Here is a 57107-nt window from a genome sequence, read left to right as displayed (position 1 = left end):
CCCCGAGCCCGCGCCGGAGCCGCCCGCCGTCCTGGCCATCCCCCACCCCGACCCGCTCACCCCGCGCGGCATCCTCATCACCTGCCCGGCCTGCGGTGCCGGACGCGACTGGCTCCTGATCCAGGTCGGCCCCCAGGTCTTCGTCCGCTGCCGCTGCACCATGGAGTGGCTGGAGCACGACCTCGACGCCGAGGAGGCCGACCAGGCGCGCCAGCCCGGCCCCGAGACCGAGTGGGCCAGCATGGAGGAGATGTACCGCGGCCTCGGCTTCGACGGCATCCTCGCCTACTCCTATTTCGGGTAGCTGCCCGCGCGGTTCCCCGCACCAGCAGCAGCTCGCCGACGCTCCGGCGGGCTCGTCCTCGTTCCACCGGCGACCCGTAGGGCGCCACCGCCCCGAAGGCGACCGGCACGACAAACACGTATGGCCCGCACCGCGTTCGCGGTGCGGGCCATACGTGTTTCAGCACTCCCGCCGCTGGTGGGCCGCGCCGGTCAGCGGACCCTGAAGCGGGGGACGCCGTTGACGGTGTCCGCCTGCACGACCTGGCCCTGGCGGACCAGGCGCAGCAGGCTCAGGCCCACCGGGCCGGGTCGGCGGCCGAGGTGGCGGGCCAGGTTGGCGGCGCTGCTGGGCGTGCGGGCCTGGCGGAGGCGGCGCAGGACCTCGGTGTCGGTGAACCGGTCCCAGACGGTGGCGGCGCTCAGGAGGTTGAAGATGGTCAGGCCCATGTTGATCAGGTGCCAGGCGACAGCGGGGTCACGGTCGACGGCGTCGTGAACGGCGAAGGCGGCGAAGGTCACCGCCAGCGCGGCGCTCACGGCGCCCCAGAGCAGAACAGCGGCCTTGCGGGTACGGAGGGACGGCTTCATGGCTTCTCCAGATCGGCGGAGCGAGGGGTCGGACGGGTCGGGGCGGCGGTGTGCCGTCGGCTACTCGGCAGGGCGGCGCTGCGGCGGCACCTGCGCGACGGCGAGGGCCAGCACGGTGTTCTGGAGCCGGTGGAGCTTGATCTGGAGGGTGACCTGCTGAGCGCAGGTCAGGGCGATGGCGGTGCACAGGAGTACGTGGCGCAAGAGCAGGCAGACGGCAGCGGTGGAGGCGGTGGCGACGGTGCCGACGATGGCGATGTAGTGGACCGAGGCGAAGAGGCCGACGAGCGTGGAGTGCGGGGCGGCGGGGGTGGAGGTGATGGGGCGTCCCTTCCTGTCGGGCGGGGGGACGTCCATGTTTGCTCTGGTCAGGCCGCTTCGCGTAGCGGGTGGCGTCTGCCGCGGGCGAACACCGCGCCGAAGTCCCGCGACCACGGTTCCGGGGCGTTCTGCCCGGCACGGGCCGGTTCCACCATGTCCGGGGCCGGGGCGGGCATGCTGGTGCGGTGAACCGTCGAGGACCCCGTAGGAGCCGACGCCGTGCCCGTGCGGCGCAGCTCGGTATCAGCCTGTACGAGCTTGAGCAGGATGCCGTCGGCCGCGGCGGTGCGGAGCCGCCTGCGCCCAGGAGCGGTCCCGAGCGGGCGGCGGAGCCGGTGCGCTGCTGCTCGGCGGAGGTGACTCGCAGGGTGGCGCTGGGCGGGACGGTGATGGTCACCAGCGTCCACGAGCTGGACTGCGGGGTGTGGGGGCCGGGGCGGTGAGCGCAGGGCGGCGCGCGTACCGGGGGGGTGTCGGGGCGCGCCGCCCGTCTTGGGGGTCAACGAGGTCCGCGAGGCCGGGTTACGCCGGGCTGGTGGTCAGCGTGTGCGCAGGGGCCGGCCGGCGGACCCGGGTGCGGCGGCCGGGCGCCCGAGGTCCTCACTCCTCAGGACGGCCTGCTGGGTGCGGACGAAGTCGGCCTGCGCCCACCAGGCGGTGCGCAGTTGGAGGCCGTCGTCGGTGTCGGCGCGGGCGTGCTTGAGCAGTTGCAGCTGCTCGCCCATGCCGCGGGTGCTGGCGAGCGGCATCGCGCGGTGCGGGACCGCGGCGGCGAGGGCGTGCGCGTACTTGCCGCCGCCGAGGAAGATCACGTCGGCGTGCTCCAGGTCGAACGCGTCTGCCTGGTGGCGCAATTGCTCGCCGGTGACGGCGCGCGGGTCGGTGATGCGGAGGTCGTAGGGGGCCAGGAGGCGGTCGGTGGGCACCAACCCGGCCTGGGCGGAGAGGATGTAGACGGTGCCCCAGTGGTCGGTGAGGACCTCGGCGGTGCGGCGCAGGGCCCGGTGGTAGCTGCCGGTGTAGAGGTCTCCGGCCGGCACGGTGCTCGCCCCGGGCGTCGGGGCGGCCTTGCGGGAGCCGCAGGCGACGACGACCGCGCGGCGCCGCGGGGCGCGGGCTCCCTGCTCCAGCGCGTACTGGCGGCCGGCTTCGGTGAGGTGGACGGCGAGTGCGAACTGGTGGTCGCGGGTGATCCGGTGGCCGTCGGGCAGCGGCCGGACCTGGGCCATGCCCCGCTCGATCAGGTAGTCGGCCGTGCGCTGGTGCAGGCGCGCACCGAGGAGGTGCTCGGGCTGGGCCGCGGCGGAGAGGACGGCTGCGTGCGCGACGTCGGGCATCCGGGTGGTGGCGGCACGCACGGGCTGGGGCCCGTCGCGCCGGGGGGACCTGGCCAGGGTGGGCTTCGGCGGGTTCACCGCTTCGCGCCGGTGGGCTTCCAGGACGACGGGGGCGTGTTCGGCCCAGATGGCCATCTCGTGCCAGATCTCGGCCACGACGTCCTCCCGCAGCGGGTGGTCGCCCTCGTGCGGAGAGTCGATCATCCGGTGGAGGGTGCGGTAGGCGCTGGAGAGGTTTTGCACGAGGGCGCGGTGTGCATGGGTGACGTGGGGGATGTTCGGGCGGAGGAGGTCCTTGGTCAGGATCAGGAAGGGGATGCCGTGTTCCAGGACGGCCTGGAAGTGGTGCCAGGCCGTGAGGTCGCGGGCGACGATGCCGCTCTCCCAGCCGTCGGTGTCCGTGATCTGGCCGTCCTCGCCGCAGTAGGAGTCGTTGACCGCGTCCCAGTCCGCCATGGCCTGCTGGATGCCGCGGGCGGCGGTGGAGACCGCTTCGAGGGGGTCGGTGGGCTTGGGCATGGGTTCCGTTCGCAGGGGTCGGTATCGGTGTGCGGCTCTACCGGCCGGCGGTGGGGGCTGGGGTGACGGCGGTAGGGGCGGGCGGCGGGGTGGAGGAGACCGGGGAGGGGGCCGGGGCGGGGGTGTTGCTCCTGCTGCGGGCTGCCTGCGCTGCGGGCGAGAGGCCCTCTTGGCGCTCCTCGGTGAGGGAGCGGACGGTGATGTGCGCACGGCTGTAGGTCAGCTTCCGCACGTAGTCGGCCGGGCGCAGCAGGGGTTCGTCGCTGGCGAGTTCGCGGGCGAACGCGGCCAGGACGCGGGAAGGGGTGCCGGCGGTGAAGTGAGCGTCCCAGTAGCTGTTGGGGCCGTAGGAGGAGACGGTCGCGGCGGGCTTGCCGCGCAGTTCGTGCAGGTAGGAGGGGGTTCCGGCCGCGGCATGGGCGTAACCGTCGGGAGGTCGGAAGCTCACGGATCCGCGTGGGTCGACGTCGTCCCTCCACCCGGCGCGGGCCAACGGGAGCAGGCCGAGGGCGACCAGGCCGCGGACGTAGGGCTCACGCGCGCCGGGCGGGGCCTCCTCCAAGATGGCCTCCGCCTCGGTGATAGCGGCGGCCAGCAGTTCGGTGGGGACGGCCGGTTCGGCGGTGAGGCTCCAGGCGACCTGGGCGCCGCGGTGCTGGGCGCCCCACACCGTCCACTCCGGGTTGGAACCTCGCGGGAGGTGGACGCCGAGCCGGCCGCAGGGCCGAAGGAGCCGGTCGTCGCGGGGCCGCTGCCAGCCGCGGTCGGTGAGGAAGTCGGCGAGGAGGTCGCCGGCGCCCGGCAACGGACCGATGAAGTGGCGGGGGCCGACGGCCACCGCGGAGGACTGGAACCAGTCCTGGCGCTCGATCAAGTCGCGGAAGTCGGTGGACAGGAAGGTCTCCGGTGGTGGCGAGGGACAGGGACGGTCATCGGGTGCGTACGGCGCGGCCTGCCGACAAGTCGGTCGGAGCCGGTGAGCGTTGGGGGTCGGACGGGTCCGTGTGGAGCGGCAGGCCGGCGTGCAGGCTGCGGACGCGCGAGGCGGCTGCGGCCGGGGAGAGGTCCGGGGGGATGGACGCCAGGCGTACGGAGGTGAGGAGTTGCCTCGGGATCCGGTCGCTGTCGCGAGGGAGGGCGGCCGGGTCGGTGAGCTCCGAGATCAGGGCGCGGACGAGGTGCGGCGGGGTGTGGTCGGTCAGGTGGGCGTGCCAGCGTCCCGTGGGGGCGGTGACGTCGAAGTCCGCGCCCCAGCGCAGGGGGCTGGCGAGGGCTTCGGCGGTCGTGGTGCTCGGGTGGTGCGGGGCCCGGCCGTGCGGGATGCTCGCGCTCGCGTAGCCGCCGGGCGCGAGCAGGCGCAGGCAGGTGGCGTCGGAGTACGCGCTCCATCCGGCCGAGGTGAGCGGTTCGACGGCCTCGCCCAGCATCATGTCCGCGTCCCGGACGAAGGTGCCCGCGGTACCGAGGTCGAGGTCGGCGGCCACCGAGTCGGTCAGGAAGTCCTCCAGCCAGGCGTCGGTGATCTCGACGGGCGTGTTCGGGGTGAAGCGTGCCCGCCACGCCGAGTTGATATCGAGGGGGTGCGGGCTCGCGTACACCCGCAGACCGCCCTCCGGGCTTGCCTCCACGCGTGCCCGTCCGCAGGAACTGACCACCTGGCCGGGCTCCGTGGCGTGCCACAGGGCGGACGGGGAGGGCGGCTGCGGCCCTCGGGCCCCAGGGCCGGCCAGGTAGCGGGGGGACACCAGGACGCGGGGCCCCGGCGAAGGCGGGAGCGGTTCGAGGGACATCCGCTCCCGGTGGGCGGCGGGCACCTGGTCCGGCGAGCGCACCGCCGGGCGCAGCAGGGCGGCCGCGGCGCTGTGCAGCAGGAAGCCCGGGGCGTGCGAGCTGAAGGTCACCTTCCACGTGCCGTGGGCGGCGGCGCCGGTGAGCACCGTGGGGGCGCCCTCGTCGTGCAGGGAGCGGGTGAGGGCGGCCAGGCGGTCGGGGGCGAGCAGGACGTCGTGGCCGTCGCGCTGCCCGAGTGCCCACCCGCCCTCCCGCAGGAGCGCGAGGGCGCCGTCCCAGCCGGGTGCCGGGCGGAAGGCTTCCCCGGGAGAGTGTTCCGGCCTGTGTGCGAGGTCGGGCAGGACGGTGGCGGTGACCTCGCCCGGGGTGGCGTCGTCGAAGGCGAACCACCAGGGGTCGCGTGTCCACGTCGGGTTGGAGAAGTCGACTTCCCAACCGGGGGAGTCACCGAGGAGGTCGACGCGTCGGGCCAGCCACGCCATCTGCTGGGGGCAGCGCAGTATCGGGTCGGCGTGGGGGTTGCGGTGCAGCCTCCAGCCGAAGTGGTCGACGAGGTCGGCGATCGTGTCATCGGTGCCGGTGCCGGGGCCGGCGAGGTGCAGCGGTCGGACGAGCAGGTCGGGGTCGATGGGCAGGACGGGTTCCTTCACAGGGTCGGTCGGGTCGGCAGGTGGGCGGCTGGCAGGGCGGAGACGGGCGAAGGCGCTGTGGTAGTGGTGGAGCGGACCACCGCCGGGTGGGTGGCGGAGCGGATGCGCGCGGCGGCGTGCCGGGTGGCGGCCTGCGGGGCGAGGGGGCGGGCGGCGAGGTGGAACGCCTGGCGTTGCCGCTGCTGCGGCCAGGACTCGAACTCCTCCACGCGGTCGGGCAGTGCTGGGTCGAGGAGGGAGTGCACGCGCAGGCCGGCGGCATCCAGCACCGCGGTGAGGGCGACGGCCTCGATGACCGGCGCGAGGTCCGCATCGAGGCCCTCGCGGTCGCAGATGTACTCGCCGCCGCCCGCCAGGACGTCCGTGGCGCCCGTCGGCTCCTCGTCGAAGCGCACTTCGGCGGCGAGCAACAGGGACCGGACGGCCTCGCGCAGCACCTGGGCGTCACGCGGATCGCTGTGCCAGCGGCGGCCGTCGGCCACGTACGCGGGCGCGTCCTCGGACTCCGGGTCGACTTCGTCGGCGGTGCCACCGGCCGTCTCGGCCCCGCTGGGCGTGATCGGGCCGATCTCCCGTGCCAGCAGCGCGCGCAGGGCGCCGCTGTAGCGGGGCAGCAGCCGGGTGCGGACGGCGGAGGCGGCGCGGACGGGATCGGCCCCGACGGTGATGCCCTGCGGGGTCAGGTCCTCGGAATCGGAGGCGGTGCCGAGGGCTTCGGGCAGCAGGGGCGCGACGGCGTACTGGCCGGTGTGCGGGCGCGGGCGCGGCAGGACGAGCAGTGTCCGCAGCCCGCCGTCCGTGACGGTGCCCGCATGCTGGTGGGCGAACGTGGCCAGGATCCAGTCGGCGACGGCGTCGTCCCACAGCTGATCGTGCAGGGCGGAGCGGGCAGTGCCGGTGCTGATGTCGATGGTGCCGACGGACCAGGTGCCGGGCAGACGGGCGGCGAGGTCCCGGGTGAACTGGAGCAGGGTGCGGGTCTGCTCCTCGGGGTTGGTGGTGGAAGCAGGGCCGGTCAGGTAGAGCGGTTGGACGTGGAGGGAGGCGGTGATGGTCGGGGGTTTCCTCTTCGGTCGGTCGTGGCGGGCGAGGATCCGAGCGGGTGGTCGCCGCCGGGGCGGGGGCACGGACGGCGGGCCAGGGGCGGTCAGCGGCTCGGCGGCCGCCCGTTGCCCGACGGCGGGGCGGCGGGCGGCGGAGTGCTGATGACGCGGGCCCAGCCGGCGGCCGCGGAGGAGGTGCCGAGCAGGGCCGCCGCGACGCGGACGCTGGGCGACAGGGCGGCCGGCGGGAGCGGGGAGTCGAGGTCGTCGGTCCACGCCCGGGCGTCCTCGACGCTGGCGAAGTGGCCCTCGCGCAGGGTGTGGGTGTCATCGTCGACTTGGCGGCGGTCGTGGAAGACGCGCACGGGCCGGACGGGGTCGGCGGCCAGGGTGTCGGTGGCGATGACCCAGGTGTCGTACGGCGCGGTGTCGAAGCTGTAGCCGTCATGGATCTCGAAGCGGTGGGCGCCGGAGCCCCGCAGCAGCGCCTCGACGCGCTCGGTCTCCCGGTCGGCCGGAGCGATCGGGCCCCGGCGGGCGAAGGCCGCCGGGTCGGCGCCGCGCCGGACCAGCCAGCCTTCGCCCATGGCGACCAGGGGGTGCCGGGCGTACTCCATCCCGAACGTGCCCGCCCTACGGTCGCGCTGGACCCGGACGGCGACCATCGCGGGCAGGCCCGGCACGTCGTCGTGCATGTGCGCGGTGCTGTAGAGGACGTAGAAGGAGGCGTCGCGGTCGCCGTCGGCGCGGTGCTGCTCGGACATCAAGGCGAGGTCCATGACGCAGAGGTGGACATCGGCCTCGGCGCTGGCGGCGCCGGCCGGGTCAAGGTCCTCGACGCGGAAGTCGAAGATGGTGGAAACGTAGGAGGGGTCGATGGGCGGGGCTCCGGTCGAGTGGGGGACGGCAGGGCGGGAGTCCGGCGGCTCTCGGCGCTCCCCAAGTACGTTTTCTCCTAGTTGTGTTGGTCTGGTTCAACGGGTTGGGGCCACCGTCGTCGCAGTGCCGGGTGGGGAGGGGATGCGAGTTCCGGGCGCGGCGGTGGTGGGCGGGGTGTCGGGGGCGGCCGCGGTGGAGGAGCGGACCTGGGCGGCTTGGGCCCGGGAGTGCTGCTCGGTCCCGGTGGAGCGCTCGACGGCCTGCCGGTAGGTGTGCAGGTCGCAGCCGAGTTGCTCGACGGACAGGGCGTAGCGGGCGGCGAGGGTCTCGATGTCGGCGGCGAGGGTGCGCAGCAGGCCCCAGGGCTGGGCGTCCCGGTGGTCGCCGTCGCGGGTGCGCTCCAGGCGGGTGATCGCGGAGGCGGCGAGGCGGCGCAGCTGGTCGTCGGCGTCGTCGACCCGGTTCGCCTGCCTTCTCACCAGCTGTGCCAGGGTCCGAAGTTCCCCGGGCTCGGGGTGTCGGTCCGGCATGTCGTAGGTGTCCAGGCCGAGGCGCTCCATGACGATCAGCCGCCCGGCGAAGGCCGGGGCGCCGTCGACCGTGCGGGCGGGTGCCGGGCCTCGGGCCGGGCCGGCGTTCACCGCGTTCTCCGGGTAGCGGAGGTGGCCGGTGCGGTGCTGCGCAGCCCCGCGACGGCGGCAGCGGCCGTCGCGGCGGCCAGGATCCGCCGGTCGGCGGCGGTGGGCCGGACCGTCTGCCCCACGAACAGGCTGGTGCTGGTGTCGCGTTCGACCAGCTTGCGCCGGAACAGGGCGTCGAGGGCCTTGCGGTCGACCGTCAGCCCGGCGGCCATGACCCGCATCGGCCTCTGGGTTCCGCTGTCGGACATGGCGACCTGGCCGGTGGCCACCGCCTCCAGCGCCTCCCGTTGGGGAGCGGTGAGCTTCTCCTCCTGCGCGGGTGCGGCGGGTCGCTGCTCGGCCTGCGGTTGGGCGGCGGCGAGGACCTGGTGGAGGCCGGTGGCGCGCTCCAGCGCCTGGAAGAGTTCGGTGCGGCGCACGACCAGGAAGTCCAGGCTCTGGGCGCTGCTGCCGAGGACGCCGTGGGACTGCGGCAGGTCGGCGTCGTCGCCGTCGATCACCCGGAGCATGTCGCGGCGGATGCTGGTGGCCACGGTCACCAGGGTGTACTGGACGATGTCCAGGCGCCGGGCGAGGTGGGCGACGTCGGCGGCGGAGCGGCCGAGCGGGGTGTCCTCGTCCTCCCTCGATCCGGGGATCGCCTGCAGGTCGGGCACGTCGAGGATCTGCAGGACCATCTCGGTTCCGATCTTCGTCGACCGGGGAGCGGGCGGCACGGGCCGGGTCACCGCCCCGTCCCCTGGCGGGTGTTCAGGAGGGCGATGCCCCTCTCGGCGGCTTCGCGCAGGGTGCCGGCGAGGGGGGTGCCGGCGGCGGCCAGGCGCTCGGCGCTGTGCAGGCCGCCGGTGTGCAGGACGGCTACGGCGCCGACCTCCTGGGCGGCGACGGCGTCGTCGAGGCTGTCGCCGATCACCAGGGCGCGGCCCGGCTCGACGCCGAGGGCGGCCAGGTGGGCGGCCAGGGCCGGGGCCTTGGAGTGCGCCGGTTCGCCGGTTCGGCCGTCGATCCGCTCCAGCAGGCCGCCGATTCCGGTCGTCGCGACCTCGGTCAGCAGGCGCTCGTGCGGGGCCAGGGAGAGCAGGCTCTGGCGGTGGCCGGCGGCCCGCAGGCCCAGCATGAGCTGGCGGACGCCGGAGCGAAGGCGCACCGGCCGCCGGTGGAGGACGTCGAGGAACTCGGCGTTGCTGCGGCTCCACTCCTCGTCGGTGATCGTCCGGCCGACGAGCGCGTCGTAGAAGCCGCGGATCGGGACGGCGTGCAGCGCCCGGTAGGTGGCGGTGTCGATCCGGGGGCCGCCGATGCGGGGCAGCGTCGCATTGAGGGCCGCGACGTGGTCGTCGAGGTCGTCGCGCATTGTCCCGTTCCAGTCCCACACGAGATGGATCGGGGAGGTCGGGCCGATGTTGTTGGTGGTGCGGTGGGTCAAGCGGGCTTCTCCGTAGGGGTGGTGGGGGTGAGGAGGTCGCGGCGGGCGGCGAGGAGGGCGGCGGTGAACGCGGCCGCCAGCGGGGGCAGGGCGGCGAGCGCGGTGGTGCCGAGGCCGGCGAGGTGTCCGGCGGCGGCCGATCCGGCGGCCTGGCCGACGCCGATCACGGCGATCAGCCAGGCGGCGGCCTCGGTGGCGGTGCCGGGCGGGGCGAGCCGGTCGGTGACCAGGAAGGCGTTGGTGATCAGCGGGGTGAGGTAGAGGCCGGCGAAGCAGGCGGCGGCCAGTGCGTTGGGCGGGGCGGTGGTGAACACCAGCGGCATGAGGCAGGCGGCGAAGCAGGCGGCGGCGCGCAGGAGTCGGCGGGTGACGGGGGTCCGCTGCGGGGAGCGGGCGGCCAGCAGGCCGCCGATCATGCTGCCGGTGGACAGGGCGGCCGGGAGCAGTCCGGCGAGCCAGCCGCTGCGGTGTGCCTCGCCGAGGGCGAGGGCGAGGACGTTGAAGGTTCCGAGGGCCGCTCCGAAGAAGAACAGGGCGGTGAGCAGCAGTCGCAGCCCGGGTGGGCGCAGGGGGCCGTTCCAGTGCCCGCTGCGGCAGGTGGGGGTCGTCAGGCGGGCGGGTGGGCGGGTGGCCACCGTCAGGGAGCCTGCGGCTCCGACGACGGCGCAGGCTGCCAGAGCCGTTGCGGGGGAGGCGAGTTGGCCCAGTGCGGTGGCGGCCAGGGGGCCAGCGACGAACACGCCGGCCTGGGTGGTGCTGTCGAGGGTGAACGCGGCGTGCAGGTCGGCGGGGGCGACGAGGCGCGGCCACATCGCGCGCAGTCCGGCCTCCAGCGGCGGGGTTGCTGCGCCGGCGAGGGCGGACAGGAGGCAGGCGGTGAGCGGGTGGGCTGTGCAGCCCAGGACGGCGAGGAGGGCGAACGCGGCGGTGGAGACGGCGGCTGCGCCCACGACGACGGGGGCCAGGCGGGTGCGGTCGACGACCCGGCCGAGCAGGGGTTGGCCGATCGCGCCGGCCAGTGCGTAGAGGGCGGCGAGGGCGGCGCCCAGGGACAGCGGGCCGTGCTCGGCGCGGACGGCGAGCAGCAGGGCGACGGGGGCCATCGCCGTCGGCAGGCGGCCGGTGAGGGTGCCGGTGAGCAGGGGGATGACGTGCTCGGCGGCGAGGACGGTGCGCAGGGCGGGCGAGTGCGGGGTGGGGGTGGTCACGGGCTCCGGAGGTGGCGGTTCGGGTGGGGGCGGTGCGCGCTCACGGCGAGGTGGCGCGCAGTTGGGCGGCGGCGGCGCCGAGGTGGGCGGAGGCGCTGGTGAGCAGGGTCGCGGCCTGGGCGCGGCTGGTGCGCAGGAGGCCGGCGGCTTCGGCGGCGGCGGGTTCGATGGCGAAGTGGTGCAGGGTGTCGACCATCGCGGCGTTTGCGGCCAGCAGGCCGGACAGGGCGGAGGTGATACTGGACAGGGGGCGCAGGTGTGCCAGGGCGGGGGTGTCGGTGAGGTCGACGAGGGCGGCGGCGGTCGCGGTGGCGGTGGCCAGGTGGACGAGGGTGGCCAGCAGGTGGCGGCTGAGCAGGCGGGTGCCGTCGGGGGCGCAGGTCGGCAGGCCGAGGGCGTGGGCGAGGGCCTGGATCTGCTCGCTCTCCTCCACCAGGTCGGCGACCAGGTCGCTCGCGGCGCTGTCGGGCGGGGAGAGGGTCGGGGGCGTCAACGGGTCCTCCGGGCGGAGTCGGCGCCCAGCGGTGCGGGCGTGCTGAGGATCGGTGCCCCGGGGGCCGCCGCGCGGGCGGCGGCCGAAGGAGACGGGGCGGTGGCCGCGGCGGCGCGGGGGTGGGCGGGGGTGATGTCGAGGTCCTGGAGCAGGTTGACGGGGACTTCGCGCAGTCGGCGGCGGGCCGGGGCGGGGCTGGCCAGAGCGGCCAGGACGGCCTCGGTGAGCTGGGCGGGGCAGGCCGCGCCGCGCAGTTCGGCGTACCAGGGGTGGCTGTGGGGGCTTCCGGCGATGATCCGCAAGGACGGCTGCCCGGTGTCCTCGTCGGGGCCCCAGCGCAGTTCGGCCAGCGAGTCCGGGGCGATCGCCTCGACCGCGCCCGCCCGGCGGTGCGCGCCGCTCCAGCCGACCTCGGCCAGGCCGGCCAACGCGGCCTGCGGGTCGGCGTCGGCCGATCCGTTCTCGGCGTGGTCGACGAGCGCGGCCACCGCGTGCGCGAGGACCTCGTCGGGCACCCGGGCGCTGAAGAGGGCCTGCCAGCCGGGGCCGCTGGCGACGAGGGCGTCCTGCGAGCGCTCGCTGCTGTAGCCGGCGACGAGCGCGACGCTCTGGCTCCGCGGGTGGCGGAACTCGCGGTCGAAGGGTTCGTTGGTCGAGGCCGACTCCCACCGTGCGGTACGCAGGGTGCGCACCGCGGAGGCGGTGGATTGGACGGTGGGCGGGGCGAGGTAGGCGGGGCGGACGTCGACGAGGGCGTCGGCGAGCCGGGCGGGCAGGTCGGAGTCCGACTGCCCCATGCGGCGCAGCGTCGGCTTCGCCTTGGCGGCGGGGGCGGCGGGGATGGCTTCCATGGTGTGTGTCCTCCCGTCAGCGCCGGTGCGCGGCAGCGGGGTTGGCCACCAGCGGGGCCGTCTGCGGGGCGGGCTTGTCGCTGAAGCTGAGCGCGGTGGTGGTCGAGCGGATGGTGGCGGCGCCCGCGCGGGTGGCGGCCAGGGCTGCGGGCGAGGGGGCGGCGACGGCGGGCGCGCTGACGGGCGACGGGACGGCGGCGCGGGCGGCCTGCCGCGGCTCGGACGCCGGGGCCTTGGCGCTCTGCGGGGCGGGGACGTGGCGCTCGGCCCACCGGGCGAGGACGTCCAGCGGCTCCAGCAGCTCCCGGCCGGCCTCGGTGAGGTCGTACATGTAGGCGCGGCGCTCGCCGGTGCGCACGACCAGGCCCGCTTCTCGCAGCTTGGCCAGGCGCTGGTAGAGGGTGGCGGGGGACGGACCGTCGGCGGGCAGGACCAGGTCCTGGATTTCCGACGGGTACACCGGCTCGCCCTCGGAGGCGATCGCCCACAGCGTGGCGACCGTGTAGCGGCGGTCGAGGGAGGCCAGCGCCTGGGCAGTGTAGGCGCCGGGGCCGGTGCCGGTGGTCGGGCGGTCCTGGTGGGCGGAGGCCCAGCGGGCGACGGGCACCTGGACCTGCAGGGCCTCGCGCCCGGCCTCGGTCAGGGCAACCGCGCCGTCCCGGCCGGAGCCGGAGCGCGCCACGAGACCGTCCTCCTCCATCGCCGTCAGCCGGGCGCCCAGGGCGGAGCCCATCCACGGCATCGCCTCGGAGAAAGTGCGATTCAGCAGCTTGCCACCGTTGCGGTCCAGAGTCCGCAGGATCGAGATGCTGTTCGCCGCTCCCAGCGCGGCGATGGCCTGCTGCACTCGGGGGGCCAGGGAGAAGTCGCGCACGACGGGGGAGGTCACGGGGGTGGGCACAGACATGGTGGTGGAATCCTTCGCGGAGCCGGGGAGGGGAGGGCGCCGGGCGGCGGGAGGTGCGCGCGGCGGTGGGCGGGCGGCGGGTCGGGGGCCGCCGGGCCGGGTCAGACGCTGGCGCGGGGCTGCCCGGCGACGGGCAGCGAGGAGAGGTCGGTGTGCGGCGGGACCGGTAGCAGCCGGTGGTGCGGGTGGTCGGGGTTGGTGGTGCACGCGCCGAACGGGCCGTCCGGGGAGCGGAGTTTGAGCAGCAGCGGCTCCAGGTGGTCGCGCTGCCACACCGAGGGACCGGTGGCGCCCGAGCGGGAGTCGGTCAGCTCCTGCCAGGCCAGCCAGCAGTGGTGGATGCGGGCGAGGGCCTCGTCGTGCTCGGGCCACCGGGTGCACCACGGCCGGCCGGAGGCGATCTCCGCCCCGTAGGCGGACAGCAGGATGTGGTCCACCCACGGGGTCATCGTGCGCACTTCGTCGGCGAGGGCGTCGTCGTCGAAGGCGAGGATGGTCAGCGACACGCTCTCCGGACCGCCGTCGGCGCCGTCGGCGTCCTCGAAGCCGGAACCGAGGTCCAGCCCCAGGTCCAGGAAGTCGTCGTCGCCGTCGTCGTAGTCCTGGGCGAGGCGGTCGGCCACGATCGCCAGCGAGTCGCGCTCCGCCTGGAGTGCGGCCAGGGTCGCGCGCCACTCGGCGAGCGTCTCCGCGGTGACCTGGCCGCGCTCCGGCGGATCGTCGGGGGAAGAGGTGGACAAGGCGTGCTCCGTGGTTTCGGGGAGGCGGGGTGATGTCCACGACTCTGCCCCACACCCCCGCTCCTTGATTGGGAGATATCCCATGGGTTATGGGGGCCGAAATCTCCCTGTCAAGGAATTCGGTGATTCCCGCACAGAGGAATTCCTGGGGTCAGCAACTCCACTGCCATAGCTGCCTGTTGGGGGACGACGCCGTTGCCGAGCGCGGTCAGCTGGGCCGACCGGGAAAGCCCTGTGATCTGCGTCACCCAGCCTTTTTCGAGGCCCATGACCCACTCCACGAATACCGGGTCCAGGCGTCCTCGCGCATCCACCGGTCCGGGTGCGGGGCGGGTCACGCGCTCCCATCGGGCGATGGCGGCGGCGTACTCGCCCCAGCGGGCCCCTCCCCCGGCTTCGGGGCCCACATCGGCAGCACCACCTGCGACAGCGGCGGCCGGACCCCCTCCCCGCCGCGGCGTCCCGGCGTCCCGGTGTCGCCGGCCCTCGGTGCCGACAGCATCTTCGCCGCGGCGCTCGACATCGTCAGGTCGCCCCGAGAGCCGCGCTGGTTCGGGCCACCCTTCGTCCCGTCGCTCGCGCGCGGCGTCGGCAGCAGGTGCTCTACCAGGTCCGAGAGGTTCGGGCCGTGCCCGCCCGCCTTGCGCAGGTCCGGATGCTGCGATCCCCCGATCGTGCCCAAGTTGGAGGTGGGGGTGAGCAGCAGCACCACATGCCCCAGGCTCTCCCGGCGCATGTCCGGGCCCTTGAAGTCCCTGGCCCTCGGCGTCGGCAGGCCAGGCGGTGAGGAAGACGCGCTCGCGGCGATGGGGGGCTCCGACGGCGCTGGCGGGTAGCACCTGCCAGCGCGCATCGTACCCGCGCAGGGCCAGGTCTCCGAGAACGGCACCGAGTGCCCGCAGAGGATATTCATCTCCGCCTTCTCCCAGACACCACGGGCAGAATTCCACGTCGCCATCGGCTGCCGGGGAATGGGCGGAGGTGGACAGGAGACCCCGGACATTTTCGATAACCACCAAGCAGGGTCGGAGAGTTGATATGGCGCGGGCGATGGTGTGCCACAGCCCGGAACGGGTGCCCTCGGCCAGGCCGCGCCGGGTACCGGCCACGGAGACGTCGGTGCACGGGAAGCCGGCGGCCAGCACGCACACCGGCTCGACGGTGCGGAAGTCGACCGCCTCGATGTCGCCCAGGTTCGGGACGCCCGGCCAGTGGGCCTTAAGGATCGCGGCGGCGGCCGGGGCGGGGTCGGCGTGCCAGGCGACGCCGCCGCCCAGGACGGCCTGGATACCCAGGTCCAGGCCGCCGTAGCCGGAGCACAGCGAGCCGATCCGCACTCCCGGCGGGTGGGCGCTCATCGGGACCGCCTTGCGGTGGCCGCCGACGGCACGCTGCCCGCCGACGGGGCCTGGGACGGCTTCGCCCGGGCACGGGCAGCGCTGGCGGCCTTCGCCCCGGCCGGACGGGAGTTGAGGGCTCGCAGCACCTCCGGCTCGGGGCCCGACAGGTGCTCGGCGACGCTGCGCAGCGCGCTGTCGGCTTCCTCCAGGGCCGTACGGGCGCCAGCAAGGACGGTGCGGAAGAGGGCCATCTCCTCGGCGGTGACGCCCTGCCCGCGGCCTTCGACCTGGACGGCGGCGACCAGGGCCGGAGCGGCGGACAGGGACGCGCGGGCAACCAGCACCGCGGCCCAGACGTATCCGGTGGTGGCGCGGTCGTGGGCCAGGACCGTGACCGGATCGCCCTGCGCGCCCCGCGAGACCGAGACCTCGTCGAGGAGTTCCTGGTACAGGGTCGCGAGGTCGGCGAGGAAGTCCCGGACCATGACGGCCGACGGCATCTCGCGCAGGCGCGCGAGCCTGCCGAGCCGGTGGGCATGGTCGCCCACCTGTCGTGCGGTGCGGACCAGGAAGTCGGCCTGGAAGTCGGGGGCGAAGTACACCGCGCTCATCGGGACCGCCCCGGGGCCGCGCTCTGCCCTGCCGGGGCGGCTGCCTGCGGCGCCGCGCCCGCCGACAGGATCCTCGGGGGCTTGGCCCTGGCGCGGGCCGCGCTGGCGGCCTTCGCACCGGCCGGGCGGGAGTTGAGGGTGCGCAGCACATCCCGTTCGGGGCCCGACAGGTTGCGCGCGACGCGCCAGGTGGCGCTGGCGGCTTCCTCGATGACGGTGTGGGCCTCGCTCAGCGCGGCGCGGAAGAGGGCCAGTTCCTCTGCGGTGGCGCCCCGCCCGCGGCCCTCGACCTGGACGGCGGCAACCAGGGCCGGTGCGGCGAATAGGTGCGCGCGGGCGGTCAGCACCGCGGCCCAGGCGTAGGCGACGCTGGCCCGCTGGTGGGCGACGGCGTCGACGGAGTCCCGGTCGGTGCCGGGCTGGGGCGCTTCGGCCTCGCCGAGGAGGTGGTCGTGGAGCTGGACGAAGCCGTACAGGTGGTCACTGACGGTGCTGGACGGGGGGATGGCGGGGAGCTGGGCCAGCTGCGCGAGCTTCTTGCCGTGGTCGCGCAGCATGAGGGCGGTGGTGGCCAGGATGTCGGCCTGGACGTGGAGGGGGAGGTACAGGAGGGGCTCCGGGGCAGGGGGATCCCGGGTCGCGGATGGTCGGCGACAGCGGGCGAAAGGAGGTGGCCTCGCGCTCTGGCTGGTGGGCAGCCGGGCGGGGCGGGCGACGCTGCGGACGGTCAGCGGCGCGGGGACGGCTTGGCGGCCGCGGGGGCGGGCGCCGCGGGATGCGCCGCCGGGGCCAGTGCGGCCTCGGCAGCCGGGCGGACGGCGGCGCGCAGCCGGGCGGCAGCGCGGCGCACGGCGCCGTACTGGTTGCGGGGGCTGTCCGGCCGTCCGGCGAGGTGGTCGGTGTGCAGGTGCAGGCTCTGTGCGGCCTCGGCCAGGGCGTCGCTCGCCGACCGGTACGCGCTCTCCGCGTAGTCCAGGCTCAGGGGGCCCGGTGGGCGTCCCCGGCCCTGCGTGTCGACGGCGATTTCGAGGACGTCGCTGAGGAAGTACGAGGCGTAGGCGATACGGCTGACGGTGCGGGCGGCGGCCGCGGCTTCGCGGCGGGCCGTCTCCGCGACGTCCGGGGCGGCGAACGGGTCCGGCAGGGGCTGGACGGAGACGGCGACGGCCCGCGTGTGCAGGGCCTGCAGGGTGGTGAGCTGCTCGGCGGCCAGCTCGGTGGACGGCGGGCGGAAGGGCTCTCCGGGGCGGGAGGGCCAGGCGGCGACGGCGGCGTCCACGTGTTCGGCGAGGGCGAGCAGTTGCTGCTGGCGGTCGGTGAGAGGGGGCAGGGCGTGCTCCGGGTGGTGGGGCCTCAGCGGCCCCGGTGCAGCGGGATGACGGTGGCACCGGGGGCGGCCGGGGTGCTGGGGGCGGTAGCGGGGGGCGGGGTGCTGACGATCGCGGACCGGGCCAGGGCGGCGCCGCGGGTGGCCCGGTGGCGGGCCAACTCGGTGGCGGCCAGCGGTGGCGGGGCGGGCGCGAGGCGGGCGGCGGCGTCGCGCAGCACGCGGGCGGCCTCGGCCACGGCCTCGTCCGCGCGGGCGAGGGCCTCGCGGACCTGCGGCGGCCGGTCGGATCGCGGGTCGAGCAGGGTGGTGGCGGTGCCGGCGATGTCGGCCAGGGCGCGGGCGGCGTGCTCGGCCGCGCCGCTCAGCGCGGCCAGCAAGCCCCGGTCGGCGGCGGGGTCCGAGACCCTGAAGAGGAACTCGTCGGTCAGGTCGGCGACCGTCGACGTCAGGTGGGTCATCGGCCAGGCGGCCTCGGCCGCGTGGCCGGAGTCCAGGGCCGGGAGCAGGATGCTGCGCGCAGACTCCAGCCGGGAGGCGGTACTACGCAGCAGAGCCTGCGGGTCGCTGTCGGGCAAGGCGTTGTTCTCCGATCCGGGTCAGCGGCGCACGGGCTTCGCGGCCACGCTGCTGCTGGGGGTGTCGTTCGTGCCGGTGGGCGGCGGTGAGGAGACGATCCGGGTGGCGCCGCGGCGGCGGGCCGCCTTGGCGGCGGTCTCCGCGGCCTCGGCCATGTACCCGGACGGCACCATGACCAGCGGTTCAGCCCGGAGGCGGGCGCGCTCGGCCAGGTAGCGGGCGGCCTTGCCGTCCGGGTCGGCCAACGCCTCCTGCTCCCGGGCCAGTTCGCGCTTTCGGACCTGGGCCAGGCCGGAGCGGGTGCGGCGGATCTCGGTGATGGTGTGGGAGAGCATCTCGTCGATCAGCTTGAACTCGTCGGCGACCCGCTGCTCCAGGCCGGGCGAGTAGAAGTGGCTGCGGATCGTGGAGCGGGGGCGGGTCTGGTTGGCGAGGTCGCAGGCGCGGCCCAGCAGTTCGGTCAGCCGGTACAGGACGGGAGCTGCCCGGGTGGCGGCGAAGGACGGGCCCCAGTCCTCGCCGACGTTCAGGACCCGTGGTCCGCGGCGGTGCGACATCTCGACCCGCAGCCCGGCGGCTACGGCGATGTAGGTGCCCAGGCTGGCGATGCTCTGGGCGAGCAGGTCCGGCATCTGGGCCGGCGGGCGGCGGGCGGTGTGCCGCACGTCGCGCCGGACGTCGGCCAGCCGGTCGGCGAGGTCTGCCAGGCGCTGGACGTCCTCGACGGCGATGTCGCTCACCGGCGCCGCCTGCCGCTGTCGGTAGGCAGGCCCTGCGCGGCGGCTACCGTGAGTGTCGACCGGGGGCGCCGGGCCGCGGGCTGCGGTGTCCCCAGAGGCGGGAAGTCCTCCCTGGCCAAGGAGACCGCCCGCATGCCGGCGATCAGCGAGTTGTAGGCGACGGCAGCCGAGTCGAGGACCTCGTGGCCCAACTTGTCCTCGCGCTCGCCGGCCGCCGGGTCGCCCCGGTCGGCGTCTGCGGTGCTTTCGAGGGCGAGGGCGCTGTCCGCCGCCTCGGCCAGGTGGCGGTTGGCCTGCGTGGCGTACTGGCGGCCTGCCCGAAAGCCCCGGACGGCGGCCTGCCGGACCGGATCGGTGCCGGCGGTGCCGAGTTCGTCGAGGCGGATCGCGCAGTGCCGCATCACGGTCATGGCGTTCTCGGCCGCCTGGGCCAGGAACGCGGAGGTGGGCACGGTGGGGTGGGCGGCGATGGAGGGGTGTGAGTTGAGTGTGGTGGCCAAGTGGTAGAACACGCCGCGCAGTTCGGTGATCTCGGTCGCGAGGGCGGCGGGTGCGGGGACGGGGATGGCGGGCTCCGGGGGGACGGGGCGGCTACCGGCGCGGTGCGGCGGGGGCCGGGAGGGAGGTGATGACGGACGGGGTCGCGAAGGCGGGGGCGGAGGCCGTTCGGGCGGCGGCGGTGCTGCGGACGACGGCGGCGCGGCGACGGGCCGGGAGGGCATCGGAGCGGCCGGTGCGGGCCTGCAGGCGCAGGCCGTCGCTGGCTTCCGTGAGGGCGAGCCGGGTTCGCGACAGCGCCATGTTCAGCGCCAGGGCCGCCCGTCCGCGTACGTTCTCGGGGATCGGCCTGTCGAGGCCGTCGACCTCGTGGAGGCGGGCGGCCATGGCGCTGGCCCGGCTGGCGGCGGCCAGTGCCTGACCGAGGTGGGCTCCGGCGTCGGCGAGCGCTCGGGCGGTGGCGCGCTGGGCGCCGGTGGCCAGCGGGGCCTGTGCCAGGGCGGTGGCGGTGCGCACGACCACCTGGTGGCGTTCACGGATGCGCTCGATGTGGACAAGGAGTTCGCCCATCGACGGCGGGCCCTGCTCGCGGTACGCGCGGGGCAGGACGGCGATCAGGTCGTCGACGGCGTCGGCGTGGGCCCGCAGCCGGGTGGCTGCGGGGGTGGGCGGCCGCTGCGGTTGGCCGGGGTGCTGCTGGGTCAGTACGTGCTCCTGACAGGTGCGCGGGGTGGAGCCGCCCGCTGGGCCGGCGAGAGTTCGGCGGCCGAGGTCGCGACCGCAGCGGGCGGCGGGGTGAAGGTGCGGGTGCGGGCGGCGCCGCGGCGCGCCACCGCGGGGTCGCCCCGGGCGGACGGGCCGTCGGCACCTTGGCCGGTCACGGCGAGCCAGCGGCCCTGGACGGCTTCGGCTCCGCGGAGGGTGTGGAGGGCGGAGCCGAGCAGGCGGCCGGCCGGGACGGAGTCGTCCATCGCCAGCAGGCGAACCGCTCCGGCGCGGGAGGTGGTCGTGCGCAGCAGGCAGGAGCGCAGGACCCGCTCGGCCCAGTAGCCCGCCTCCCCCTGGTAGCCGGCGCGGGTGAGGGTGCGTACGCGCTCGGCGGTGAGGGAGCCGTCCCTGAGGGCGCCGCGGTGCTGGACTTCCCAGAGCACGGTCAGCGGGTCGATCGGCTCGCCGCGGTGGCCGAGGCCGGCCAGGGCCCGGTAGATCTCGCGGTGGCCCGGGTCGAGGAGGTCACGGGGGTGCAGCCAGCCGACCAGGTCGGCGAGTTCGGTGGGCGCGGCGCTCAGCGAGGCGAGCAGCGCCTCCTCTTGGCGCAGGGTTTGCCGCGCGACCTCCTCGGACAGTTCCGTCGGCCAGGTGTCCGGCGCGGGCTGGTGGCGCGTATCGGGCGGTCCCCAGGCATCGGCGAGGCGGCCGATCGCGGTGCGCAGGTCCGCGGTCAGCCGCAGTACTGCCTCGGGTTCGGCATCGGCGCGGGCGGCGGCCAGCAGCCGGTGGGCGTGCTCGTGGACTTCCCGCCGCACCGCGCTCTCCAGCACCATCCGGCCGTACGCCGTGGCGTGGTCGGCCATTGGGCAGGCCGAGACCAGGGCGTGCCCGTAGGAGGGCGTGAACGCCGGGCAGGCGGCCGCGGCCGACTCCATCGCCTCCAGCGCCCACGCCCGCCGCGCTTCGGCGTCGCCGTCCGCGAGCGCCCGATGGCCGGCCCGCTGCTGGGCGAGCAGCACCTCGAACAGCGCCGCGTGCGCGGGCCGGTAGAAGTGCTCCGGCTCCAACCAGGGAGCGACGTTGCCCAGTTGGTGCGGTGCGAGGAGCAGTGCGCCCAGGACGGCCTGCTCGGCCTCCATCTGCGGAGTCACCGCTGTGCCGGAAAGGCGGGGGCGTTCATCGTGTGAACCGCGTGGTGGTGCCGGGCGGTTGGAAGGCGGCGGATGCCGCCTGGACCGCGGGCCATGCCGGGGCGGTGGGGAGCCCGGTGGCCGGGTCGGTGGCCGGCAGCGGGGCGACACGGCGCGGGTTGATGCGGTCAGCCCACTCCTGCGCCTCCTTCTCGGTCGGGAAGGCGCCCTCGACGAGGGTGTAGTGGCCCGACGAGCGGTGGACCGTCTCCAGTTGCACGAGGTACTGGCGCTCGGCGGCGCGGGGGTGGTTGTCCAACAGCAGCACCCAGTGGGCCTCGTGTTCCCCGTCGGTGGCGTACTCGGAGTAGGCCATCTGCCGGGTGAGGATCTCGTAGCGGTCGCCGGAGCGGCGGATGCGGTCCTCGATCGTCCGGGTGCGGGCGTCGGCGGGCCGGGCGTACCAGTAGTGGCTGGGCGAGATCAGGCCCTCGGCCTTGGTGTCGTAGCCGTCGCCGCCCCAGTTGTACGGGTCGGCGGAAAGGGGGCGGTAGCGGGCGAGGGCGTCCGGGTCCGCGCCGCGTCGCACGAGCCAGTGGCCCGCCCACCCGAAGGTGAGGGTGTGGGCCTTGCGGACGTGGCAGGTCCGCGCGTCCGGGTCGAGCCGGACATGGATGGCCGCCGCGCGCTCCTCCACCCACGGCTCGCCCGCGGCCAGCTCGTTCCCGGCAACGATGTAGTGCTCGGTGCTGTCGCCGTTCTGGTCGGCCGCGGCCACCACGTAGTGCTCGCTGTCGAACCACAGGCGGCGCAGGGCCTGGGAGCTGGCCTCGTCGGCGGGCCTCCAATGCTGGTAGAGGTTGTCGATCATCCCGGAGAAGCTCATACCGGCTCCCCGGACCTGCAGGAGTACGGGGAGCAGCCGTCCTCGGGGCCGAACTCCTCGCGGTCGAAGGCGATGCGCTCCTGGGTGCCGAGGCGTTCGCGGCGGGTGCGGTGGTCGATGGGCGCCTGGTCGAGCGGGACGCGGGAGCGGTGCAGGTATGCCTGGCCGAGCAGCGGCCGGCCGTCCGCGTTGGCCCGGGCGTTGCCGGCGCGGATCGCGGCGTCGAAGTCGACGACGTCGGCCCACTCCTCGGGGTCGCCGTCGCGGATCGCCCTCCACTGGGCGTTGCCGTGGAAGGGGCAGCCCAGGCAGCTGGACTTCGGGGTGCTCTCCAGTCCGTGCTCGGCGAGCAGGGCCAGGCAGTCGCCGCGCGAGAGGCCCAGCTCGATCAGCGGGAAGCGGTTGCGGGTGTAGCGGACGTCGGCGTCCTTGGCGCGGTGGAACTCGTCCGTCGAGATGCCGATCCACTGCTCGGCGAAGACACCGGCCGGAATGCGGGCCGGATACGGGTATCCGAGGAGCGCTCTGACCTGTCGCTTTATTGGTTTGATCTTGTATTCGCCTGTACACTGACGGCGCGTCATCCCGGGGGTGCCGTCCTGGTTGAGGACGTAGAGCGGCATGCTCGCGAAGCGGTGGTGGGGGTCGAGGGCGTCGTCCCTGATGTTGCCGGAGGCAACCCGGAGGATGGGTATGCCGGCCGGGATGGCGATCTCGCGCTCGACGCGGTCGAGATGGGTGTAGACGGCGCGCGGCTCCCAGCCGGTGTCCGCGAAGATCGCGTAGTCCAGTTTCGGGAGTTCCCCGAGGGCGGAGAGCAGCAGCAGGACGGTCGACTGCACGCCGGCGCCCAGCGAGAGCGTGCGCACGGCCGGGGTCGCGGGGGCCGCGCTGGAGGGGTCGGGGGTGGGGTTCACGCGGCGGCCCCTGCCTTGGCGCGGGCCCGGTCCGTGATCGCGGCGGTCTGCGCGGCGGACGCCTTGCCGATCGCCGCGGCCCCCGGTTCCTTGTACCAGGGCCGGAGTTGGAGCAGGGCGGGCTTGATGCCGGTGGCCAGCAGCAGGGCCTTGCCCTTGGGCAGTGCGCGGATCTGGTCGGGCGGCAGGATCCGCTCCTGCCGCATCGAGGTGGAGGTGGAGCGGCCGGACTCCGAGGTGGAGTGGGAGATGCTCTCGACGTCGTGCTCGCCCACCAGGCGGCTGAGCTTGTCGGCGAAGTCGGCGTCGTCGATGCCGCTGCCCAGGACCTTGATGGTGGCGGCGGACCACATGGCGTCCATGCCGGCCTCGCCCCAGCATTTCTGGCCCTGGCGGTAGGACTGCAGGATCGTGATCGGGATGACCCCGCGCGAACCCAAGTGCGAGTACAGGTCCGGGAGATCCTGGATTTTGCACACGTTGGCGGCCTCGTCGAGGATGCACAGCAGCGGCGGGTCGAGCCGGCCGCCGTCGCGCTCGGCCTGGACGACGGCGGAGCGCATCACGGAGTCGGCCGCCGCGGCGATCAGCGCGGACGCCGAGCCGCCGCCGTCCTTGGACAGCAGGAACAGGGTGTCGCGGCTGGTGGCGAAGTCGGCGGGCTTGAACTCCGGCAGGGTGTCGGACGGGGTGACCCAGACCGCGATGCCGGGGTCCAGCAGGCAGGCCGCGTACTGACGGGCCGTCTCGTAGATGCCGTCGCGCGTTTCGACGGCGCCGGAGACGGTGCCCTGCAGCTGGGCGGCGATGGCGGTGAGCCCGTTCGCCTTGAGGATGTCGATCGGGGCGCGGTCGGCGGGCTGGGCGAGCCATCCGAGGACGTCGGTGATCGGCCTGCCGTCGGCGCCCGCCGCGAGGAACAGCGCGGTCAACGTGTTCGCCGCGGCCGTGCTCCAGAAGTCGGTCGCGTTGGAGGCGTCGACCGAGGCGGTGACGAAGTGCCCGGCCAGGCGGCGGGCGCCGGGCAGGTCGCGGGCGTCGTGCAGCGGATCCCACCACATGGCCTGCTCGGTGTGGGCGATCTGCTGCGGGTCCATCGTCCAGACGCGGCCGGTGGCCGAGCGGGCGTCGACGGTCGCGGTGTATGCATCGCCTGCGGCTTTGTTCGAGGTGAGCAGGACCGGGCCGGGGGCGGACAGGATCGACGGCACCGCCAGGCTGGTCGTCTTGCCGGAACGCGGGGCCATGATCGCGACCGCGACGTCCTCCCAGGACGCGCGGACCTCCGGGCCGCGCTCGCCCAGGGTGCCGAGCAGGATGCCGGTGTCCTGGGGGCGGATGCTGCCGGGCTTCGCGGAGGCGAGGCTGGGGCGCAGGCTCTTGGCCTTCGCGGTGATCTCCTTGGGCAGCAGCACCGCGAGGTCGCGGCTGGTGGCGAGTCCGGCGGACTTGGAGCGGCGGTGGCGCAGCCACAGGCGCAGGCCGATCCCGGCGGTGGTGGCGGCGAGGAGGCCGGGGGCGATGCGGGCGCCGAGCAGGAGCGCGACAGGGCTCGGGGCGGGCCAGGTCTGCTGCGGGTGCAGGGCGGCGTCGATCGGCTGGAACGGCGTCCAACCGCCGTTCCCGAGAAGGGTATTGGTGGTGTTGCCGCAGGCCCAGGCGAGGGAGCCGTAGGCGATCAGCGCCAGTGCGGCGCCGATCAGGGTGTAGAGGAGGGCGTCGGTGCCCGGGGACGGGGACGGGGAAGAGGGGGAAGAGGAGGGGGGCAGTGGGGGTCCTTGCGGGAAAGCCGGGCCGCGGGAGAGGCACGTGGTCGGTATGGGGAAGCCGGACTGCGGCTCGGGGTAGCGCAGTTGGCGAGGGGGTTTCGTCGCCCTGTCGGGTGGCCGGGCGGGGCGCGCTCAGCGCGCGGGCGGCTCGGCGATCCGCGGGTGCGGGGCGGCGGTGCGGGCGGCCTCGGCGGCAGCAGCCTGGTGGATGCGGGCTCCTGCTCCGGCCGCCCGGGCGGCGGGCGACAGGGTGCGGGCGGCCGCGTAGCGCTGCCGGGTCTCGGCGACATCGAGGTGTCCGAGCCGGTCGGCGACGGCGGCCACCCGGTAGGCGCTGAGGGCGAGTTCGGCGCCTTCGCGGAAGAGGGGCTCGTGGACGGCCGGTTCGCTCCAGGCGTCGGCGGCGTGGGCGCCGAGGCGGGTGAGGAGGGTGGCGAGCGCCTGGACGGGGCCGGGCGGCAGGAACAGGCCGTGGAGCAGCTCGGCGGCCTCGTCCGGGTGCATCGCCTCGACGCATTCGCCCAGGTCGGCGATGGCGCGGGACATGCGGGCGGTGGCGTCGTGGGCGCGGTCGGCGGACGGGCGGGCGTGGGGTTCGGGCAGGGGGGGTTCCTCTCGTTCAGCGGGTTCGGTGCGCGGGCGGTGCGGCGGCCGGCTCCCGGGTCGGGGACGGGGTGCTGCGGACCGGGCGCGCTCGGAGTGCGGCGCTCGCCGTGGCGGCGAGGCGGCGGGAGTCGATGTCCAGCAGCTGGCAGACGGCCATGGCGCGGGACAGGTCGCGCTCCAGGTCCGGGCGGCGGCCGTCCGGGCGGGCGAGGGGCGCGATGATCCGCACCTCGTGGCTGTCCACGCGAAGCGCGATCCAGCGGCAGGCCGGTGCGTCGCCGTCGGGGGCGATGCCGGTGGCGGCCAGCACCCGGCGGGCGGCCTCGGCCCAGCGGGCGTCGGTGAGTGGGGGCGAGTCGGGGTGGGCGCGCAGCGTGCAGTGCCACACGTCCCTCTCGCGCCCCGGCCGGCGCTCGCGTTCCGGGCGAAGGCGCAGGAGGTCGGCGTCCAAGTCGGCCGCGAGCGCGTCGAGTTCGGCGGTGCCCGGCCGCGGCAGCTCGGCGACGGGACGCCAGGCGGCGACGATCCGCACCCGCGGGTGGCCGGGGCGGTGGCGGGCCTGCTGCTGGGCGGAGGCGAGCAGGTCCCGGGTGCTGGCGTAGCGGGTGATGCTCGGAATCACGTGGGGAGACGTTTCTTCAACGCCGCGATGACGCTCGGAGCAGCGGGGGCGCGGCCGGTAGCGCGGCCGCGGCCATCGGGGCGGCGGTGGAGCGGATGCGGGCGGGGCGGGCGGCGGCGCGCAGGCCGGCGGCCACATCGGCGAGGTCGGCGCCCGCGTCGTACACGTCCTGGCTGGTGCGGCCGAGGTCGAGCTGCAGGTGGGCAGTGCCCTCCCGGGCGCCGCTCCAGCGCGCCGCAGCGCCGAAGAACTCCGACAGCTCGTCGAGGTGCTGCTCGGCCTGCTCGACGAGGCGGGCCGCCTCGGCGGGGTCGGCGATCTCGGCGAACCGGGCGGTGAGCTGCCGCACCGCGGCGGCGGGGTCGGGCGCCGCGCCGTCGGGTGCGTGCGTGCGCGGCGGCAAGGTGCGTTCGGCCCCGGCCCGGTGGGGCCAGGCGTCGCGCGCGGGGAGTTCGAAGAAGTCCCAGGGCAACAGGCCGCCGATGCGGTAGAGGCCGCGGGCGTCGGGTTCGACGTCCTCGCTGCCGGCCATGCCGGAGTGCTCGGCCGTCCAGCGAAAGCGCAGCTCGCCCCCGCTGCCCCAGCGCGCGGTGAGGCCGCCGCCGTCGGCTACCAGGTCGGCGACGATGCGTTCGGCCGCCTCGCGGGTGAACCCGGCGGTGCAGTAGGGCTGGGCGTCGCCGTCGGTGTGGTCGGGGCCGACCAGTCCGAGGTAGGGGGCGCGGTCGTAGGAGCCGTCGACCCAGAAGAGGTGCAGCCGCTCACCGGACTGCGGGCGGGGGCCCGTGGTGCCGTGGGCGGCGGTGATCTCGGCCGGTGTGGTCGAGGCCCAGGCGTTCAGTCCCCGCGCGAGGTGCGCGCCGTCGTCCACGGCGGCGGCCAGCGCGTCCTCGATCGAGTCGGCGACGTCGGTGAGGTGCCAACGGACCTCGTGGGCGGCGGGGTTGGACTGCTTGTCGGAGCCGATCGGGTCCAGGGCGCGGGCGGCCTGCCGGGCCAGGCGGGCGGTGAGGACCAGGACGCCTTCGGGGGCCAGGAGCCGGGAGACGAGTTCGGCGATCTGCTCGGGCCCCGAGTCCTGGAGCCGGTCGGTGTGCGGCGGGCCCGCGGGCGGGGCGGGCCGGGGTTTCGGTGCGGGGGTGCTCAGGTCGGTCTCCGGGGTGCGGTCGGGGCGGGTGGGCCGGGCGGCGGGAGCGAGGCCGGGGGCACTGCGGTCCCGGTGGGAGGCAGGGCGGAGCGGACGGTGGCCGCCTGTCGACGCTCGCACGAGGCCGCGGGGCGGGGGGTGCGGCTGACGGCGTCGGCGGAGGCGGCGAGGTCGGCCATACGCCGACTGCCGGCGTGGAAGAAGTCGGCCAAGCCGCCGTCGTCGGTGTCGCCTGCGGTGCGGCGGACGTGGTCGCCCGCGCGCTTGAGCACGTCGGCCATCACGTAGATGGGGCCGTGCGGGCCGCTGACCATCTGGGCGGCGGCGTCGGCGAGACCGTGGACGCTGTCCATCTCCTCCAGCAGGCCCAGCAGTTGGTCGGCGCTGCGGGACATGGAGTCCAGGGCCTCCATCGTCCGCTCGTCGAGGTCGGAGAGCCGCAACTGCGGGTCGAGGTCGACCCGGTAGCCGGCGGCGGTCAGCCGCTCGGCGGCCCGGGTGGCCAGGGCGCGCTGGATGAGCGGGCCCTCCCGCACCCGCAGGTGGACCGGGGCCTCGGCCCGCCGAGGGGTGCCGAAACCGAGGTGCTCGATCACGCGCAGGGCCCGCGGGTCGGCGCCGCGCACCTCCACCGGCCCGAAGGAGCCCGGCACGATGCCGATCTCGGGGCGCTCCCCGGGCGCGGTCAGCGCAGGCTCCGGGCGACGAACCCGGCGTTGGCGGCCAGCTCGAAGGCGGTGGCTGTGGCCGGGGACGGCTTCACCGTCGCAGCGGCATAGGCGGAGGCGGCCGCGGCGGCACGGCGGCGCTCGGCACGGGTGGCCGGCGCGGGAACCGGGGCGCTGCCGCGCAGCCGCACCGCCGCGGCCTCCACCTGTGTGCGCAGGCGCACGACGGTCAGGGCGGCGGAACTCAGCTGGTCCACGACGGGGGTGGAGTCGTCGTGGCCGGCGGCGCTCTCCGCTGCCAGGCGCAGCGCCTCCTCGATCTCGTACAGCGAGGTCTCGACGGCGGTGAGGGCTCGGGCGCTGGCGGCCGGGGTGGGGCTGTCGTGCAGGGCGTCGCCCAGACGGCGGATCGCCCAGGCGGCGATGCTCCCGGTCTCGGCGGTGTCGGGCTGGGCGTGGGCGAGGGCGGTGGTCAGGGGCGGCAAGGGGGTGCAGGTCTCCGGGCTGGTCAGAAGTGGGGGTTCTCGGTGGTGCGGTCGGCCTCGGTGGCGGCAGCCAGCAGCTCCGGCAGGTCGCCGGGGGCGGCGTCGCGCTGGTCGATCCACCAGCCGGCCCGGTCGACGGAGCGGGCCTGCTCCTCGATCTCCGCCCAGCCGCTCTCGCCGAGGCTGCCCTCGGCGACCAGCACGCGGTAGGCGGCGGTCATCAGCTGGTGGCGGGAGCGCTCGCCCCAGGCCAGCGCGCGCTCGGGGCCGGACAGCGGCGGCATGCGGAACTTGGTGGCCCACCAGGTGGCGGCCTGCTGCTCCTCGGCGCGCTTGGTCTCCAGCCAGGCGGCGCGGCCGGCGTCGTCGTCGTCGCGCTGGGCGCGCCAGCAGTCGGTGCAGTCGCGCCCGGCGAGCCAGCGGGCGTAGCCGGCGCGGCGGTCGGCGGGGCGGGTGGAGAGGTCGTGGTCGGCGCTGTGGGAGCAGGCGTGCTCCACAGTCCAGACGGTCTTGATGGGCAAGGTGAGGGTTTCTCCAGGTCAGCGGGTGTGGATGCTGTAGGCGAGGCGGGGGTCCTCGACGCGGCGCACCGCCTCGGTGCGGAGCGCGGCCTCGGTGGGCTGGGCGGCGCCGACGCGGCCCAGGCGCAGGCTGGTGGCGCGGGCGGCCTGGGCGCGGGCGCTCAGCACGGGGCCGGCGGCCGCTCGGCTTCCGCGGGCCGCAGTGCGGGGGCGGGCCGGGGTGGAGGCGGTGATCGCCTCCAGGTCCTGGCGGACGCCGCCGAGCATGCTCTGGGTGTCGGCCAGGGTGGCGGCGACCGCGGCGGGGTCGAGGGACTGCGGGTCGTCGCGCAGCTGCTGGGACAGCCCGGCGAGGATCTCGTCGATCGCGGCGAGCGTCTTCTGGCGGTTGGTCACCATGGCCGCCATCCGGGCGTCGGGCGCTTCCTGGGCGGCCGGGGCGGGGTGCAGCCGGCTGTGGACCGGGTCGGCCCCGGCGCTGTCCGCCCGGTCGGTCGGGCCGGTGTCCTTCGGCGGCTCGGCGGGGGTGGCCTTGGCCGGAAACGGGTCGGCGGGCCCGGAGCGCGCGGGCGGCTCCGGCGCGGCCTCGGCCGCGCGCTGCGGGGCCTTCCCCTCCTCCGGGTGGCGGGGCTCGTACGCCAGGTCGGTGCTGACGCGCAGTCCGGCGGTACGCAGGGCCTCGACGGCGGCGCTCGCGCGCCGGGTGCCGTCGTTGTCCGGCAGGTTCAACGCGAACAGCCCCTGGTCGCCGGTGCGGTAGAAGCCCTGCTGGGCGAGGAGCTGCGCGATGCCGGGGTTGCCGGAGCGGTCGGCGGCGGTGACGCCGTGCTCGGGGTGCGTACCGACCACGATGTCGGCCGCGGGCCCGGCGCCGGGGGTGACGACCCTGGGGTTCGCTCCGGCAGCGGCGGCGGCCGGGCTGGGATAGCCCGGGTGCTCGCCGTAGTCGAAGGCAGGGTCGGCGAAGACGGCGGCGCCGGTGGAGCGCAGGGCGGCGACGGCCTGCCGGGCGTGCAGGAAGACGCTGTCGGTGCGGGCGGTCAGGACAAGGTCCTCGGTGCCCGCCAGCGGGGTGAAGCCGTAGTCGGACAGCAGGCGGCGGTGCTGGTAGGTCGCCCCGGCGAGGCCGGTGACCGCCACGCCGTGCACCGGGTGCCGGACGAACTGGATGGTGGGGTCGGGGATGGAAACTCCTAGAGGGAGGCAGCGGGGGCGGTCTGCGCGAGGACGGCGGAGGGCGCCGGGGCGGGGCTCTGCAGGATCGGCCCGCCGGTCAGGGCGTGAGCGGTGGAGGCGGTGGCGGCGCTGGAGCGGGCCGAGCGAGCGGAGAGCGCCGGGGCAGCGGGGGTGTCGAGTACCGCGTCGAGGCCGACGAGTTCGCGCTGCAGGCCGGCGATGCTCACGTGCAGCACCTCGGTGGCGATGCGGGCCTCGTCGATCCGGCCCGCGATCTGCTGGTCCTGGCCGACGGGCAGGCCGGAGGCCCACCGGCCGATGTCGTCGAGCAGGCCGGACAGCTGCGACAGGGCGCCGGTGTCCTGGTCGCTGGCCGCGTCCAGCAGGTCCGCGATGTCGCCGCTGTCGGTGAGCGTACGGATGTTGACCCGTTCGACGGCGAGGTCCTCGACCGCCTCGGAGAGCCGGTCGGCGAAGGCCGGACGGGCGGCGAGCCCGCGGGTGGCGACCTGGACGCCGAGGGTCTGCAGGACCAGGCTCGCGCGGGCGGCGGCCACCAGGGCCTCGCGCTCGCTCAGGCCGAACGGCTGCAGGTAGATGTCCCGGGCGCTGTCGTGCGTGAAGCCGAAGCGGTTCAGGATCTCGGGCACCAGGCCCTCGGTGGCGTCGGTGGCGGCCGCCGCGACGATCCCCTCGGCGGGGTGGCGGGCGAAGACGATGTCCGCCCCGTCCGGGACGAAGGTGCGGTGCGGCTCCAGCGGGCCGCTGACGGTGTCCACGCGCAGGCCGCCCACGTTCAGGAAGAAGGCGGTGCGGGCGGCGCGGGCGACGGCGTCGGAGCCGGCGAAGAGGTAGGAGCCGTCGTCGGCCTTCACCGCGTCCTGCTGTTCGAGGATTCGGAGGGCGCTGTCGGGCAGATGGGAGGCGGTCCGGGCGATGATCGCGCCGTCCGGGCCGGGGGTGAAGGAGATGTCTGCGGGCATGTGGGGTGGGGATCTCGCTGATCGAAGAAGGTGCGGGGGGAAGAGGTCAGCGGCGGCGGGCGTCGAGCGCCGCGACGGCGGGGTGGACGGGGCGCTGCGCCAGGTGGACGGGCAGTTGCACCGGGACGGCGGCGGGCGCGGGCGCGGGTGCGGGGGCGCGGGCGGGCTTCGGCGGGACGGTCTCGCGCAGGGTGTGGACGCGGAAGTCGCGCCGGGCCCGGCCGGCGTACCAGCGGGCGTAGTCGTCGGTGATGCCGAGGACGCCCTCGTGCGGGTGGTGGGCCAGGCCGAGGTAGTGGTCGGGCTCTTGTGCGGGGGTGGCCAGCATGTACTCGACGCCTCCGAGGGTGCGCCGGGCCTCCACCCGCAGCCGTCCGCGGGCGACGTCCTCGGTGAGGGTCCGCCAGTGGGCGCCCACCGCTCCGGCCTCCAGGCGCGCCCTGGCCTCGGCACTGGCGGCCCGGGCGACCGCGGCGGCGTCGGGGAACGGCTCCGTGCTGCGCAGCCACCGGTAGTGGCGGGCGACATCGGCCGTGCGCTGGCGCGGCTCGTGCCAGTTGGCCACGCGGTGGCCGGCCACGATCAGCAGGTCGACGGCCACGGAGGCCGCCGCGATCTGCTCATGCTCATCGGCACCCGGTGCGATTGCCCAGGCTCCCAGCGGCTCGATCCGGCGCTCGAAGCCGCAGTGGTCGAGGACCAGCCGCACCAGCGGGTCGCCCCCGCCGGGGACGATCGCGAACTCGCCGTAGTCGTAGTCCCAGCCGAAGGTCGCCGCCGGCCGGTGTGTCCCGGTCATCGGCTCCGCACGACGGCCGGGGCCGCGGCGACCGCCACGGCAGCGGTGCTCCGCTGCCGTTCGGCTTCGGCCAGGAGGTCCAGCAGGTCCTGCTCGGCCTCGTCCCGCGCCGTGGTGATGTCCTCCAGGACCTCCAGCTGGGTAGCGATGTCGTCCAGCAGCTGGTCGTCGACCCGGCGCTGGCGGTCGCACACCATCCGCAGCCGCAGGAGCTCGAAAGCCGTGCGGGTCTCGGCGAGGGCCAGTCGCTGGTGGGCGTCGCGAAGGCGGACCGCGGTGTCGCCGATGGCGTCCTGGGCGGCGTGCAGGGCGGCAATGCTGAGGCTGGTGGCCGCCTCGACCCGGGAGTCGTAGCGGGTGAGGGATGCGGACATGGGGGGGGTACCTCCGGGGCACGGGGAACGGGGCTGGTCAGAACGCCAGGGTCAGAACGCCAGGCGGGGGGCCTTCGCGGGGGCGGGCACCGCGGGCGCGGGGGTGCTGGGCTGGGCGGGGTGGAGACGGTCGGCGGTGCGGGTGGTGGTGTGGGCGACGCTCACGTGCGTCACGGCTCCTGCCCCCCGCCGCCGAAGTCGGCGGGGTCGGGGCCGGTGTAGCCGTAGACCGCGCGTTCCAGTTCGCCGAGGTGGGTGAGGCCGCTGTGGAGGCGGAAGGCGTCCAGGCGCTCGGCGACGTAGTCCTGGCGGTCGGCCTCGGCGACGGCGACCTTGGCCAGGTTGCGGGTGGACAGGCGGCCCCATTCGAGGAGGTCGGTGGGGGTGGCGTGCTCCATCCACACCCACACGCCGCCGCCCAGCTTCAAGATGCCCTGCGGGTGGAACATTGAGGCGCGGCGGCGGGGCTTGGGGCTGCGGCGCTCGCCGAAGCCGCGCACGAGGGAGCCGGCGAGCTTGCCGACGGCGGCCGCGCGCACGTGGACGTCCAGGTCCTCGCCGGCCAGCCGCTCGCGCAGCTCCGCCTCCAGGTCGCCGCGGCGGAAGCGTCCGGCCTCGTCGGTGACGTGGGCGGCGGCGTCCTCGACGATCTGCCACAGCCGCAGGTCGGCGGTCTCGCTCACGCGGCCTCACGCTCCCGCCACGCCTGGGCCATCTCGGTCAGGGCCTCGATGGCCTGGTCGATGACCTCGGCGGTGATCGCCCGGCCGGTGAGCATGAACTGCGGGTCGTAGAGCAGGGCGGTGGCGGTGCCGCGGGCCTGGGCCAGCGGAGGGACCGTCTCGCACAGGAACGTGGTGGCGACCCGGCGTTGACGGACCTCTTCCTCCGCGCGTTCCTTGCGCTCCGCCCACGCCCCGGGCAGCGTCAGCTCCCCGTCGACGACCTTGTCGGCCAGCTCCGGGTCCTCCGCCCGCAGCCGGGCGAGCTGGGACTCTGCGGAGTCCGCCTGCGCCTTGTTCTCCCGGGCGGTCTTGTATGCCTCGGTGAGGCCGATGGCGCCGCTGATCACCGATTCGACGAGGTCGGGGGCGTGGCGCAGGACGGTGCTCGCCTGTCCGATACGGCCGAGGGAGACTCCGGTCTGTTCACTGAGTGAACGAACCGGCTGTTCACTCGGTGAACGGCCGGTTCGTTCACTCAGTGAACCGGCTTTCGCGGCGATCATGGCCAGTTGGCCCTTGGTCAGGTTGCGTCGGCGGATGTTGACCGACAGGGCGTAGGTAGCGGCGTCGGCGCCGTCGTAGGTGGTGAACTGCGGCTCGACTCCGGCGATCTCGCACGCGGCAAGGCGGTTTCGGCCGTCGAGGATCCGGCCGTGCTCGTCGAGGACGATCGGGTGGATCTGGCCGAGTTCCTTGATGTCCTCGGCGAGCGCGTGCAGATCGTCGTCGTCGAGCATCGGGAAGACGGCAGCGGTGGGATGGGCTTCGATGAGGGGTTTCCTCCTGGTTTCGGGTGGGTTGGTGGTGCCAGGTGTCACCGCTCGTGGAAGCGGGGCCCGGCTGGGCGACGGCGTGGCCGAGGTCGGGTGCGAGGTGGTGCTCAGGCTGCCCGGAGCGCTTCGGGATTCGTGAACCCGCGGGGGTTCTCGCCCATCCGGGCGTCGGTGTCGAACAGGGCGCGCTCGGCGGGGTGCAGGACGTGCTGGACGATGAAGGAGCGGCCGGCGAGTTTGTGGAGTCCGCGGCCCCGGCCGCAGTTGGCGATGGCCTCGGTCTCCACGCCAGTCAGGCCCAACAGGCTTGCAGTGGCGGCGAGTTGGTCGGGTTCCTGCCGGTAGATGATGCGGGTGGCGCAGTCGGAGAGCAGGCCCTCCGCGAGGGCGCGGCCGCGGGATCCGGCGTCGCCGGCCGACAGCAGGTCGGACAGGCGGTGGATGACGATGAGGTTGGCGATGCCCAGGCCGCGGGCGAGTTTGAGCTGGGCCTGCATGCGCTCCAGCAGCGGCAGGTGGCGCATCAGGCGCCACGCCTCGTCGTAGACGACCCAGCGGCGGCCGCCGCGCGGGTCCGAGAGGGCGGCCTCCATCCAGGCGGAGGCGCAGGTCATCGCGAGGATGAGCCCGGTGTCGTCGCCCGCGGAGCCGAGTGCGGACAGGTCGATGCTGAGCATCGGGGCGGTCGGGTCGAACTCGACGGTGGAGGGTGCGTCGAACATGTTGGCCAGGTCGCCCTGGACGAGGCGGCGCAGGGCGTGGGCGAGGTCTTCGGCGGCGGCGCCCAGGCGGCGGGCCGGGTCGCCGAGTGCGTCGTCCAGGCGGTGGGCGTCGCCGAGTGTGGAGGCGATGTGGCCCAGCAGGGGGACGCGGCCGGTGCGGTGGGCGTCGGCGACGACCTCGTCGAGGGCGACGTCGAGCGCAGTGTGCTCCATCGGCAGCAGGTCGCGGTGCAGGACGGTGCGGGCCAGCGCCGCCAGGAGCAGCAGGCGCCGCTTGCGGACCTCGGCGGCCCAGTCGTCCGGATCGGCGCCGGGCGGGGTGGCCGGGGCGTCGAGCGGGTTGAGGCGGCCAGTCATGCCGGGGCCGAGCGAGATGGTCCGCCCGCCCAACTCCCGTGCGACGAGGGTCCATTCGCCCTTCGGGTCGCAGGGAACGTAGACCTTGTAGCCGTGGGCGATGGAGCGCAGCGCGATGGACTTGGCGAGTGCCGACTTGCCCATGCCGATCACGCCGGCGAGCAGCACGGAGGGGTTGGTGAAGCCCTCGACCTTGCCGTACAGCGCGAACGGGTCGAAGAGGTAGGACGCTTCGGAGTGGACGTCGCGGCCGAGGTAGACGCCGCCCGCGCCGAGGCCGCCTTCGGCGAGGAAGGGGAACGCTCCGGCGGCGACCGCGGTGGTCATGCGGTGCGGGGGGAGGCGGAGTTTGCCGCCGCGGGCGGAGGCGGGGCCGGGTCGTCCGGCGGCCGGGTAGAGGGGGCGTTCGTCGAGTTCGTCGACTTCTCCGGCGGCGCGGCGTACCGGCTGGTCGGCGAGGCGGGCCTGGCGGCGGGCTTCGGCGAGTTCTCGGCGGGCGCGGCGGTGCTCGGCGCGGGTGCCGCGGGCGGGGGTGTACAGGGGACTGGCGCTGGTGGTGGTGCGGTTGCGCAACCGGTCTCCTCTCTGCGGGGGTCGGGCTCAGCGGCGCAGGAGGCCGGGGGCGGGGGCGTGCAGGTCGGCGGGGGTGGTGATCTGGCGCAGCCGGGCGGCGGTGACGGCGCGGCGCTGGCAGATCGTCAGGTCGGGTGCGCCGTCCGGGAGGCGCAGGGCGCAGGCTTCGCGGGTGGGTCGGCGGCCGTCGGCGCGGGGGGCGGCGTGGTAGGCGTCGTGGAGGTGCTCGCAGACCTGCCACAGGCGGATCCTCGCGTTGTGGAGGTGGTCGCCGGCGGCGGGGGCGTGGGGGCGGGTGCGGGCGGTGGCGGTGTCCAGGAGGCCGAACAGGGCGACGGTGTGGGCGTGGAGGTCGTCGAGTTCGTTGCGGGAGACGGCTTCGCCGTCGGCGAGGCGGGTGTGGTGGTGGATGTCGATGGCGGCGCTGGCGAAGCGCAGCAGGTCGCAGCGGTCGGGGAGGTCGTGGGTCAAGGAGTGAGGGTGCCCTTCGGCGGTCAGAGGCGGGCGAGGGGCAGGGCGGCGGCGGTGAAGGCTTCGGCCTGCTGCATCGTCAGGCGGCGCAGGTCGATCAGGGCGGCGACGGCGGCGGTCTCGACCTGGGCGCAGGCGGCACTGAGCTGCTCGGGGTCGTCGGCGGAGACGACCAGCAGGCCGGTCATGGCGACATCCGCATGGCCGGCAATCAGCTGCAGCTCGCGCTGCTTGACGTCGGCGTACTCGACGGTGTCGGTCTCGGAGTCGACCTGGCCGCGGCGCACGCGCTCGGCGGCGTCCGCGATGATCGTGGCCTTCTTGCGCTGGACGTCTCTGAGTGCGGCGTCGAGCTGCTGGGGGGCGTAGGTGATCGATAGGGTGCGGCGCACACCGCTGCTGTAGAGCAGTTGGTGGAGGAACCCGGCCGAGGTCTCGGTGCGGGGCCACTGCTCGATCCAGTAGGTGGTGTGGTGCGCGGAGTCGGTGCGGATCGACTCCGGCTCCTCGACCAGGACGACGGGGCCGGCTGCGGTGACGTCGGCCTCCGGGCGGCCGGTCTCGCTCCAGCGCTCCAGCGAGCCCAGGACGGCCGGGTCGTAGGCGGTACGCACGACTGCGGCGATCTCGCCCGCGGTCAGCCAGCCGCCCGGGGCCAGACCCGCGCCGCGCACCGACTGGTCGAGGGAGGCGGTCAGCTGGGCCAGGACCGCGAAGGCACCGCTGAGGCCGCCGCCGGCCTGGTTGATCAGACGGCGGGCCTCGCGCAGGTCGAGGGCGACGGCGATGTACGCCTCGTGCGGGGCCGCGCTCGGCCCGGCGGCGGCGAGGAGGTCCTCGTAGATCGGGCCGGCCACGGGGGTGGAGGGGCGGCCGTGCTCCAGCCAGTAGCGCTGCAGGGTGTCGCCGGAGTCGGGGACGGTGCGCTCCAGCACCTGGATGCGGGCGATCTGCCCGGAGCGCGAGAGCGCGGCCAGCGCCCGGCCCCAGCCGGTCACGTTGCTGTTCTGGGTGGCTGGGTCGAGCAGCGCGAAGGCGCGGGAGGAGACGCGGGTGACGGCGGTGAGGGTGCCCTGCTGCTGGTCGTGGACGGCGCCGAGCCGGCCGTCGGGGCTGGTGACGGCGCGCAGGGAGGCCGCGGTGCCGGGCAGGTGCAGCAGTCCTTCGCGGCGCGGGCGGGTGGACGGCCTTGCCAGCCACAGGAGTTGGCCGCGGGTGCGGCGCAGCTGGTAGCGCAGGGCGATCGGCACCCACTCGGCGAGGGAGCGGCCGCGGACGCGGACGACGATGGCGGCGCCGAACAGGGCCCACAGCGGGGTGAGGAGGAGGGCGGCCGGGACGCCCATGGTCATCAGGACGGCGAGCAGCAGCAGGCCGCCGGTTGCGGCGATGGCGAGTTGCGGGAGGTTCAGGCCGAGGAGGATGCCTCGGCGGGTGCGGGCGGGGAATCGGATCGTGTCGGGGTATTCGCTGGTCAGGGCTGTTCTCTACCTGGGGTGCGGGGGCGGGGCCGGTCCGGGGCCCTCCCGGACGGCAGACCGTCCGGGAGGGCGGGCACGAAGGCGCGGGGACACGGCGGGAGGACGGCACCGGGCGTCAGGAGGACGGCGGGCGCTCGGGGAAGCGGAAGCGCTGCCCGGCCGGGGCCGGGGTGGACGGCTGGCCCGCGGGCGGCACGATGACCGGGTTGAAGGCCGGGCCGCCGGCTCCCGGCGAAGGGGCGCTGGCGGCGGGCGCGGCAGCGGGGGATCCGGCCGGGGGCGGTCCGGCGAAGGACGGTCCGGCAGCGGGCGGTCCGGATGAGGCGGGTCCGCCGGCGGAGCCGGGGGTGGAGATCCGGGCGGCACCGGCTGCCTTCGTGGCGGGGGACGCCGTCGGGGAGGGATCGGCGGCTGTGCCGGAGGCGGGGGCGGAGCTGGCGGAGCCCGCGTAGGTGAGCAGGGGTGTGCCCTGGTCGCCGTCGGAGCGCGGCGCGGGGCCGGAGCGGGTCAGCAGCGGGACGCCGCCGTCGCCCCCTCCGGAGCGCGTGGGTGCCCCGTAGCGGAAGGTGGCCGGGGTCGCCTTGGCGAGGGTGCCGGTGGCGCTGTCGGTCGAGGCCCCTGATCCCGTGCCGCTCTGGGCTCCGGAGGACATGCCGGGGATCTGGGAGGGGCCCTGGGGGGTGGCGGCCCCGCCCGCGCCGGCCGCTCCGGCACCGCCGGCGGCGGCACCCGCGCCTCCGGTGCCCGCGCTCATTGCCATCTGTCCGCCCTTCTTGGCGGCGGCGGTGGCGGTCTGCAGGCCCGCGGCGGTGGAGCGGTGCAGGTCGTGGGCCTGCCCGTCGCCCGCCCAATGCACGAACTTGTAGATCATGAAGGGGCAGCACAGGACCAGGGCCATCACGACCAGGCCGGCGATGATGTCGCTCAGCGCGGTCAGGCCGTCCGTCGTGCTGCTGTCGCCGATCGCGGAGACGCCCACCAGCATGACGATCGTGATCACGAGCTTCGAGACGACGACGGTGGCGGTGGCCTCCACCCAGCGCCGCTTCCAGTCGCGCGTCGGCTCCCAGGGGCCGCCCGCCGCCGCCAGCGGCGCCAGGACGACCAGGACGAGGATGCTGACCTTGCGGAAGATCATCATTCCCCAGTAGAGGATCGCACCGACCGCGCAGCCCAGGGCCGTCAGGGCCGGGATCAGCCAGCCCAGCGGGGTGGTCGCGGTGATCATCGAGACCTTGACCAGGCGGCGGACCGCGTCGTCCATCGAGCTGTTGGCGATGGTGAACAGGCCCCGGGAGAGGGCCTCGACCACGGCGATGGACACGGAGGTGAAGGTGATCGCGCACATCGCGAAGAAGACGCTGCTGACAGTGCCGGTGACGGCTTGGCCGAGGGCCTGGCCGTCCCGGCGCCACGCGGCCCGCACGAGTTGCAGGGTGAAGGTCAGGACGATCATGGTCAGGGCGATGGGCAGGATGACCGCGTAGTTGTCGCGGTACCAGCCGGCGGACAGATCGACGGAGGTGGTCTGGTCGACCGCGCGCGAGGCCATGTCGACCGCGCTCTTGGCCAGGTCGCCGCAGCTCTGGGCGATCCAGTTGCCGATGCTGGTGGTGATGCCGCCGGCGATGCCGCCCGGGGTGAGGTCACACAGCGCGCCGGCGAGGGGGAGGTCGCAGAACCCGATAGGGGATCAGCTCCTTACGGAGAGGGGAGCGGTCGGCTCACGGGTAGACGGTGGGAGCGATGGCGGCCAGCGCGCAGTCCTGCTGCGGGCGGCACTGGACGGCCAGGGTGAGCGCCCGGGACTCGCCGCCGCGGCCGCCGCCGCTCCAGGCGACGTCGACGGTGCCGGTGACGGTGACGGCGTAGATGTAGGCGCGGGTCAGGGCGCCGGGGTCCTGGGCGACGGCCTGCCGGAAGCCGTCCGGCAGGTGCGCCTGCACGTCGTGGACGCCGGAGCTCTGCCCGTTGTCGTGCATCCTCGACCAGAGCACCGGGTCGGGGACCTGGGCCTCGACGGAGGCGGCATCGGCGTACTGGCTCTCCGAAGTGAGCCACTGCCGAAGGCCGTTGACGAAGTTCTGCTGATCGAGGGCGCGGGTGTCGTAGGACCACAGCGCCTGGGCGAACGCGGCGGCGTAGTCGGTCGGGGAGCTGGTGTGCGCGGGGCGGGCGACGCCCGGGCCGGGATCGGAGCCGGCCGAGGAGGTGCTCGGCGCGGGGGCGGGCTGGGTGGCGGTGGGCGAGGCGGCGGGGTGGTCGGCGTGGCCGCCGCCCGCCAGCCGGGCGGCGAGCCCGGCCAGCAGGGCGGCGGCCAGCAGCACGCCCAGCCCGATCAGCAGTCGCCGCCCGAAGACCGAATTACCGCTGAGTGAACGGGACTTGGGCACTTACTTGACCTGCGTGCCGAGCGTGGAGAAGAACGAGACCAGGCCGTTCGCCGCGCCGAGCAGCAGGGCGACGCCACCGGCCGTCAGGACGCCCTGCTTGCCTTTCTGCTCGGCGCCGTGGCTGCCGGTGTGGTGGCCCCAGGCCCAGACGACGCCGGCGACGGCCAGCGCGCCGACAGTGGCGATGATCGCGAACAGGTTGATGCTGCTCACGACCTGCTTGAGGACGGACAGGCCCGGCAGGCCGCCTTCGCTCGGGGTGACGCCCGGGTCGTAGGCGAGGTGGGTGACCGCCTCGGCAAGGATGGACAAACGTTTCTCCAAGGGGGATTTGGGCGTGCCGGGGCGCGGGGCGGCGCGCCGCTGCGGCACGGGGAAAAGGGGAAAGGGGGGAGGGAGGGGAGGTCAGGGGACGATGCGGCGGATGGCGATCACGCCGGATTTCCAGGAGTCCCACTGGGCGATGCGGACCACGTCGCCGGTGTGCGGGGCGTTCACCACCAGGCCGGAGCCGATGTACATGCCGACGTGTTCGGGGCCGTTGGGGCCCGGCTCGGTGAACAGCAGGTCGCCGGGGCGCAGGTCGGAGGGCTGGACGGCGGTGCCCTGCTTGACCTGGTCGTAGGTGACGCGGTCGAGGGTGTTGACGCCCGCGGCCCGGTACGCCTGCATCACGAGGCTGCTGCAGTCGCAGCGGCCCATGGGGTCCTCACCGTGGCTGTTGGTGCAGGAACCGCCCCACTGGTAGGGGGTGTTGAGCTGGCCGAGGGCCCAGCGGATCGCGGACTGCACGGGTAGGGGCGCATCGCTGGGGACCTGGTAGCCCGCCGGCAGGGTGCCGGGCGGGATCACGCCCCAGTCGGTGTCCGCACCCGGCGGCGTGCACGTGCCGGGCGAGGCGGCGGCCGTCGGCGCGGTGCCGGCGGCGGGTGCGCCGAGCGAGGCGCCGATCGCCTGCTGGAGGGCGGTGGCCAGCGGCTCCCACTGCGCGTACGCGTCGGGGAAGCCGCTGAGCTGGACCTTCTGCGCGGCGACGGTGAGCGGCAGCTCCTGCCAACCGGGCACCGCCAGCAGCGCCTTGTAGAAGGAGGTGCTCGCGTAGACGGGGTCGGTGACCTGCTCGGGGGTGCCCCAGCCCTGGGACGGGCGCTGCTGGAACAGGCCCAACGAGTCGCGGTCGCCGTAGGTGAGGTTGCGCAGGCGGGACTCCTGCATCGCGGTGGCCAGGGCGATGACCTGGCCGCGGGCCGGGACCTGCAGGGCGATGCCGGTGGCGACGATCGCCTTGGCCATAGGGATCTGGGTGGTGGGCAGGTCCAGGCCCTCCACCGGGACGGTGGGTCCAGATCCGCCGCCCAGGATCAGCTTGACCGCCGCCTCGACGGCGGCGCTGTCCACGCCCTGCGCCTCCGCGGTCGGACAGGCGGCCGCCGCGTTCCCGGCCACGGCCGCGAACGGCACGACCACGATGAGCGGGGCCAGCAGGATCCCGGCCGCGAGGGCGGCGGCGGCCTTCTTCACCGGCGCCGCCGGCGGCGCCGACCTCCTCGGCGCGGGCCCGGGTCGCGGGCGGTCCAGAAATCGGGCAGGGGGATTCCCGGCACGGGTATCTCCGATCGTGTGACGGCAGCGCGGGCAGACTCGTCCAAGGGCATGCGTGCGCTGTCGGGGGTGTGATGGAATCGGCCGGGCCTCCGATCCGCCTGCACTCGAAGGAAGTTCCCGCTTCCATCGGTACAGGTCAGCTGGTCGGTGCTCCTGGCGACAAGCAAGACGCTAGGCGACCGGATATCCCCCGGGCAAGGAATTCACGGATTTCCGCCGGCCTTCTCGAATTCCTTGCCCGGGAGATATCCGGTCGCCTACGTTCATGTTCAGGCCCAGCGGCGAGGAACGCGGCGGGTCCTCCCCACCTCCCCCGCCCACCGGGCCTTCGGCCGGCCCGCGCGACAGTGCGCGGCCGCGCCCCGCCGACCGGCGGCACCCCCAACCCCTGCGAGGACATGACCACTTGACCGAACCCGACTACACCCTCCTGCGGGGCGACGCGCTGACCCGGCTGACCGAGCTGCCCAGCCGCACGGTCGACTGCGTGATCTGCGACCCCCCGTACAACAGCGGTGGCCGCACCACCCAGGAACGCACCGGCCGCAGTGCCCGCGAGAAGTACACCAGCGGCGTGAAGGTCGTGCTGCCGGACTTCCCCGGCGAGCACAAGGACCAGCGCAGCTACGGCTTCTGGCTGTCCCAGCTGCTCGCCGAGGCGTACCGGCTGACCGTCGACGGCGGCACTGTGGCCGTCTTCGCGGACTGGCGGCAGCTGCCGACCACCACCGACGCGCTGCAGGCCGGCGGCTGGCTGTGGCGCGGCATCGTGCCCTGGTACAAGCCCGCCGCCCGCCCGCAGAAGGGCCGCTTCACCCAGCACTGCGAGTTCGTGGCCTGGGGCTCCAAGGGCGCGATGGACGGCGACCGGCACCCGGTCTACCTGCGCGGACTGCTGGAGGGCAGCCAGCCCAAGGGCTCCAGCCGCGAGCACATCACCCAGAAGCCGCTCGGCATGATGCGCGAGCTGGTGAAGATCTGCCCGCCCGGCGGCCGGGTCCTCGACTTCACCGCAGGGTCCGGCTCCACCGGGGTCGCCGCCCTGCTGGAGGGCCGCTCCTTCCTCGGCATCGAGTTCACCGACCACTACGCGGACGTCGCCGAGCGCCGTCTGGCCGAGGCCCGGCAGAGCCTCGCCGAGGCCGACCCCGCGTAGCCGTACGTCCACCACCCCAACCACCCTCCATCGCAAGGAGATTCACCCTGCCTTCCCCCTGTTCCCCCGCCCCCACCTCCGCCTCCGGGCCCGGCTCCGGTTCGGCCGACGGCGGCTGCGGCTGCGACGGCTGCCCCGGCTGGTGCGCGAGCAACTGGTCGCTGCACCACCTGGACGGCGGCCGTGACGTCGTCGTCAGCCCGTGCCAGCGGGTGCGCATCGAGGACGACCCCGGCGCCACCTGGGAGCCGGCGGTGACCGTGACCGCCTACGCCAGCGCCGCCGGAGACGTGCTGTGGCGCGCGGAGTTCGGCGCCGCCACGCCCGACGCGGTGTTCGAGTCGCTCCTGTGCGCGCTCGCCCGCGACCTGGCCGAGCCGAACCCCCGCGACCAGCAGCGGGCCCTGCGCGGCCCGCGCGCCGAGAGCGCCTCCGCGTGCCTGCCCGAGAACAACTGGCGCCGACGCAGCTTCGGCCTGGAGCGGTCCTTCCGCGACTCCGTACTCGCCTGGATCCTGTGGGGCCTGGACGAGGGCGGCGAGCGCTGGCAGGTCCGGTTCTCCGACACCATCCCGGCCCACCTGGTCGCCGCCGCCTGCCGGCCGCTCGTCGAGGACGAGGACGAGGAACTCCTGCGCGCCGAGGCCGTCCCGTGCCCGGTGGCCGCCGTGCTCCCCGACGACGTGGACGAGGCGGCCCCGGCCTCGGACGAGCGGCCGGCCGAGCCCGCCTCGCGCACCCCGCGCAAGCGGGTCAAGGGCGCCCCGCTGGAGAGCGTCCTGCGGATCGCCCGCGAGGACCTGCCCGAGGGCAGCCCCGTCAACATCCGCACCGTCTCGGCCGCGGTCCGGGCCCGCGGATTCGGTATCAGCACCCGCCGCGCCCAGGAGGCCGTCGCGGTCCTCAGGTCCGAGCGGGCCGATCTCCCGTAGCGCCCAGGCCCGGGTGGCGGACCGCGAAGCCCGCGGCCCGTCACCCGGGCGCCCCGCCCGCGCGCAGCACCCCTATCCCGATCCCCGACCATGCCCGCCCCGAGGGAGCACTCGATGAACAGCACGTACGGCCGACCGGCTGCCGTGAACACCCCGTGCAGGGAAGCCTGTTGAGCGGCGGGCGGGCGGACGGTGGGCCGCTGTCCGTCGCCGGGCACTGCGTGGAAGGTCCCGGCGACCCGGCCGACGCCCGACGGGCCCTGCACGTCCTGACCGCCGGGCGCGGCTGGCCGCACCACGACAACCCCGACGCGGAGCACGTCTGTCCCAGGACGGGCCCTGGCGCGCCCCGTACCTGAAGGTCACCTGCGCGACGGACGAGCCGTCCACCTCGTGGACCGCGCGGTTCACCGCCAACGTCCCACAGCGGGTGCTGCTCGCCTTCACCTCCGCCGTCGCCAGCCCAGAGCCGCTGCTGCGCAACTCCGGCGGACTCACCGAGCAGGTGAAGGCCCGACTGACGGCCGTTCCCGTCGCCACCGCCACCAGCGGGCGGGCCGAGGCCGCCGCCGGAGCGAGCCCCGCACTCGCCGCGGCCGGCAGCGGCCCCAAGAGCATCCTCAGCGCGCCGGCGCCGAGCACCGTCGGCCCGGCCGCGCCCCACCCTGTCCCCCACCGCTGAGAGGCTGCCCGTTGAGCATCTACACCCCGGGTGAGCTGCAGTCCCTGCGCGCCGCCTACCCCCACGACCGCGTCCCCGACGACGAGGGCGACCTCACCCTCTACCTCGCCACCAAGGCCCTCGCGGAGGTCACCGGCGAACTCGCCGACAGCCTGGCCGAGTACAGGACCACCGGCTGGGACTCGGACCTGGCCGACGATCACGTCAGCCTGCTGACCAAGCCGATCGAGCCCACCAGCATCGGCATCGACCTCCTGCGGCAGGGCGGCCACGATGTCCAGGCCGACCTGCTCGCCATCACTCGCCGCACCATGATGCGTGCCCTGGGCTCGGTGCTCGAACAGGCCGAGAACCTCGCCGTCCACGCCGACGGCCCCGGCCGGGCCGAGGCCGTCGAGCACCTGCGGCAGGCGTTCGAGGGCGCCCGCGTGTCCCTCACGGCCGCCAGCGAGCTGCTGCAGCGCCACCTCGAAACCCCCGTCCCACCAGGGGTGTTAGAGCGCTCCGCCGCGGCCCGCACGGTCAGCCGCGTGCTCCCGTCCGGCCCCGCCGCAAGGCCGGCCCCGGACCCGAGCACGCCCGCTGTCCAGGCCGCGGCGTCTTCGACCACGGCCCCGGCGCGTCGCTGAAGGGCGCCGCGCGACCTCCCCACCCGCCCTCGTAGTACGGAGCCCCGCCTGAACCCCGACACCCCCGTCATCGTCACCCCCGGCCACCTGGCCGGCCCCGGCGATCCCGATGCCGCGCTCGCGCAGTTCTTCGAGGAGAACGAGACCTGGCAGCGCTGGCGGCCCCGCGACGAGAGCACTCTCGCCGTCCACGAACAGCAGACCGCCCGAATCGAGCTGGACCACGAGGCCGACGGCGACCGGCCCCGCTGGACCATCGCCGCCTACACCTCCCCGGTCGGTGAACTCCACTGGCAGGCCCGGTTCTGCCACCGCACCCCGGTGGAGATCGTGATGGCCGTCGCCGACCACCTCACCTCCACGCTCGACTCCCCCGCGCAGTCCCGCCGCGACGACCTGCTGTGGGGAGGGCACTCCCTGGACTCGGCCGTCCGCCTCGCCCTGCAGGACACCGGCCAGCGCACCTTCGCGCCCGACAGCCCCCCGGACGCCCTGCTGCGGGACGAGGACTCCCCGGGCGCGGCCACGCGCCTCGCCCACCTGGAGGCCAACCCTCCGTGGCGGACGGAACTGGGCAACCGCTTCACCCGCCCGGACGGGACCGGCGGCATCCACCTGCCCGTCCAGGTCACCGGCTCCACCGCCGCTGTGCCCGGCGCCGTCCTCTGGGGCGGGCCGCGCGGTTACGAACAGCTGCGGTGGAAGGCCGAGTTCAGCGCCGGGTGCCCGGCCGCGCTCGTGGTCGCTGCGCTCAACGAGCTCGTCGAACCGCAGCCGGCCGAGCGCCTGCGCGGGCAGGTCCCGGCAGCCCACGTGCCCCAGGTCCGCATCGAGGCACGCCCCACCCGCTGCTCCGCCGCCACCGCCCACGGCCACCACCGACCCTCCAGCGGTATCCCGCCCGCTCCCGCCTCCACCGATCCCGCACCGCCCGGCGGTGAACGCCGCCACCGCTGAACCCCGAAAGGCGTCCTTCCGATCTCTTCCGCACCCAATCCGGACACCCACCTCGACATCGCCGCCCGGCACCTCGCCGGCCCTGGCCGCCAGTCCGACCCCATCGCCCGCCACGTCCTCGCCTTCCACTGGCAGCACGACCACAACCAGGTCCTCGGCCAGAGCTTCACCTCCAGCCCCGACCACCGCTTCCGCATCGCCTCGGGCCAACTCGATCCCGGCGCCCGCTGGCGCATCACGGCCGCCCACGAGCCCCTCGGCCCGCCCCAGTGGATGGCCGGCTTCTCCGAGAACACGCCCGAGGAACTCGTCACCGCCGTGACCGAGTCCCTCATCGTCGCGCTGCCCGACACCGACTGGACGGGAGAGCACCACCCGGCCCTGAAGGAGGGCCAGTTCGCGGGCGACGCCGCCCTGAACGCCCTCGTCGCCGCGGGCTGGCGCGAGGGAGCCCCGGTCGGCGGCGTCCGGCGCGTCGAGTCCCCCGACTACCTCGCCCGCGCCAGCCTGCGCCGCAACTCCGACCCCCTCGACCTCATGGGGCACTGCGCGCTGGCGATCGAAGCGGGCCCCGAGAACGCCGGCGAACCGTACTGGCAGGCCCTGTTCACCGCGGGCACCCCCGCGCTGGTCACCGACGCGTTCGTCCGCGCGCTCACCGACCCGGCTCCGCTGCGGCGCGACGGCGACGGGATGGACGAGCGCCTGCTCGCGCACGCCGGGCTCGCCATGACCGAGGACGGCCTCGTGCCGCTCCCGCCGGCCTACACCGACCACGACCTCGACCTCGCCACCGCGCAGACGCTCTCCTCCCTGCTCGCCTTCGCGGACCAAGGTGTGAGGGTCGATGACGCCATGGAGGTGCTGGCCGACCAGGTCTTGCCCAGCACGCTGCAAGGGCCCGGAGCGGCCACCAGCTGGGGTGAACTCCCCGAGGAGCAGCGGCTGCTGGGGGTGATGCTCGCCCTCGACCTGGTCGTGGACTCCTCGCGGTACGTCCACCGTCTGCTCGGCTTGAGCGATGCGGACGCCGACGCCCACTGCCACGGCATGTTCAACCCGGAGGGTCTGGTCAACCGGCCGGTGTGGGATCGCGTCGTGGACGGAGCGGTGCCGGCTGTGCCGCTGGAGAGCCTGTGCTTCACCAACGAGGACCTGTACGCGGCGGCAGGCACCGTCGCCGCTCACGTGATCACCTGCGTCGAAGCCCCCGGGGTGTCGGAGGGGTTCTACGACCAGCTGATCGCCAGCCGCAGCATCCCGGACGGCGAGAGCGTGTGTTGGGAGGACCTGCCGGACCACATCGAGTGGCCCGCGCACGATGAGATCTACCGCCGTTTCACCGCTGCCGGCGCGAAGGCCGCCGGCCTGTTCGCCCCGGGCATGCCCCGGCCGGCCCCGCTGGTCGAAGCGGCTCCCGGCCACCTCGCCGGCCCCGGACACCTCGCAGCCGCCACCCCCGCCGCGCCGCTGCTGGCCGCCGGATGGACGCTCGCCGCGACCCCGTTCACCAGGGACGTCAGGTACGTCAGCCCCTGCGGCCGCATCAGCACCACCGAGGTGGCCAGGGTCGCCGGCGCGGAGTGGCTCACGGTCTACACCGACCCGTCGACCAATCTGCCGCTGTGGGTGCTCTGCGCCGACGAACGGACTCCCGCGGAGATCACCACCGCCGTTCACCAGGCACTCGCCACCACCTACGCCACCGCACCGGCCGACCTGCGCTACTCCACGCCCTCCGGCGGCCTGGAGCCCCTGGCCGAGGCCGGCTGGAGCGAGGACAACGTGGCCGGCCACGCCTTCTGGACCTCGCCCGACGGCGGGACGGCCATGGTCGACCGCACCAGCAACCTCGTACACGCCCAGGGCCACGCTCCCGGCTGGCTGGTCACCGCAGGCGACATCAGCCCGGGCGTGCAGGCGGGGTGGACCATCGAGATGACCGACCGGGTGCCCCGGTCGCTGCGACGTGCCCTCGCCACCGCCCTGGTCCGCACCGCACCGGTCGCCCGGCTCGCCCGTCAACTCCCCGTCGAACACGCGGCGGACCTGACCTGCGCCCCTCTGAAGCCGCGCCCGGCGGCCTTCGTAGGCATCGGCCGCGCCACGGCCGCCCGCCACCGCTCTCTGGAAGCCGACACGGTCCGGGTTAGCGCTGCCGGTGTGCCCGAACCGCACCACGTCCCGCGCCGGGGCCGCCCGCGCTGACCTATGGCACCGCCCCTGTCCGCCCGACCACGAACGGACCCCACCCATCCCCGACACCCCACCCATACCCGACCACGAAGGCGGCATCGTCTTCGTGCGCCCCGCCTACCTGGCCGGCCCGGACCCCGACCTCCTGCCCTTCGACTGGCTCGCCAGCGACTGCGCCTGGAGGAGCAGCGACAGCCGGGACCTGGGCTCGTACCTCACCTGGAGCCCCGATCACCGGTTCTGGCTGGGCGAGGTCCGCAGCGGACCAGAGGTCTGGTGGCGCATCAGCGCTGTCCGCGAGCCGCTCGGCCCCACCGCGTGGATGGTCAGCCTCTCCCCGCAGACCCCGACCGAGATCGTCTCGGACCTCATGGACAAGATCACCTACTTCACCCGCTCCGGCTCCCTGTGGCCCGGCCCGGTGCACGCCGCCCTACGACCGCCCGCCGACCGCCGCTACCTGTTGGGCGTCCTGGGGGACGCGAACTGGCGCAGCGTCTACCGCGACGGCGCCCTGGAGGTGGAGTCGCCCGACCGCCTCGCCCGGGTCCGGGTGCGCGTCGACCCGCCCGGCGACCCGCTCGACCTGGACGACCCCCACATCCGCATCGAGGTCGGGCCCCGCGGCCGGGGCGGGCAGTCGCCCTACTGGCAGGCCAGGGTGAGCGCCGGCGCGCCCACTGTGATCACCGATGCGCTCGCCGACGCCCTCACCTCCACACGCTCGGTCACCCGGGAGAGGCGCTGGATGGACGAGCGCCTCCTCGCCGACCTGGAACAGCTCGATCCGCCGGCACCCGAGCAGCCCGCCCAGGTCAGCGCGCCGCCCGCCGCCACGACCACCACCGCGCAGCGGGTGGCCGCGGCCGCTTCCCGCACCACGAGGCAGATCCTCTCCACCGCCACCGCCGACGGCACTCCGCCCGCCGCCGACACCGCGCCCCTACCTGCGGGCCGCCCCGTCCGCTGACCCCGCCACCGCCACCGCCCGCCCCATGAAGAGGAGTTGACCATCACCACCCCCCTCGCAGCCGACGGCCGGATCCCGGTGGCGCCGCGTCGGCTGGCCGGCCCCGGCGAGCCGGAGGCGCTCTGGCCGGTGCTGACCGAACGCGGCTGGAGCGCCGCCCCCGGGCAGGGCGTCCTGCTCGCCTCCGGGTGCCGACGCCTGCAACTCGCCACCCTCGCCGCCGACGACCGCACCACCGGCTGGCAGCTGCGCGCCGCCGAGCAGGCTGGCCACCCACCGCTGTGGACGATCGCCTTCACCGCCGTAACCCCCGTGGAGATCGTGGCGGCCGTCGCCGTGCACCTCGACGAGGCCCTCGCCAAGGACGGGCCGTGGGCCCTGCACGGCTACTACCCGGTTCCCCCGCTGTTCAGCGCTCTGCACGCGGCGGGCTGGGAAGACCTGGGCGCGGCAGGGCTGGCGTCGCCCGAGCACGGGCCGCTCGGCGTCGCGCTCTGGCACGAGCCCTCGTCGTGGTCGGCCCCGGACGTAGCGGTGCTGACCATCACGGCCGGCCACCAGGGCAACGAGGACGACTTCCCGCAGTACGGGGTCGGCGAGGACGATGCCCCGGTGTGCGGGTTCAGCGTCGGCCTGTCCAACCGGGTGCCCGACACCGTCGCCGCCGCCGTGATGGGCGCCGTCCTCGACCCGGCCGCCGTCCACCGCCTCCCCCAGGACATCCCGGTACCGCACCGCGAGGCCGTCGCCCACGCCGGCCGAGCCCCCGCTCCCCTTCCAGCCGCCGAGGCACGGCCCTCCGACGCCCTGGCGCCCCTGGCGTCCAGGGCGTGGAGAGTCGGGGAAGACGAGGTCGGCGACCTGTCGCTGCGCAGCCCCTGCGGGCGGATCACCGTCCTGCACCTGCCCGAACCCCGCCCCGGCCAGGAGCACGCCTACGCCCCGTGGATCGTGCGGGCGTTGGGCGACGAGGGAGACGGTTGGGAGGCCGAGTTCGGACCCGGCACGCCCGTCGCCGTCGTCGCCGCATTCACCGCCCGCCTCGCCGCGACCGTCGCCCACCAGGACGCCACGGCGCTGTACGCCGACTGGCTCCACAACCCGGAGCCGAACTTCACCACCCCCCGCGTCCACAGGACGCACCCCGTCGAAGGCTCCTTCGACGCCCGCCTCGCCCACACCCGGCTGCGGCTGGCCGGGTGGACGGCCCACGACCACAGCTTCCACGAACCCGGGCGGGTGAGCTGCGCCCCCACCAACAGCGCCGTGCTCTTCGCGTTCCCGCCGAGCACCCCCGCCCCGGTCGGCCTCCCGGCGCTACCGCGGCAGTGGAAGCTGACCGGGCGGATCGCCAACGACCAGCCGGAGCGGTGGGAGGCGGTGTTCGGCTCCCGGACCCCCACCGAACTCGTCCTCGCGGCCGCCCACCAGGCCGCCGCCCTCCCGGCCGTCCCGCTGCGGCCTCAGCCGATCTTCTCCCGCACCGCCGAAGCGGCCCAGGCCCGCGCAACCGACCCCGCGCCGCCGAGCTCCCGTCAACTGCCCTGCCCGTCAGGCGACCGCCCCGACCAGAGCGGCACTCCGCCGACACCACCCCGCCGCCGCTGACCCCGCCTCGCCCCCGCGGCCCGACCCCGAACCCGAGGACACACTGAACCCCGCCCCCACCCACGCCTCCGTCCTGGCCTGCCTCGCCCCGCTGCCCGACGGCACCACAGTCGGCCAGCAGCACATCGCCCGCCGAGGAGGCGTCCTGGTCACCGTCGAACTCGCCCATGCCGGCATGCGCAACGACACGTACAACGGGATCCTCGTCAGGGCCGTCATACTGAGCACCGGGCCGAACTGGCCCGCAACCTGTTCAGCTTCGACGAACACCGCACCGTCCCCCGCCGCTACTACGTCCAGATCCTCGGCGACCTCCACCGGATGCGCCAGCAGCAAGAGCTCGCCCCCGGCCCCCTGCGCGAGGCCGTCGCCCGCTACCTGTCGGTCTTCACCGAACCGCCCGCCGGACCACCCCCGCGGCACCACGCCGCGCCGACCGCCGCACGCACCGAAGCAGCCCGGACGGCCACAACGGTCTCGGCGGCCAACAGCTCGGCGGCTCCGGCCGGAGCGCCGCCCGCAAGCACCTCCACCACGCCCCGGGCACCGAACCGCCTGCCGGCGTCGGCAACGCGGACAGCCCGAAGGCCGGCGGACAGCAGGTGAACCCCGCCGCTCACCGGCCTGCTCGCGGCCGCCACGTCGGGCAGGCCGCGGCGCGAGCCGGTTACGCCACCGCCTCGTAGGCCGCCCGCAGCAGCGGCGCCGCCCGCTCCAGAACTTCGGGCGAGGTGATGCGCACCTCCAAGTCGCCGGTGCCGTGGTGGCCGATGCCGCGCACGTCGCGGGTGAAGCCCTCCTCCAGGTCGACGGCGGCCGGGTCCAGGCGCAGGTAGACCAGCAGCCCCTGCGCCTGGACCTTCACCGACGCGAAGTTGGGGCCCCGGCGGTACGCGACGTACTGCTTGAGCTGGACGCTGTGCACGTCGCCGAAGTCCAGCAGCCGGCCGTCGAGGTCGTCGTACAGCGCCCGCACAGCCTGCGCGGCACCGGCAAGGCGCTGCTCGGCCGTGGGCCGCGCCACGACCAGGGCGCCGCTGCCGCTGCCGGCCGCGCTCCCGGCGACCGAGGCCACCAGCTCCAGTGCCAGCAGGTCCTCGCCGAAGGCGCGGTAGCGGACCAGGTCGATGCGCCGGTTCATCTCCCCGATCGCGTGCACGTCGTAGCGGGAGTAGTCGGCGGCGATGCAGATGATCCGCGGGCTGCTCCAGTCGACCTCGGCGAGCGCCTCCTGGCCGAGGCGGCGCACCACCAGCGCCTCGAAGGCGTCGTGGTGGTCGCGCAGCCACGCCAGGTAGAACAGCGCCTGGTTGATCACGTTCTGATCCCGGGTCCGCTTGTACTCCACGATCACGGGGCTGCCGTCCTCGTCCAGGCCGAGCGAGTCGATCCGGCCGCCGTGCAGCGGACCGGTGCGGACCTCCGTGTCGAGGAAGCGGACGCCCAGCAGCGTCGTCATGTTCCTCTCGACGTACGCCTGGAGGTCCCGCTCCAGCGGGACGGCCGCACCGGCCAGCTCCGTCGCCGCGTCGCCGTCCCGGCGGAACACCCGCAGCACCATGTCGGTCCCCCTCGTCCCTCTCCCACCGGGCCGCTCCGGCGGATGGACCGGCCAACCTACATGCCCAAATCGTCATATACCAGGCAGTGTTGCCGATGTCTCACTTCGTCCCGGAGGAAATAGAGAACCGCCCTGCCACCGGGCCGGACTCTTTCGACCTCGCGCTGCCGGGCGACCCCCACCCATGACGCCCTCCCCAGGCGTCCCGTAGAAAGGCGCCACCTCCCCATGCCCGAGCAGTGCCTCACCGTCGCCCATGCCGCCGAACGCCTCGGTACCGGCGAACGGTTCGTCCGCCGCCTGATCGCCGAAGGGCGGATCGCCTTCGTCAAGATGGGCGCCAGCCTGAAGGACCTCATGGTCCGCATGGGCCACTCCTCGGTGCGCGCCGCGATGGTCCACCAGCACTCGACCGAGCGCCGCCAGCGCGAACTCGCCGCCAAGATGGAGTCCCGCGTCCGGCGCGACATGGGCACGCAGCAGCCCCGGCCTCCCCTCCCCGGACCGCCGCACGGCACCTCCGACTGGATGGCGACGGTCCACCCCATCCGACGCCACGCCTAACCCCGTCCCCTACCTGCCAACCCGTCTGGAGAAGCCGTTTGCCGATCCCGTCCAAGCTCGCCGCCAAGCCCCACGAAGCCGTCATCGCGGCAGCTGGCGACCCCAACCACCAAGTCCCCAACCGCTTCAACGCCCGCACCTACCAAATCCTGCTGCGTGAAGGACTCGCCTACATGCGTCCCTTCACCGCGGGGGGCCGCACCTACCGGTACGAGGAGCTGTTCGGCCCACCGGACATCCACCTCACAGCCGCCGGGCGGGCGTACGCCCAACAGCACGGGGTGGACACCCCACGCCGCAGGATCGTGGTGATCTCGGACAGCACAGAGAAGGTCGACCCCGGGACCAACGAGGCCGGTCGACGCAACGCGCTGCCCGCGGGCGAGCTCTACTGCGGCCGCTACCACCGCCTTCTGCACGCGGCCGCCGACGCGCTGACCGCCGAGCGGGGCCTGATCTACATCGTCAGCGACCTGCACGGGTTCGTGGAGCCGAACCGCATGCTCCTGTACTACGACGTCCGGCTGGGCGACGAGAGGTCGGTGAGCGCCAGCACCATCCGCGACCAGGCGCGACGGCTTGCCCTGGACGACGCGGACGTGATCGTCCTCGGCGAGCGCGCACACATCGACCTGATCACCGCCGCGGTTCCCCACGCCCTCGCGCCGCTCACCAACAGCGTGGTCGGTCACCGCTTCCAGGGCCGGGCGGTGGGCGAGGACGACGAGCCTGCGAAGTCCTGGTGGGAGCAGGCCGGGCAGCGTTTCGAGGAGCACCGCGAACCGCCTCCCGCAACGCCGCGGGCTGGCCCCAACCTCGACGGCGACCGAATCGCCCGCACGGCGGCGGCCCGGGCAGAGGACCCGCACCCGCGCTCCCCACTCCGCCGCCCAGAAACAGCGGCCACACCTCTCCAGCCGCCCCGCCCCGACCTCCTGTCCAGCACGTCCAACCGCACCGCGGCCAGCCGCTCCCGACCCCGGCCTGCCTGATCGAACTCCGCCCGCCTGCCCACCCGTTGAAGGATTCTCGCTTTGACCACCCCCGCACCGCCCCCCGCTCAACCACGCACCCCGCCCGGTGCACTACGAGCCAAGATCGCCCGGCTCCTGGCCGACCGGCCGACGGAGGCACTCACCACCGGGCAGATATGCAGGGCGCTGGGCCACTCCAGCGGTGCCGTCGTGCAAGCAGCCGAGACCCTAGTGCTGCGCGGCGAGGCCGACCAGGTCGGCGCCGGGAAGCAGTTCCGCGCGAACGCACTCACCGCTGCGGCCGGGCAGACCCCGGTGATCAGTCCGCCGGGAACCCACTCCCCCCGGGCCAAGGCGGCCAAGGCCCGCACGAGCACTCCCGCACCGCCCTCACCCAAGCCGCCCGCTCCCGCTCCGCCCAAACCGAGCGGCCCGATCCGCCGCGCGGGCGGCCAGCTCTACCACCCCCGGGAGCTGGCCGACCTGCCCGACGTCGAGGTACTGGCCCGCCTGCGCGCCGCCGACGTGCCGGTGCTGCTCTACGGCCCCCCGGGCACCGGCAAGACGTCCTTGGTGGAGGCTGCGTTCCCCGACCTGATCACCGTCGCCGGCGACGGCGACACCACGGTCGGCGACTTGATCGGTGAGTACACGCAGGCCGACGGCGGAGGCTACGTCTTCCAGTACGGTCCGCTGGTCACCGCGATGAACGAGGGCCGTGCCCTGCTGATCGATGACGCCTCCCTGATCTCACCCAAAGTGTTGGCCGCGTTGTACCCGGCGATGGACGGGCGCCGCCAGATCCAGGTCAAGGCCCACCGGGGCGAGACCATCCAGGCCCAGCCCGGTTTCTTCGTGCTGGCCGGCCACAACCCCGGCGTGCACGGTGCGGTCCTGACGGACGCGCTGGCGTCCCGGTTCGCCGTGCAGGTCCAGGTCTCGACGGACTACGACCTCGCGCTGGCCCTGCGGATCGACGCCCGGGTGGTGCGGGCCGCCCGGAGTCTGGCCCGCCAGGTCGAACTCGGCGAACTCGGCTGGGCACCCCAGCTGCGGGAGCTGATCAGCTACCAGAGGACGGAGGCGGTCCTCGGCACCAAGGCCGCGCTCGCGAACCTGGTCGGCATCGCCCCCGTCGAGGACCGCGACGCCGTCGCCGCCGCCGTCACCAAGGCCACCGGCATCAAGCAGGTCGCCCCCCTCACCCTCGGCCAGCAGCTCTCCGCCACCGCCTTGGCCGCTCAGCAGCCCCCGGGCAGCACCGGCCCCGCCCCGCGGAGCCGCCAGCGGTGAGCAGCCACCACCACATCCAGCCCTCCACCACCACGCCCGACGACGAAGCCGACCTCGCACGCTGGGACGACGACGGCGCCCCGCCCCAACGGCCCTCCGCCTCCCCGGCCGCGTGGCTGCGGGTGGGCGCCGAACTCGGCGACCGGCTGATCGCCCTGTCCGGCCGTCAGGACCTGCTCGTCACCTGCCGCCCCGGCACCCGCAGCGGCGCACCGGCCGCATTCTCCCCCAGGCTGGGGGAGATCGAGTTCGACTCCGCCCTGTTCGACCCCCTCCAACCCCACGAGGTCAACCCGCGGATCATCGGCGACGAAGACCGCTACCCCGCCGCCTGGGGCGTTCTCGTCCACGAGGCCGCCCACGCCGCCCACACCCGATGGATGGAGCAAGCCGACACGGAAGATCCCCGTGTCGTCGAAGCCGCGCTCCTGCTGGAGGAGAGCCGCGCCGAAGGCGCCCACCTGACCAGGCGGCCCACCGACCGCACGTACCTGCGCACCAGCGCCCGGACCCTGGTCATGCCCGACATCGCCACCCCCACCCTCCAGGGCTTCGAGCACGCCGCCAGCGTGGCGGCCCTCGTCCTCGGCCGCCGGGACGCCGGCATCCTGGACGCCGGCGAGACCCGGGCCGTCGCCAACCTGTGCAAGAAGGTCCTGGGCGACGACCTGCTGGCCGCCCTCACCGGCATCTGGACCGCGGCCCACCGGTGCGCCGACCACGACGCCGCCGCCATGCTCGCGCACGCCCAGGACTGGTGCGACGCCCTGGACACGGCCGCTCCCACCCGGCCCGTCCCGGAGCACCTCGCCGACCTGCTCTCCGGCGCCGTGGGGGCCGTCATGGACCGCATGGACGCCAACGACGCCGCCGACCTCGCGGCGCAGGCCGCCGCGAACAACGCCATGGCCAAGCGGTCCGACGCCCAGACCAAGGAGCGCACCCAGCAAGCCGACCAGCGACGCCGGGCCGCCGCCGTCGCGAAGTCGGTCTTCACCCCCAGCGGCACCACCGTCAGCCCTCACGGCACACCGAGGCCGAACAGCAACCCGGTCACCGGCACCCGCAGGCCCACCTCCGCCGAGCAGAGCGCCGCCGCCCGCCTGAGCCGCGCACTGCGAGCCGCGGCCTACCGCGAGCGAACCGAGGAACGGACCACCAGCCCCACCCCGCCCGGCCGCCTCAACATGCGCGCGGCCCTCGCCCGCGACGCCCAACGCGCCGTCGGCGCGGTGCCCACCGCGGAGCCGTTCACCCACACCCGCCGCCGCCACTCCCCCACCCCGCCGCTGCGGGTGGGGATCGCGGTCGACGTCTCCGGCTCCATGCGTGCCGCCTGCGCGCCCGTCGCTTCCGCTGCCTGGATCGTGGCCCGCGCAGCAGCCCTGACCGACCCCGACTCCCGCACCGCCACCATCGCCTACGACCAGTACCTGACCGCGCTGACCCGGCCCACCCACCGGGCACCGGAGCGCGTGACGACGTTCGACGCCAACGGCGGCGCCCACAACCTCCACGCCGCCATCGACGCACTCGACCACGGCCTCGACCTCAGCAGACCCGGCACCGGCCGCCTCCTCGTGATCGTCACCGACGCCCACTACGAACCCGACGAAACCGCCAGCGCCGTCACCCGCATCAAACGCCTCACCGCCACCGGCTGCGCCGTACTCCAACTCACCCTCACCGCCGGATCCCGCCACCTCCCGGGAACCACCCTGCTCCACCTACCCCGGCCCTCCAGCGCCCCCGCCGCCATCGCCCACGCCGCCACCGACGCCATCCGCAGAACACATTAACGAGCTGGCTCCAGTCGACCCTGGAGCCCGCCTCCGGGCCGAACCGGCATGCCGCCAGCGCCTCGAAGGCGTCCTGGTGGTCACGGTCCGCACCTTCGTGCCAAGGAGGCGGACGCCCAGCAGGGTATGCCCCTTCCGCTCGACGTACGCCTGGAGGCCCTGCTCCAGCAGAACGGCCACGTTTCCCAACTCCATCACCGAGTCGCTGCTCCGGCGGAAAATTTGAGCTTTCCTCGAGCAGCGGTACCAATCCAACGGCAATACGCACAGAAGGGAATATTCACCCTGGAAATCACGACCACCGGAGATGAGAGAAAAGAGGCAGCCTGGGATGAATTCTGGAATGCCCTTGCAGCAATTATTGCCCAGCGATCTTCCCTGCCAGACGGGAAGGCCAAAAGTAAAGAATCTTCATGAGCGCAAATCTTCGTACTCGCCGACGCGCGCTGATCTACATTCGAGTGAGCATCGCCCGAACGGAAATGATCAGCCCTGAGCTTCAAGAACATCAGTGCCGGGGACTGGCGAACCGCGAGGGGATGGACCTCCTGGAGGAGCCCCTGGTGGACCTTGGAAAGTCCGGTCGGAATTTCGGCGACAGGCAGATTGCGGAAATCATCGCGATGGCCGAGCGGCATGAGTTCGATGTACTGATCCTGTGGGTCTGGTCGCGGTTTGGGCGAAACACGCTGGAGTCGCTCAAGAATCTCGACCGGCTTACCGAGCTTGGAATTGAGGTCCGGGCGGCGAAGGAGGATTTCGACGGGCGGACAGTAATCGGCCGATTCGCGATCCGACAGATGCTGAATATCGCGGAGCTGTTCAGCGACCAGCAGTCCGAAACATGGAAGGAGACGGTCGCCAGCCGCCGGAGACGTGGTCTTCCTCATGCCAACCAGGGCCGCTTCGGATATTACCGATGCGACACGTGCCCGCCAAAGAGGCAAGGTGAGCCCCTGGAGACCTGCCCGTCATGCAAAGCAGGGGTCCTCAAAGTCGATAAGTTCTTCGGCCCTCTCCTAGACGAGTAGTTCCGAAGTCTGCTGGCTTTGCTGGTTCTGCTCCGGGCATGCAGGGAGGGTGTCCAGCATTCGGGTTGTGACGACCGAAGAGCTGGA

Annotated in this window: 60 protein-coding genes and 1 pseudogene (1 of these 61 running past the window's edge); 14 read left to right on the top strand and 47 right to left on the bottom strand. The window is 74.5% G+C overall.

Annotated elements, in window-relative coordinates; genetic code table 11:
* Positions 1–304: the 3' portion of a hypothetical protein gene (locus tag OO57_RS15905; RefSeq protein WP_051777698.1), read on the top strand. 65 nt of this gene lie to the left of the window's left edge; 304 of the gene's 369 nt are visible here — the last part of the coding sequence; its start codon lies beyond the left edge, outside the window; it ends in the stop codon at positions 302–304.
* Positions 305–495: 191 nt separating this feature from the next.
* On the opposite strand, the gene OO57_RS15900 is transcribed toward OO57_RS15905, so the two are convergent.
* The 46 genes and pseudogenes from OO57_RS15900 to OO57_RS15680 form a co-directional block, all read right to left on the bottom strand.
* The gene (locus OO57_RS15900; RefSeq protein ID WP_033253115.1) at positions 496–873 is read right to left on the bottom strand and encodes a hypothetical protein; all 378 of its coding nucleotides are present in this window, start codon (positions 871–873) and stop codon (positions 496–498) included.
* Positions 874–933: 60 nt separating this feature from the next.
* On the bottom strand, positions 934–1230 hold the full coding sequence (locus tag OO57_RS15895) for a hypothetical protein (protein ID WP_033253114.1): 297 nt from the start codon (positions 1228–1230) through the stop codon (positions 934–936).
* 503 nt (positions 1231–1733) lie between these two features.
* The gene (locus OO57_RS39495; RefSeq protein ID WP_051777696.1) at positions 1734–3050 is read right to left on the bottom strand and encodes a DUF6884 domain-containing protein; all 1317 of its coding nucleotides are present in this window, start codon (positions 3048–3050) and stop codon (positions 1734–1736) included.
* A 37-nt stretch (positions 3051–3087) separates the two neighbouring features.
* Positions 3088–3924 (bottom strand): DUF317 domain-containing protein, encoded by an 837-nt coding sequence (locus OO57_RS46795; RefSeq protein ID WP_033253113.1) that lies wholly within the window; start codon positions 3922–3924, stop codon positions 3088–3090.
* A gap of 55 nt (positions 3925–3979) precedes the next feature.
* On the bottom strand, positions 3980–5491 hold the full coding sequence (locus tag OO57_RS15880; protein ID WP_033253112.1) for a hypothetical protein: 1512 nt from the start codon (positions 5489–5491) through the stop codon (positions 3980–3982).
* Positions 5488–6618, bottom strand: a complete 1131-nt coding sequence (locus OO57_RS15875; protein ID WP_033253111.1) for a hypothetical protein — start codon at positions 6616–6618, stop codon at positions 5488–5490. Before OO57_RS15875 ends, OO57_RS15880 begins: the two co-directional genes overlap by 4 nt.
* Positions 6619–6638: 20 nt before the next feature.
* Positions 6639–7313 (bottom strand): hypothetical protein, encoded by a 675-nt coding sequence (locus tag OO57_RS15870; protein ID WP_033253110.1) that lies wholly within the window; start codon positions 7311–7313, stop codon positions 6639–6641.
* A gap of 195 nt (positions 7314–7508) precedes the next feature.
* Positions 7509–8054, bottom strand: a complete 546-nt coding sequence (locus OO57_RS15865) for a hypothetical protein (RefSeq protein ID WP_033253109.1) — start codon at positions 8052–8054, stop codon at positions 7509–7511.
* Complete coding sequence (locus OO57_RS15860) at positions 8051–8731, bottom strand: hypothetical protein (RefSeq protein WP_033253108.1); 681 nt, start codon at positions 8729–8731, stop codon at positions 8051–8053. The genes OO57_RS15865 and OO57_RS15860 overlap by 4 nt, the downstream gene beginning before the upstream one ends.
* A 47-nt stretch (positions 8732–8778) precedes the next feature.
* Positions 8779–9480 (bottom strand): HAD family hydrolase, encoded by a 702-nt coding sequence (locus OO57_RS15855; RefSeq protein ID WP_051777694.1) that lies wholly within the window; start codon positions 9478–9480, stop codon positions 8779–8781.
* On the bottom strand, positions 9477–10688 hold the full coding sequence (locus OO57_RS15850; protein ID WP_033253107.1) for an MFS transporter: 1212 nt from the start codon (positions 10686–10688) through the stop codon (positions 9477–9479). The genes OO57_RS15855 and OO57_RS15850 overlap by 4 nt, the downstream gene beginning before the upstream one ends.
* 40 nt (positions 10689–10728) lie before the next feature.
* Complete coding sequence (locus OO57_RS15845; protein ID WP_033253106.1) at positions 10729–11181, bottom strand: hypothetical protein; 453 nt, start codon at positions 11179–11181, stop codon at positions 10729–10731.
* Entirely contained in the window at positions 11178–12032 is an 855-nt protein-coding gene (locus OO57_RS15840; protein WP_033253105.1) for a hypothetical protein, read from the bottom strand. Before OO57_RS15840 ends, OO57_RS15845 begins: the two co-directional genes overlap by 4 nt.
* Positions 12033–12048: 16 nt before the next feature.
* On the bottom strand, positions 12049–12939 hold the full coding sequence (locus OO57_RS46790; RefSeq protein WP_106973996.1) for a winged helix-turn-helix transcriptional regulator: 891 nt from the start codon (positions 12937–12939) through the stop codon (positions 12049–12051).
* A 101-nt stretch (positions 12940–13040) separates the two neighbouring features.
* Positions 13041–13679, bottom strand: a complete 639-nt coding sequence (locus tag OO57_RS15830) for a DUF4913 domain-containing protein (protein WP_051777692.1) — start codon at positions 13677–13679, stop codon at positions 13041–13043.
* A 334-nt stretch (positions 13680–14013) separates the two neighbouring features.
* A complete protein-coding gene (locus OO57_RS45535) occupies positions 14014–14391 on the bottom strand; it encodes a hypothetical protein (protein WP_234337360.1) in 378 nt (125 codons plus the stop codon).
* Positions 14392–14509: 118 nt separating this feature from the next.
* Positions 14510–15037, bottom strand: a pseudogene (locus tag OO57_RS45530) (DNA cytosine methyltransferase); the annotation flags it as partial.
* On the bottom strand, positions 15034–15630 hold the full coding sequence (locus OO57_RS39480; RefSeq protein ID WP_158715135.1) for a hypothetical protein: 597 nt from the start codon (positions 15628–15630) through the stop codon (positions 15034–15036). The pseudogene OO57_RS45530 and the gene OO57_RS39480, both read right to left, overlap by 4 nt.
* On the bottom strand, positions 15627–16187 hold the full coding sequence (locus OO57_RS42570; protein WP_033253103.1) for a hypothetical protein: 561 nt from the start codon (positions 16185–16187) through the stop codon (positions 15627–15629). Before OO57_RS42570 ends, OO57_RS39480 begins: the two co-directional genes overlap by 4 nt.
* Before the next feature lie 170 nt (positions 16188–16357).
* Entirely contained in the window at positions 16358–16909 is a 552-nt protein-coding gene (locus tag OO57_RS15810; RefSeq protein ID WP_033253102.1) for a hypothetical protein, read from the bottom strand.
* A gap of 74 nt (positions 16910–16983) precedes the next feature.
* A complete protein-coding gene (locus tag OO57_RS15805) occupies positions 16984–17535 on the bottom strand; it encodes a hypothetical protein (protein ID WP_033253101.1) in 552 nt (183 codons plus the stop codon).
* A 21-nt stretch (positions 17536–17556) separates the two neighbouring features.
* Positions 17557–18276, bottom strand: a complete 720-nt coding sequence (locus tag OO57_RS15800; protein WP_033253100.1) for a hypothetical protein — start codon at positions 18274–18276, stop codon at positions 17557–17559.
* Positions 18273–18788, bottom strand: coding sequence for a hypothetical protein (locus OO57_RS15795; RefSeq protein ID WP_033253099.1), 516 nt, complete (start codon positions 18786–18788; stop codon positions 18273–18275). The genes OO57_RS15800 and OO57_RS15795 overlap by 4 nt, the downstream gene beginning before the upstream one ends.
* A gap of 79 nt (positions 18789–18867) precedes the next feature.
* Positions 18868–19344 carry a hypothetical protein gene (locus OO57_RS15790; RefSeq protein WP_033253098.1) on the bottom strand — a complete coding sequence of 159 codons (477 nt, stop codon included), beginning with the start codon at positions 19342–19344 and terminating at the stop codon, positions 18868–18870.
* 131 nt (positions 19345–19475) lie between these two features.
* Positions 19476–20624, bottom strand: a complete 1149-nt coding sequence (locus OO57_RS15785) for a DnaB-like helicase N-terminal domain-containing protein (RefSeq protein ID WP_051777684.1) — start codon at positions 20622–20624, stop codon at positions 19476–19478.
* 37 nt (positions 20625–20661) lie between these two features.
* Positions 20662–21501: a hypothetical protein gene (locus OO57_RS41100; protein ID WP_033253097.1), complete on the bottom strand. Its 840-nt coding sequence runs from the start codon at positions 21499–21501 to the stop codon at positions 20662–20664.
* Complete coding sequence (locus tag OO57_RS15775) at positions 21498–22328, bottom strand: hypothetical protein (RefSeq protein WP_033253129.1); 831 nt, start codon at positions 22326–22328, stop codon at positions 21498–21500. Before OO57_RS15775 ends, OO57_RS41100 begins: the two co-directional genes overlap by 4 nt.
* A gap of 86 nt (positions 22329–22414) precedes the next feature.
* Complete coding sequence (locus OO57_RS15770; RefSeq protein ID WP_033253096.1) at positions 22415–24187, bottom strand: type IV secretory system conjugative DNA transfer family protein; 1773 nt, start codon at positions 24185–24187, stop codon at positions 22415–22417.
* 132 nt (positions 24188–24319) lie between these two features.
* Positions 24320–24733: a hypothetical protein gene (locus tag OO57_RS15765; RefSeq protein ID WP_033253095.1), complete on the bottom strand. Its 414-nt coding sequence runs from the start codon at positions 24731–24733 to the stop codon at positions 24320–24322.
* 73 nt (positions 24734–24806) lie between these two features.
* On the bottom strand, positions 24807–25415 hold the full coding sequence (locus OO57_RS15760; RefSeq protein WP_033253094.1) for a hypothetical protein: 609 nt from the start codon (positions 25413–25415) through the stop codon (positions 24807–24809).
* 16 nt (positions 25416–25431) lie between these two features.
* The gene (locus OO57_RS15755; protein ID WP_033253093.1) at positions 25432–26682 is read right to left on the bottom strand and encodes a hypothetical protein; all 1251 of its coding nucleotides are present in this window, start codon (positions 26680–26682) and stop codon (positions 25432–25434) included.
* A 565-nt stretch (positions 26683–27247) separates the two neighbouring features.
* Positions 27248–27715, bottom strand: a complete 468-nt coding sequence (locus OO57_RS38490; protein ID WP_035789921.1) for a hypothetical protein — start codon at positions 27713–27715, stop codon at positions 27248–27250.
* 23 nt (positions 27716–27738) lie between these two features.
* Entirely contained in the window at positions 27739–28236 is a 498-nt protein-coding gene (locus OO57_RS15745) for a hypothetical protein (RefSeq protein ID WP_033253091.1), read from the bottom strand.
* An 18-nt stretch (positions 28237–28254) separates the two neighbouring features.
* On the bottom strand, positions 28255–29376 hold the full coding sequence (locus OO57_RS15740) for a hypothetical protein (protein ID WP_033253090.1): 1122 nt from the start codon (positions 29374–29376) through the stop codon (positions 28255–28257).
* A gap of 53 nt (positions 29377–29429) precedes the next feature.
* Entirely contained in the window at positions 29430–30395 is a 966-nt protein-coding gene (locus OO57_RS42565; RefSeq protein WP_033253089.1) for a hypothetical protein, read from the bottom strand.
* Between the two features lie 46 nt (positions 30396–30441).
* Positions 30442–31194 carry a hypothetical protein gene (locus tag OO57_RS15730; protein ID WP_033253088.1) on the bottom strand — a complete coding sequence of 251 codons (753 nt, stop codon included), beginning with the start codon at positions 31192–31194 and terminating at the stop codon, positions 30442–30444.
* The gene (locus tag OO57_RS15725) at positions 31191–31568 is read right to left on the bottom strand and encodes a hypothetical protein (protein WP_033253087.1); all 378 of its coding nucleotides are present in this window, start codon (positions 31566–31568) and stop codon (positions 31191–31193) included. The genes OO57_RS15730 and OO57_RS15725 overlap by 4 nt, the downstream gene beginning before the upstream one ends.
* A 170-nt stretch (positions 31569–31738) precedes the next feature.
* Positions 31739–32251 carry a hypothetical protein gene (locus OO57_RS15720; RefSeq protein ID WP_033253086.1) on the bottom strand — a complete coding sequence of 171 codons (513 nt, stop codon included), beginning with the start codon at positions 32249–32251 and terminating at the stop codon, positions 31739–31741.
* Positions 32248–33030, bottom strand: coding sequence for a ParB/RepB/Spo0J family partition protein (locus tag OO57_RS15715; RefSeq protein ID WP_033253085.1), 783 nt, complete (start codon positions 33028–33030; stop codon positions 32248–32250). Before OO57_RS15715 ends, OO57_RS15720 begins: the two co-directional genes overlap by 4 nt.
* A gap of 143 nt (positions 33031–33173) precedes the next feature.
* Entirely contained in the window at positions 33174–34718 is a 1545-nt protein-coding gene (locus OO57_RS15710; protein WP_033253084.1) for an ATP-binding protein, read from the bottom strand.
* Between the two features lie 27 nt (positions 34719–34745).
* Positions 34746–35189: a DUF6238 family protein gene (locus OO57_RS15705; RefSeq protein ID WP_033253083.1), complete on the bottom strand. Its 444-nt coding sequence runs from the start codon at positions 35187–35189 to the stop codon at positions 34746–34748.
* A 23-nt stretch (positions 35190–35212) separates the two neighbouring features.
* Positions 35213–36667 carry an SCO6880 family protein gene (locus tag OO57_RS15700; protein WP_033253082.1) on the bottom strand — a complete coding sequence of 485 codons (1455 nt, stop codon included), beginning with the start codon at positions 36665–36667 and terminating at the stop codon, positions 35213–35215.
* Between the two features lie 118 nt (positions 36668–36785).
* On the bottom strand, positions 36786–38300 hold the full coding sequence (locus OO57_RS46785) for an SCO6881 family protein (RefSeq protein ID WP_418909888.1): 1515 nt from the start codon (positions 38298–38300) through the stop codon (positions 36786–36788).
* Between the two features lie 94 nt (positions 38301–38394).
* Positions 38395–39063, bottom strand: coding sequence for a hypothetical protein (locus tag OO57_RS15690; protein WP_033253080.1), 669 nt, complete (start codon positions 39061–39063; stop codon positions 38395–38397).
* The gene (locus OO57_RS15685) at positions 39064–39375 is read right to left on the bottom strand and encodes a DUF6112 family protein (RefSeq protein ID WP_106973995.1); all 312 of its coding nucleotides are present in this window, start codon (positions 39373–39375) and stop codon (positions 39064–39066) included. It abuts the gene before it with no gap.
* A gap of 93 nt (positions 39376–39468) precedes the next feature.
* Entirely contained in the window at positions 39469–40584 is a 1116-nt protein-coding gene (locus OO57_RS15680; protein ID WP_051777680.1) for a C40 family peptidase, read from the bottom strand.
* Between the two features lie 490 nt (positions 40585–41074).
* On the opposite strand from OO57_RS15680, the gene OO57_RS15675 reads away from it, so the two are divergent.
* The 8 genes from OO57_RS15675 (at position 41075) to OO57_RS15640 (ending at position 49798) form a co-directional block, all read left to right on the top strand.
* Entirely contained in the window at positions 41075–41824 is a 750-nt protein-coding gene (locus OO57_RS15675) for a DNA-methyltransferase (protein WP_033253079.1), read from the top strand.
* Between the two features lie 29 nt (positions 41825–41853).
* On the top strand, positions 41854–42756 hold the full coding sequence (locus OO57_RS15670; protein ID WP_267884963.1) for a DUF317 domain-containing protein: 903 nt from the start codon (positions 41854–41856) through the stop codon (positions 42754–42756).
* 217 nt (positions 42757–42973) lie between these two features.
* Positions 42974–43438, top strand: coding sequence for a DUF317 domain-containing protein (locus tag OO57_RS46780; protein WP_106973994.1), 465 nt, complete (start codon positions 42974–42976; stop codon positions 43436–43438).
* 11 nt (positions 43439–43449) lie between these two features.
* Positions 43450–44067: a hypothetical protein gene (locus OO57_RS15660; protein WP_033253076.1), complete on the top strand. Its 618-nt coding sequence runs from the start codon at positions 43450–43452 to the stop codon at positions 44065–44067.
* A 48-nt stretch (positions 44068–44115) separates the two neighbouring features.
* A complete protein-coding gene (locus OO57_RS44720) occupies positions 44116–45024 on the top strand; it encodes a DUF317 domain-containing protein (RefSeq protein WP_199811266.1) in 909 nt (302 codons plus the stop codon).
* 21 nt (positions 45025–45045) lie between these two features.
* Positions 45046–47232 (top strand): DUF317 domain-containing protein, encoded by a 2187-nt coding sequence (locus tag OO57_RS15650; protein ID WP_324606784.1) that lies wholly within the window; start codon positions 45046–45048, stop codon positions 47230–47232.
* 94 nt (positions 47233–47326) lie between these two features.
* On the top strand, positions 47327–48190 hold the full coding sequence (locus OO57_RS15645; protein ID WP_158715134.1) for a DUF317 domain-containing protein: 864 nt from the start codon (positions 47327–47329) through the stop codon (positions 48188–48190).
* A gap of 36 nt (positions 48191–48226) precedes the next feature.
* Complete coding sequence (locus tag OO57_RS15640; protein WP_033253072.1) at positions 48227–49798, top strand: DUF317 domain-containing protein; 1572 nt, start codon at positions 48227–48229, stop codon at positions 49796–49798.
* A gap of 667 nt (positions 49799–50465) precedes the next feature.
* Here the strand turns inward: OO57_RS15640 and OO57_RS15630 are convergent.
* Positions 50466–51359, bottom strand: a complete 894-nt coding sequence (locus OO57_RS15630) for a DUF5655 domain-containing protein (RefSeq protein ID WP_033253070.1) — start codon at positions 51357–51359, stop codon at positions 50466–50468.
* Positions 51360–51587: 228 nt separating this feature from the next.
* On the opposite strand from OO57_RS15630, the gene OO57_RS47380 reads away from it, so the two are divergent.
* From OO57_RS47380 to OO57_RS15605, 5 genes are all read left to right on the top strand, one after another.
* Entirely contained in the window at positions 51588–51923 is a 336-nt protein-coding gene (locus tag OO57_RS47380; RefSeq protein WP_081973700.1) for an excisionase family DNA-binding protein, read from the top strand.
* A 38-nt stretch (positions 51924–51961) separates the two neighbouring features.
* Positions 51962–52915, top strand: a complete 954-nt coding sequence (locus tag OO57_RS39475; RefSeq protein ID WP_051777678.1) for a DUF6884 domain-containing protein — start codon at positions 51962–51964, stop codon at positions 52913–52915.
* A 105-nt stretch (positions 52916–53020) separates the two neighbouring features.
* The gene (locus tag OO57_RS15615) at positions 53021–54190 is read left to right on the top strand and encodes an AAA family ATPase (RefSeq protein WP_033253124.1); all 1170 of its coding nucleotides are present in this window, start codon (positions 53021–53023) and stop codon (positions 54188–54190) included.
* Positions 54187–55989, top strand: a complete 1803-nt coding sequence (locus OO57_RS15610) for a hypothetical protein (RefSeq protein ID WP_033253069.1) — start codon at positions 54187–54189, stop codon at positions 55987–55989. The genes OO57_RS15615 and OO57_RS15610 overlap by 4 nt, the downstream gene beginning before the upstream one ends.
* Positions 55990–56402: 413 nt before the next feature.
* On the top strand, positions 56403–57020 hold the full coding sequence (locus OO57_RS15605) for a recombinase family protein (protein ID WP_081973698.1): 618 nt from the start codon (positions 56403–56405) through the stop codon (positions 57018–57020).
* Positions 57021–57107: the final 87 nt, after the last annotated feature.

This window comes from Kitasatospora phosalacinea, from assembly GCF_000717185.1.
In the GTDB taxonomy this organism is placed as follows: Bacteria; Actinomycetota; Actinomycetes; order Streptomycetales; family Streptomycetaceae; genus Kitasatospora; species Kitasatospora phosalacinea_A.
Note: the sequence above shows the minus strand (reverse complement) of the source record. Positions and strands in the feature narration are given on the sequence as shown.

Coding starts and splice junctions, on each gene's coding strand:
- OO57_RS15900 (WP_033253115.1), bottom strand. CDS start 873: ATGAAGCCGTCCCTCCGTACCCGCAAGGCCGCTGTTCTGCTCTGGGGC.
- OO57_RS15895 (WP_033253114.1), bottom strand. CDS start 1,230: ATGGACGTCCCCCCGCCCGACAGGAAGGGACGCCCCATCACCTCCACC.
- OO57_RS15725 (WP_033253087.1), bottom strand. CDS start 31,568: ATGTCCGCATCCCTCACCCGCTACGACTCCCGGGTCGAGGCGGCCACC.
- OO57_RS15630 (WP_033253070.1), bottom strand. CDS start 51,359: ATGGTGCTGCGGGTGTTCCGCCGGGACGGCGACGCGGCGACGGAGCTG.
- OO57_RS15860 (WP_033253108.1), bottom strand. CDS start 8,731: ATGGTCCTGCAGATCCTCGACGTGCCCGACCTGCAGGCGATCCCCGGA.
- OO57_RS42570 (WP_033253103.1), bottom strand. CDS start 16,187: ATGCTGCGCGACCACGGCAAGAAGCTCGCGCAGCTGGCCCAGCTCCCC.
- OO57_RS39495 (WP_051777696.1), bottom strand. CDS start 3,050: ATGCCCAAGCCCACCGACCCCCTCGAAGCGGTCTCCACCGCCGCCCGC.
- OO57_RS42565 (WP_033253089.1), bottom strand. CDS start 30,395: ATGCCCGCAGACATCTCCTTCACCCCCGGCCCGGACGGCGCGATCATC.
- OO57_RS15790 (WP_033253098.1), bottom strand. CDS start 19,344: ATGGGCGAACTCCTTGTCCACATCGAGCGCATCCGTGAACGCCACCAG.
- OO57_RS47380 (WP_081973700.1), top strand. CDS start 51,588: ATGCCCGAGCAGTGCCTCACCGTCGCCCATGCCGCCGAACGCCTCGGT.
- OO57_RS15840 (WP_033253105.1), bottom strand. CDS start 12,032: ATGGAAGCCATCCCCGCCGCCCCCGCCGCCAAGGCGAAGCCGACGCTG.
- OO57_RS15605 (WP_081973698.1), top strand. CDS start 56,403: ATGAGCGCAAATCTTCGTACTCGCCGACGCGCGCTGATCTACATTCGA.
- OO57_RS15765 (WP_033253095.1), bottom strand. CDS start 24,733: ATGTCCCGCGCCATCGCCGACCTGGGCGAATGCGTCGAGGCGATGCAC.
- OO57_RS39480 (WP_158715135.1), bottom strand. CDS start 15,630: ATGAGCGCGGTGTACTTCGCCCCCGACTTCCAGGCCGACTTCCTGGTC.
- OO57_RS41100 (WP_033253097.1), bottom strand. CDS start 21,501: ATGAGCTTCTCCGGGATGATCGACAACCTCTACCAGCATTGGAGGCCC.
- OO57_RS15715 (WP_033253085.1), bottom strand. CDS start 33,030: ATGCTCGACGACGACGATCTGCACGCGCTCGCCGAGGACATCAAGGAA.
- OO57_RS15730 (WP_033253088.1), bottom strand. CDS start 31,194: ATGACCGGGACACACCGGCCGGCGGCGACCTTCGGCTGGGACTACGAC.
- OO57_RS15870 (WP_033253110.1), bottom strand. CDS start 7,313: ATGGACCTCGCCTTGATGTCCGAGCAGCACCGCGCCGACGGCGACCGC.
- OO57_RS46790 (WP_106973996.1), bottom strand. CDS start 12,939: ATGTCTGTGCCCACCCCCGTGACCTCCCCCGTCGTGCGCGACTTCTCC.
- OO57_RS15785 (WP_051777684.1), bottom strand. CDS start 20,624: ATGGAGGCCGAGCAGGCCGTCCTGGGCGCACTGCTCCTCGCACCGCAC.